Here is a 57,671-nt window from a genome sequence, read left to right as displayed (position 1 = left end):
CCAGCGTTTGGTTTATATTTTGTATTTCTTTTATTTCTTATTTCAGTACTGTATTCGACTTCTGCTAAAGCATCATTTGTCACAGTTTTAAAATCAATTTTTATTTTTTCAATTATTTCAGGTTCTCTCAAGAAAATAATTCCACCAGCAAAAGTATTGTGAATTGAATACCTTCCTGTTTTTCTGAATTTTTCAAAACCTTCATTGAATAAAGTTTTATGTTCTTCTTTTATTTCAGAACGAACTATTTCATAGAATTTATCTAATCCTTTAAGTAAATTTTCTTGTCTTCTTGCTAATTTTATGCAATTTATTTTTTCAATTAGTGAACTCATTCTGGTAATTACCTACAACGTCTCTGCTAAAAAGCGTTGCTGTCCCGCAGGGCAGCTATGATTTTTTGGCCATTATTAGCTTTTCGTTTTTTATTCTTCCGTTTATTCTATATTTATCTAGTTTTTCAGGTTCTATCAAGTTGTTGTTTTTAACGAAATGAAAAACCCTTTGAAATAGTTCAAGACATTCACTTAAATACTCTTTTTCGATTTCCTTATTTCCATCTTTTTCTAAATAGTCTAGGCATCTTTTCAAAAATACGATTGCACCATCAAATTGTTTTCCTTGAAATAAGGATGTTAAGTGATTTATATATGTCGTAAATTCATACTCAGGAATATTTCTTTTAAAATATCGCTGAGGAACAGTTTTACTTATTCGCTCAATGTGATAATCAATATTCAGATTTATTGGTGTCCAGTCGAAAATCAAAAATTCGTCCAAGTGATCTCCTTTTAAATCAGTCCATTCTTCATAGTATCCAACAGGAACATCGCAATTTGGACCATAAAGTTTCTTTGAGTAGATTTTAATGATTGTAACTACTTTACAGTTGCCATTTCTGTCAATCTGGAATTCAAATCTTCCAAATTCATAAATCAAGTCATCCCTATCATTGCCATCTAAAAAGTCTATACCGATTTCATTATCAAATTCAATACTGGCATCCATAACTATATCTATAGAAGCAAATGCTTTCTCTTTCAAAGAATGTTTTTCAGCAAATTCTAATATTTGATTTTGAATATTCATTTTATATGAAAGCTAACGTTTTAATAAAGACCGTTGCCGTTCCGTAGTGAGGCTATGTGCTTTATTTTGTGTTGTGCTTAGTTCTAACTGTTTCGTAAGTCTTTCTTTCGTCTTTCAGAATCAGTTCTTTTCCAGTTAGTTTCAACACTTTAAAATCAGTCCATTTTTCTTTGGTCTCATCTGACATCTGGAGCAAACTTTGTTTCTTATCATATTTCCAAAATCCAGTCATTTTCGACCCGTTGTCTTTCATGCTTTCAACAGCCCCATCCTTTCTGAAGGTTATCATTTTTCTACCTTCTTTTTTTGTACCATCTTCTTTGATTACGGTAATCACTTTCCAACTACCAATCAATTTCTTTTCCAATTGATTGACACTGAAGGACAACAAAAGTCCAATTAGAGAGACAAACAAGAATAATTTAAGTATTTTCTTCATTTTATCTTATTAAGTACAAACATTATAGGATTAAACCATATATGCCAGAGGCGCATTTTAATTTAATCCGTAGTTGAACTATGCGGTATCGTTTTACCTATGGTTTATTATGGGGATTAGATCCCTTTTTCTGTTAACCAAATTTAAATTATTTTACTAAAAGAATACCAATTTTTGTGTTTTATTCTGATTTATATAGTTATTATAAAGCAACAACTATTAAAGAACTGAAAAAGAAAAGGTTCTTTCGATTTATGAGTTTTATCACCAAAAAAACGCTACAAAAACCTCTTACATTAGTATTATAAAACAAACTAAATAGGCTATCTTTTAGAGGAAGGAGTTAATCCATTTAATAGCCATATGACCTCTATATTAACTTTACAAGCATGTGCCAATTTTCTAGAGGAGCGAATACTGTGTTTATAACCATAGAGATATAGTTTAAGTAAATCAGAAGAATGATAAGGAGGTGCACCTTCTTTAGCCAAAACATCTATGAACCCTAATTCATTAAGTGGTAGAATTTCAACAAATAAATCTACAATCCTAGCCCAAGAATCTATTGATACCATGGAATTAAAATCCATCATTAGAAGTTGATTCCTATTAAAACCTTTTTTGAAATCCATAAAAAAAGTATTGAAAAACAATACTTTAATTTACATATATTTTAACCCTTTTACAAGATTTATTATCATAAGTTTTTGCGCAGTCTGACGGCTTCAGCTATGATTAGTACGGGAATAGGGAAGCGTAGGCTTTCCGATTAAGCACTAAAACCCACATTAATTTTAAGCATTGTTATGGGTATGTGCTTTTTATTTTTTCAATTTGTCCAAACGGCTATTCCTGTTTTGTCTTTCTCTTCAGGTTTCAATAATTGTTCTTTATTAATTTTGCCAATATATTCATTTGAATGTATTATGGTGTCATTTAGTTCTAATCGAAATCTCAAACTCGTGCTGAAATCTCCTTTTGTTATTGGAGCTGTGTAAATTTGATAATACTTTGGTAGAATTTGAATTGAGTGGTAGCTATTACCACACCAACTATTTATGAAATTCTCAATATCTTGCCATTCATTCTTTTCATTCAGAGCCTGTTGAATTATTTTAATCCTATGATCTTGTGCTGGAATTTTAATTGTGCTATTAGTTCCATTTATTAAATAAATTTTACAGCCTAAATATTTATCTGCAAATACTGTGATATCAGATGTGTCAACTTTCAAGTAAAAATCGTCATTAATCGAAAAATTTGCTTTTCTTGGCTTGTTGTCATATCCCGCATATATACCGCCATACATTGGGGTATTAATTTCCAGTGTGTCCAATTGCCATTTAGTCAAATCCAGTTTTTTATATTGAACGTCTTTTTGTGATTTCCAGACAAATTCAGCACTGTGGTTAATATAGCCCCATTGTCCGTCTTTTTTTACTTCACACAACCCGTTTTTAAATCCAATATAGCCAATATGTTCAAATTGTGGCTCAATAACTGTTTCTCCTCTTTTATTAATAAAACCATAGTAAATTGAATCTCTAAAAGCAGCTAGTCCTTCTTTGAAATTATTGATTTCTGAATAAACTATAGGAATAACAATCTTACCTTTCTTATTGATGAAACCAGATTTGTGATTACTGCCGGAGATAGTTGCCTGTGCCAATCCATCAGAAAACTCAAAATAGGTTAAGTCAGGTTTTTCAGGCCGTATTACTACTTCTCCTTTTTTATTTATGTAAACTGTTTTGTTGTCTTTTCTGATTTTTGCAATGCCTTGGTTAAAACTATCGTGTCCCATTCCATCCAAGTGCAATAATAGGTTGCCACCTCTGTCAAAATATTTAGTAGAATCTCCGCTCCAAACATGTACAATTCCGTCTTGAAGAGGTGCCCCCCCTCCATACGGATAATGAGTATTGAATACAGTTTTACCTAAAGTATCTATCACACAAACTTCATTGTTGATTTTTAAGGTGGCTCTACCATTTGCAAATGAACTTATGTTTTTGTGCTCGGATTTAAAAGCTATTGAACCATCTTTTCGGATAAAAGCATTTTGAAGGTTTGAATCTGTTTTAATTTTAACGTTGCAAAGACCATCGGAAAACTTGGCAGTACTGTAAAATTTTGGTTCAATAACTATTTTTCCAGTTATGTCAATGAATCCCCATGTTGAGTCAATTAAAACTCCAGCAAGTCCTTCCGAAAATTCACCAACTTCATCAAATTGACATGTAATTACGTTATTTCCTTTTGAATTGATAAATCCCCACTTTCCATACTCCTTAATTGGAAATAGTCCATTAGGATAATTTTTAGTTTTCTTATTGTGTGGTTGTTGACATCCAAAGACAACCAAAGCAATAAATATTGTTAAAATTCGGTTCATTTCGTTTTTTCGCATTACCCACAACGTTAATCTGTAAGCGAGCGAAGCGAAGATTACAGATTAACGAATGGATAAACACAATGGTGTTTATTCCCATTATCTACAAATCTACTAGATTTTTAACTAATTTAAAACTATAAAATGACCCTATATCAACTTATGTTATTAAGCTCCTTAGCTTAATACTATTGAAGATTCTAATGTTTTCCTATAAAGAATCAACAAGAGTAACTATATATAGATATTTCATAAAGTAAAAGTATAAAAAGCGTATAATAGTCGAATAGTATTCGTTTAAAACCTTCTCGCACTAATGTATAGCCATTCCGCAACATAACAAAAGCCTGTCTTGTCCTAAAAAAAGTTTACATATTTTAGATTAATCCTATAATACGTTTACATTTAATATTTAGTCCTATTATTGGTTTACAATAATAGGATTTTTCTTATAATAACTCTTCCATAATTTTTCAACTTTTAAATTGTTCTGATGTACTTGATTTGGAGTAAGGTTTCCAATGCTCATATGCGGTCTTTCTTCATTATATAATTTTACAACTTGATCCAGTAAACTCTTAGCCTCTTCAATATTATCAATTTTATAATCATTTAAGTATTCTTCTTTTATAATGCCATTAACTCTTTCTGCTATTGCATTTTCAAGAGGATCTCCATTTTCTGTCATACTAATATTTATAGAGTTTTCCTTTAATAACTTTACATATTCATTACTACAATATTGTGTTCCTCTATCTGAATGATGTATTAATTTACAATGATTTGGCAAGTTAGATAATGCCATTTTTAAAGCTTTAATGGTTTCTGAGGTTTGTAAACTATAACCTAAATGATAACCAACAATCTTTTTTGAGTAAGCATCTGTTATAAAGCTTATATAACTAAAACTATTATTAAGCTTCCAATAAGTAATATCACTAACCCATAATTGATTAGGAGCTGTTGGAGCCATATTTTTAACTAGATTAGAATATTTTTTAAATCTATGGAATGAGTTTGTAGTGATTGTTTGTTTCTTTTTCCTTCTAACTAACAGATGATTAGCACCAAGTATATCAAACAATCGATCTCTTCCCATCTTAATTTGATGTTCTAATAAAAAAGGTTGAAGCTTTTCATAAAGCTTTCTACCTCCCATATGACGATGATTTCGACGTATCTTCAGAACTTGTTTTACTATTAATTCTTCTTCAAAACATAACTGTTCTTTATACCAAAAATGTTGGTAATATGCTTGACGAGTCACACCAAGTAATCGGCAGAACCTGCCTAAACTTACTTTGGGATAATTAGTTTTCATCTCTTGGATTACTTGGTATTGGACTTTTTTACAATCTTAATTTTTAGCTCTTTTTCAGTCAACTCTATCATTTTTTTATAAGTTTCAGCTAATAATTTAGCTTCTTCTAATTCTTTAAGTAAATCAGAATTAGATTTTTTAATGTTAGATTGACTCTTAGATTGTGACATAGTAGGTAAAGGTACAAAAGTAGATTTGGAATCATTATAACCAAATTCTCTTAACCAATAAGTAATTCGTGAATTACCAATTCTATATTTCTGTTCTATATATCTACGAGTTGCTGTTCCTGTTAAAAACTCATTACAAACAAATCTTTTAAATTCTTCACTATATCTATTTTGCCACTTAGATGATGATGTCTTTGAATATCGTTCCATTTAATTACATTTGAATGTAAACCTATTTCAGGACAAGACAGCCTCTCGTACTAGTGCATAGCCATTCCGCAACACAACAAAACCGTCTCGCACTAATGTATAGCCATTCCGCAACACAACAAAACCGTCTCGCACTAGTGTATAGCCATTCCTCAACACAACAAAACCCTCTCGCACTAGTGTAAAACTATTCCTCAACACAACAAAACCTTCTCGCACTAGTGCATAGCCATTCTTCAATACAACAAAAGCTTCTCGTACTAGTGTATAGCCATTCCGCAACGCAACAAAACCTTCTCGCACTAGTGTATAGTCATTCCTCAACATAACAAAACCTTCTTGCCTATGACCAAAGGCTAACAGCCAAGGACTAGAAGCTAACTGATGTAAAAACTTTTAATTTTTATGAAAGTGTTCAATGATTTTATCTACATTTTTAATCGTTTTTTGAATCCATTCCATGTAGATTACCTCTTTTTCTTTAAGAGTTAGTTGCCAAGCTATATTCATATCCGCTTGTTTTATTTTACTGGTTACATCTTGTAAAATAATGGCTGCAGCTACAGATATGTTTAGACTTTCTGTAAAACCAACCATGGGTATTTTTAAAAAACCATCAGCATGTTCTTTTACATAGTCTGAAATGCCCTCCTTCTCTACTCCAAATACAAAAGCCGATTTTTTAGTAACGTCAAAATCCGATAAATAGCAAGAATCATTATGTGGTGTAGTCCCTATTATTTGATATCCTTTGCTTTTTAAGTCTTCAAAACAAGTTGCTGTATTATTTCCATCTTCTCTATACCGATGAAAGTCTAACCATTTTTGACTTCCTTTTGCTACATGTCTAGAGACTTTATTAGTGTACTTGTTTTCAATAGCGTATATATCTTGAATTCCAAAAATATCACAAGTTCTAACTACTGCACTTGCATTATGGGGTTGGTATATATCTTCTAAAACCACTGTAAAATGACGTGTTCTTTCTGCTAAAACTTTATGAAATAAGTTTTTACGTTTGTCGGTTACATATCCTTCTAAATACGTCAATAATTCCTTGCTAATCATAACACAAACATACTAAATTTTCCTATTTTTAGATTTTAAATATTTACTATGAAACAAAAACGATTGGTAGTATTAACAGGTGCAGGAATTAGTGCGGAAAGTGGTATTAAAACCTTTAGAGATGCGGATGGTTTATGGGAAGGACATGATATTTATGAAGTAGCATCACCGCAAGGGTTTATGAGTAATCCAGATTTAGTGCTGGATTTTTACAATCAGCGTAGAAAGCAACTGCTTACCGTAACTCCTAATCTTGGCCATAAAAACCTTGTTGAATTGGAAAAGAATTTTGAGGTAACTATCATTACCCAAAATGTGGATGATTTACATGAACGCGCAGGAAGTGGTAGTGTGTTGCATTTACATGGTGAACTACGTAAAGTTAGAAGTACAGCAGATGAACGTTTAGTATATGATTGGGATAAAGATATTGTAATGGGTGATGTTTGTGAAAAGAAATCTCAGTTAAGACCTCATATTGTTTGGTTTGGTGAAGATGTGCCTATGTTAGAAAAAGCTATTGAAATTACACTACAAGCAGACATCTTAGTAATTATTGGAACTTCTATGCAAGTATATCCGGCTGCTAGTTTAATAGATTATATACAACCGAATACGCCTATTTATTTTATAGATCCTAAACCTGCTGTCAATAAAAATGCCTTCCCTAATTTAACTATTATAGAAGACATTGCGAGTTCTGGTACTCAAAAACTGTTGCAGCTTTTACAATAAAAGCTCCATTTAAAACATAGCTGTAGCCTATGATGACTCTTTTGTGATTAACTTTTTAAAATATTCGTACAATTCTCCTTTAGAGATCGTACTTCCTTTTTCTATCAAGTCAAATAATTCAGGATTTCTTTCTTGTTGATATTTTTTAGTTCCTTCTAAAATATCTACCTCATTACTATTGGTGTTTTTTAATAACCAATGGTATCCTTCTTGTTCTAATAAATTAATAGCTGGATTTGCAATTTGTATTACTATTCTGTGAATTTTATCTTCTTCACATTTAAATAGGTTTAAAATGCTTTTTGAAAAGTGCTCTAAATACTGCGTTCTTGTTAGCACATCATCCCAAACCACATCACTAAACACATTCATTTCTTCTTCTGCTACTTGTGGTTTTTCTTTTTTTATTTGATTCCACTCATTTACATCAATACTTTGCGTAGCTAAAAACTTAGCAAATTCTTCATGTAAACTTTCAAACTGTTCTTTTGTTAATTGTCTATACTTCATTATAAAAAATAAGAGCAGCCAAAGATAATTGATTGCTCTTAAACTTAAGGGGTACTTAACAAAAAACTAACGTGTAACAGTACCTTTTATTTCTGCTACTGGGCCATTACCCATAGTTAATGTAACATGGTCATTAGCATCCGCTGGAACTGTATGTGCCAAAGGTTTTAATGTAAAGGGTGCCATGCTATTATCTGGGTCTGGCTCTACAGAAACAACTACTGTTTTTCCTCTTAAATCTGTAGGAAATGTTAATCCTGTAGGGGCATTTTTTATAAAATCTTCTCCTGGGTATGCTGGTCCATTCCCCATATCTCCTTTAAAAGTTGAAGTAGCTGCATTATCATCTGCCATTGCTGCATCTGTAAATGTACCTGTACTTACTGGTTTACCATCTATCACCACCCAACCTTCATATTTCCATCCTGCTGATAGTTTTGGTAAAATTAAACCTGTTGCTGGGCTTCCTCCTGAAACATCTAAAAACCATACACCGCTACGTTCATTATTATCTGCTCCGTCTGTAGGAGTTGCTAAAATGTATTTTCCGGTTGCACTTTTAAAATCAGCAACAATTCCTGTAGATGAAATACTTGCTGAGTTACTTGAAAAGTCACCTGCTAAGATTTTAGTATTGGCTGGTGCTGGATCTGTATCATTAGAAGGCTCTACAGATAGTACAAATTTACTTGCTGCAGCTAATTGGGTAGCATTTACTGTAAATGACGTTTCTGATAGTTTTCCTGAATCATCCACTGTAAAAACTCCTGTTGAAACTGGTGCTCCATTCACTATAATCCATCCTTCATACTTAAAGTCTGCACCAAGGTTTTCTAATCCATCTATAGCTACTGTTAAATTAGCGGTTGTTGCTGGTGGTGTAATAGTATCATCATCATTGTTACACGCTACAAAAGTAAAGGCTGCTAGTGCTAAGGCACTTAAAATTATTTTCCTCATTGTTTTTTGTTTTAAAGTTACTATGGCAAAGATATTTTGAGTATTCCTTTTAAAATGTTAGCTAGCTGACACTTCCTATTTTTTTTATAAAAAATTCGTTTTTATGATTATTGAATGTGTTTTTTATAGTGCTAAGAAGATTAATTATAAAACCTTTTATGCTTTAAAAAAGTAGGAATTTAAAATTTAGAAAATACTATATTGATAGCTTTGATATTCCTACCTTCGGATACCTTGCTATGACATAAACTATAAAGATATTTGTATGAATTGAAAACAAAACTAGCTCCTAAAAGTAATGAATGAATAGTTATTTAGGGAATACTTTTGAGCTGAAGTATGTTTAGAATTTTGTTTGTTAGTGTTCTTATTTTTTAGCCTTATAACACCATTTATGGATACTAGTTTTAAATAAGTTCAGTTTTGTAGCTACATTTTTATTGCTATCTCAATAAACTCAGTCTCCATCAAAACAATTGAACTGAGTTTACAAAAAGCATTAAATCAATCCACGAATTACTATGAACTAACAAGCCAAAAGTTAACGATTGAGAACCTAGAGCAAGTTATTTATGCACTTACTTTTATTAACCTCAGCTCTTTTCTATTAAAATCGATTATTTTTTCTTGTTTTAACTCGTTCATAAGCGTACTTAAGGTAGGCCTTGAAGTGCCTATTAACGTAGCTATGTCTTTTTGTGTATAGGGATGTTTAATTACATGATCTCCAGTTTCATCACATTCATAGCCATAATCTTCACATAATTCATTAAAGAATTCTATTAATCGGGTTCTTGTGTCTTTATAAAGCAGTAATTGTAACCTTCTTTCCAATTTTTTTATGCGAAGTCCTATAAATTTATAAATCTTAAAACTTACCGATACATTGTCTCTCATTAGTGAATACATCGTGTCTTTAGATACTGGACATATGGAAGTAGTATTGTCTATAGATTGTGCAAATTCATTGCGTTTTTCTACGCCTAATATTGCTTTTTCTCCAAAAATTTCACCTTTGGTTAAAATGGCTTTGATAACCTCTTCTCCATCTTCTGTGTAATAGCCTATTTTTACTTTTCCTTTATCTATTAAATAAATTTTATTAGCAGCGTCTTGTTCAAAATAAATATAATCGCTCTTCTTATAAGAGCTTAGTATATGATTTTTTGTATACGCTGGGTATTTATGGGGACATAATATTTTAAATAGGTTTGTATCTTCAAAATACCAAATGTCAGCACTCATACGCTCATAGTTTTAAGGTTCTTCTATTTTGTCTTAAAAAGTGCTGAAACATTACAAAATAGAAGTGTAAAAGTTTTATTTTTACTCATTATGTGTTTTAACCTTCCTTTTTTCCTTTCCATACTATTGATGGGATATCTAATTTACCTTTTGTACCTGTTTTATAAGTCTAAAAAGAATAATTAAATACAGCTACGCTGTTAATCATCTTTAAATAAATCACAATATTCATTTATTATTTCATCCGCTACTTTCCAATTTTCACCTTTACTTTCATATAAGAAAATTACCCCTGCTAATTCTAATGCTCCACTTGCATAAAAAGTTAGATTGTCTTTTTTAGCTATCAGAGAATCTCCTTTCTTTTCAATCTTAAAACCAATATCTTTAATCAATTTATAAGCTGGCGGTTCGGTATTACCAGCAGCTGCAATAGTGATATTTTTATTCATTTTGGTTAATTCTGTTTTTATATTTTTACTTCATGAAGTACGAAGGCTTCCTATATGGGTTTATTATACTAGTTATTGTTGATTTAATTATTTATTATTTCGTTGAGGATATTTATAGAAGGCTTGCTCGTAATATTGCTCGGTTCTTATATTTCACAGCTATATTTGTCTATGCTGTATTTATAGCTTAGCTTCAACTAAGTCTATAAACTCGTATACCTAAATTTTGGTATAAAAAACACCTTTATTAGAGTAAAACAAATCTATTTGAAAGCTTCTTAATTAAAAAACTACGCATTAACAGCAGAGAAATTTATAACAAAACTTCTCCAACCTTCAACATTTGCTGGATCCACATGTTTAGTGGATTTAAATGGTTTTTTAGTTACAAAACAATGTAAATAAGATACATCATACGAAAACTGGAACGTAACTATTGAATTAAAAGGCTTCTTCCTTTCATCAACTACCCATACTGATGTAGTGGTAGGCTGCAAATTGTTTTTAGCCAATTCAGGAACTTCTTTTACTCCTATGTAACTTTCATACCAATGATCGATAAACATATTATCTGTTGAGTCTTTAGTCATTGAAAGTTGAAATGTCCAATTAGCTTTGTTTCCACTAGAGTTATTAGTTATATCAAAATCATTAATATCTGTAGTTTCAGAATTACTTATGTTGAAACTACCGCTTATTCCATCTTTATCTACTCCAACATCAAAACTACTCCCTGAAGTATATGTTTTTACTCCATTAATATTTTTAGGTGAAGTTTCATAAATTAATAAATCGGGGTAGTCTAACGGCTCTATATTGAAGTTAATCGTTTGCTGAAAAAAACCTCTATTTTGATCACCGTTATCAGCCATACCCTTACCGCTAGAAGGATTAAACCCTGCTCCCCTAGTAACTACCCGTGCATATTTTTGATTTGAAGTTGAAGCTATAAGAAGTATTTCTAATAATATTTGATTTTCTGCCTTCTGACCATTATTAAAATTCAATGGAATATTTATTGGGGCAAAAAATCTTTCAGAAACTCCACTAGGCAACTCTTCAGTAGTATTTTGGATATTTTGTACCATTTCTCGGTACTTACCTAGGTTTTCCTGCTTTATATATTCTTTAATAAATTTAACTTCGTTATATTTTTTAAGTTCATCATTAACAACATTACTATTATTATTAAAACCATTATCTTTTATTACACAAGGTAAAAGTATTGAGTGCTTATTTAATAAATCTATAATTACTACGTCTGATTCAAAACCTACACCAAAAGTTTCTGCCATCTTTTCCTTATCATTATTTACTAAAATAATTGGTATCTTAGAAGATCTTATATTATCCAACACTCCTTTAGAAACAAAATCTACTTCTGAAAAATCAATTAATATTGCCGTTAGTTTTTTACTATCTAAAGCTTTAAATTCTTCAATTGAGCAAAGTCCATTTATTTTCTCTTTAAGAAAAAGTTTTTCTGATTGTATTATTTTTTGATTATTCATTATTAATTTTACTTTAAAACATTAATCTTTTCAATATTCATGTTAATATATAAAGCCATATTTCTAACTCGCAATTTAAAAGCATGACAATAGTAATTTCTTTGAATATTTATAACTTATTATAAATATAAAATAATAAATCCTGAAAAAAGATATTACACAATGCTTTTTATTCAATACAATCTAACAGAACATTTCAATATTTACTTGGACTTATGAACTGTATTTATCTCTTTATATTTAATAATTTTGATACATGAAAAGGGTTGGCAATAAAAAGCCCTAGTTTTCCAGAGCTTTTATCTTTTATATTTAATCAGATACTACATTTTAAGAAAGCCTATAGAGGCTGTCTTTATTTTATTGTAGCTAAATGTTAATTTTAGTTAAGTATAGAATAACCTTACTTTTATTATATTTTTTCATTCCATATTTTATTTCCTCTTATTTATTTTTACTAAAAATTAAAATTATGCTAAAAAACATTTTAAAATTAGGTAAAGCCTTAAATAAAAAAGAAAGTCAATCTATAAATGGACAAGGTAGACCTGGTCAGGACGGAAGTGATGGATCTCCATCTTCTGGGGGAGCATGTTCTTCTGGAAACTGGTGTCCCTCAGGACAAATATGTAAATGCGATGATAATGATTGTAAATCAGGAACCTGTATAAAAGCATAAATTTTTAGATTTATTCAATTGTCGCTTAATAAAAGAAATATTAAGCGGCTTTTTTGTTTTCTTTAGTTTTATTATTCACACCTTAAACTATACTATATTTAGTAATAAAAAAGCCCTAGTTTCCCAGAGCTTTTATCTTTTATATTTAATCAGATACTACATTTTTAAAAAACGTTTCGTTCCTTTTTCTTTGGTTTTAACAATATAAACTCCAGTAGGTAATTTAGACACATCTACCTGATTTTTATTTTCAAATTCCTTTACTACCTTACCGTTTATGCTATAAATTTTAGCCGAAATACGTTCGTTAAAATTTAAAGTAGTATGGGTAGGTACTGGATATACTGTAAAAGATGCTTTTTCAGTTTCAAACTCTTTTATATCTAATGCTTTTTCATCTAATTCAATTACTGCCATGGTACCACTAACTTCATAACCAACTAATAATATATTTTTACCATTTGGACTGTTTGCTGCTCCTACAAACTTGATAATTTCAGGAGCTACATCTCCTTTAGCAATGTTGTCTTTATAATAGGTTACAAACTTTACTTCTTTAGGATTCGTAATATCAAAAACTATAATGCTGTTTTGCCTTTCTAAACCAATAAAAGCAAATACTTTATCATTAATTTTACCAATAGCTACTGCTTCTGGTTCTACGCCTTTATCATCAGAACGATTGTCTTTTTCTCCTTCATCTTGATTAAACAAATCTGGCTCTTCTTCTTTTACTGTTTGTCCAAATAAATCTGCTGAATCATACACTAGGTTTCCATACTTATCAAATATTGAAAAAGAACGTGCACCGTATGAGTATATTTGATCTATAGTTCCATCATTATTATAATCCCCCGTTGCTGTTGTGGTTTTTAATCGTCCTAAATTTTCATTTTGTTGTAAGGTACTCGCATTAGGGTATACCGATGAATTTAAGGTTACATCTTTTACTCTCGTTTCTTCTGAATAGCCATCATAATCTCTAGCGTCTCCTTCATTGGCTGTTACAATATAATCCATGCCATTTACTGTATAACTTGCAATAGCATCTGGTTGATACATTCCTAAAGTAGGCTGATTTTGAATGTTTATTTTATCGTCTTTATTAGAAGCATCAAAACCATAATCATTTGCAAAAGAGATAATTCCTAATGCACTTTTGTCTGTTATACCTGCTCCTGCAACTCCAAAATCATTATCATTTAATACCGCCAATTTGCCTTCTGGTAATAACGCTAGTCCTTCTGGCTTGTCTGAACTAACATAGCCTATTGATGGTAAATTGGTTACTTTATGCTTTACTACAGGGGTTATTCCTTCCGCTATTAACTCATCTGTGGTAAATTCTTCTAACTGCTTTGTATAGTTTTTCCCTAAGGTATTTGTAGCGTAATTAATATCTATACTATATACATACTTCTTCCCTCCTACATCTTCTGGGTTTGACGAATCTCTTTCCAATACATAAAACTTTCCATTACCAGCATATACCGCATCTCCTATTTTATCTACTCTTGAATGTGCAAAACCAGCATCTCTATTTCTTTCTAAAACATATACATATTCTGAAACGGGTGTTCCGTTAGCTGCATTTACACCTAAAATTCTAATAACATCCGACTGGTTTTTAGTACTACTGTCTGGATTGTACATTGGTGTTTGAATAAAAGCATAAATAATATCTGCTTCTTTATCATAAGCAATAGCTTCAAAGCCTCTGTTAGCTCTTCGCTTACTATATACTTTTGGCAATGTTTCTGCTCCGTATGTACCTACAGGTTGTACAGTAGTTCCTAAGTTAGAAGTTCCAGCAGGCACATAACGCTCTATTAACGTTCCATTAGCTTCAAATTGATACAATGCTGGTCTGTACTCATCACACATCCAAAATTTTCCATTTTTATCTATAAGTATCCCTTCAAAATCTCCTCCAAATTCATCATACGATAAAGCATGATACGTTTCACCACTATCATCCGTATAATCTACCTTATTATAAATTGTATTGGCATCTGAATAGGTTACTGGAATTTCATCATGTCCAGGAATGTTTCCTTTTCCTGTGATTGGTGTTGTACCGTCTTTTCTAGTTAATAAAATTTGATTGTCTAAAGTTACTGTACCCGAGTTTTTATTGACTGTAAATTTAACGATACGTCCTTGGTAGTTTGGTAATTTAAAAGGACGAACATTTTGTGTTGTATTAGGTGTAAATTTATCTTTCTTTACAGAAGCTGTATTCGGTCCTCTATCTGGTACTGCAAAAAACACCATGTTTTCATCCGTAGAATTTACTTCATCATAATACAACCCTGAAAAGCCACCTAATTGCACAGCTGGTTGTCCTCCATCATATACAGGAGTTCCTAACTCTGGCCAGTTAGCTACCAATTCATTTAATACATAGCTTTTAACACTTGGTGTTCCTTTACTATGGTCTTTAAAACCTAAAGGCATAATATCTTTTAGCGTGTTGTTTGTTAAGTCTATAACCAATAAAGCATTATTTTCTTGGCAAACAACATATGCCATACTTCCGTCCTCTATGACTGTTATGTATTCTGGTTCTAAATCTTGCGCTACTGTAGCATCTTTACCAAAAATACGAACGCCTTTATTTAATAGTGCATACTTTTTATTGTTATAACTCTCAAAAGTAATAGTACTTACAGTAGCATTATTTATTCCTGTAGATAGCTCTATAATACTTATAGAACCTTCTGGATCATTCATATAATCTTTACTTGGTTCTCCTTCATTAGCAACTAATAACTTTTTTCCGTTTGGAGTAAAAGTTAACATATCTGGTAAAGCTCCAACTGTAATTTCTTTCACAAATACTCCATCTAGGTTAAAGAATACTACTTTTCCATTATCTTGCTTTACCGTGGCTTCTACTGCCACAGCTACTAAATCACCATAGGTAGTAATGGAGTTAGGTCCAGCTCCGTAACTAGCTAAACTCACTTCTTTTATTAAAGTCGGATTGCTTAAATCTGTTAAATTAACAATGGAAAAACTATTGGCATTTGAATTTGTTAAAAATGCTTTAGGAATAGTTTCTGAAGAATTAAATGCTACCGTTTCTGCTGAACCGTCTCCTTTAGACAGATAACTGGACAAGTGTTTTAAATAATTGTTTTGAGAATTGATTGGCAAGCTCATATATAAGCATACCAATAGTAAAAAAGTAATTTTTTTCATTGCTTGAATAGTTTATAGTAATTGATGCCTTCAAAACTATTAACTTATTAAAGCTTCCATATTAATTGTATTTTAAGAAAAAAACACCTAAATGTTTTGTTACTAGTAATAATGTTTATGAATCTTTATTTTATCGTATTACCCATATAATAAAACAACTCCCTTACTTCATATAACCAACTTCCTATATATAGTATATAATTTGGTTATTTTTAATTTTTAAAACTTATACATTTAGTGTATATTTAAAAAACCACATTATAAATACCAGGTTATACCATAATTAATAATATATGACAAGAAAAGAGTTTATTAAGCTTTGCAGTTTGTTGGGATTGAGTATACCTTTTTATACTACTTATGGTTTTTCAACTAACTCAAATAATAAAGAGCACTTAAGCAAGTTTAAAGGAAAGGTACTCATTATAGGTGCAGGAGCTGCTGGTTTAACGGCTGCCTATAGATTGTCACAATTAGGGGTTGATTTTCAGATTTTAGAAGCTTCATCAAATTATGGAGGTCGAATGAAAACAAGTACCAATTTTGTTGATTTTCCTATTCCCTTAGGTGCTGAATGGTTACATGTTGAAAGAGATATTTTTGATGAAATTATTAATAACTCTACAGTAAATATAGCTACTGAAACAACTGGTTACAACGCTGACGATGATGCTTTATACCAAGGTGAAGAAGTTACAATGGATGATATGGGCTTTGGCATTGATCAAAAGTTTATTGGTTCTTCTTGGCTTGATTTCTTTAAGCAACACCTCTTACCTTCTATACAAGAGAAAATAATATATAATCAGGTTGTAACATCTATTGATTATTCTGGTGATAAGATTTTCACCAAAACATCCAATGCTACTTATGAAGCTGATAAAATAATTGTTACTGTTCCTGTAAAAATGCTTCAAAAAAAATCTATAACGTTTATACCACAATTACCAAAAAATAAATTAGAGAAAATAGATAATGTAACTGTTTGGGATGGGTTTAAAGCTTTTATAGAGTTTTCAGACAAGTTTTATCCTACGGTTATAGAATCAAAAGTATCTCCTAAAAAATCAGGACAAAAGATGTACTATGATGCTTCCTATGGACAAAATTCGGAACGACATGTTTTAGGGTTATTTACCGTAGGTTCTGCAACACTCCCTTACATACAATTATCAGATTCTGAATTAATTGAATATATTTTAGATGAACTTGATGAAATGTTTGATGGTGAAGCTTCTGCTAATTATATAAAACATATTTCTCAAAACTGGAATAACGAACCTTTTATTCAAGGTGCTTATGTATACAACTATGAAAGTTGGAGAGCTATAAATACGCTTGGGAAATCAGTAAATAACAAAGTGTTTTTTGCTGGAACAGCCTATACTACTGGTGATGATTGGGGAGGTGTACATTCCGCCTCTCATTCAGCGATAAGAGCTGTGAACGAAATATTAGAATATAAAAACAGGAATTAACTCAATAGGTTAATTCCTGTTTGTAAATTTATCTTTTAAAAGTATAATTACCTTTTGTTTTGCTTTTTGATAAGATTTAAAGCAGAACCTTCTTTATACCACTCTATTTGTCCTTCATTATAGGTATGATTTACTTTAATAATATCTTTAGTTTTATCTGCATGAACTATTTCAATAGTTAGCTGTTTTCCTGGTGAAAACTCATTTAAATCTAAAAAGTTAAAAGTGTCATCTTCCTGAATTAAATCATAATCAGCTTCATTAGCAAAGGTTAATCCTAACATTCCTTGCTTTTTTAGATTGGTTTCATGAATACGTGCAAAAGACTTAACAATAACTGCTACCACTCCTAAATGACGTGGTTCCATTGCCGCATGTTCTCTAGAAGAACCTTCTCCATAATTATGATCCCCTACTACTACTGTAGGAATTCCTGCTTTTTTATAAGCTCTCTGCGTAGCTGGTACCGCATCATATTCTCCGTTTAGTTGACTCTTTACAAAGTTTGTTTGCTTATTGTATGCATTTACAGCTCCTATTAAACAGTTATTAGAAATATTATCTAAATGCCCTCTATAACGTAACCAAGGACCTGCCATAGAAATATGATCTGTAGTACACTTTCCAAAAGCCTTTATCAATAATTTAGCGCCTTTTATCTCATCTCCAATTGGCGTAAACGGTGTTAATAATTCCAAACGTTCAGAATCTGGTTTTACGACCACTTCAATTCCACTTCCATCTTCAGATGGTGCTAAATACCCATTTTCTTTTACTTCAAAACCTTTAGGAGGCAATTCCCATCCTGTTGGCTCATCTAACATCACCTCTTCTCCATCTTGGTTAATTAATTTATCGGTAATAGGATTGAAATCTAAACGACCTGCAATGGCAATAGCTGCAACTAATTCAGGTGAAGCTACAAAAGCATGCGTATTCGGATTTCCATCGGCACGTTTTGCAAAGTTTCTATTAAAAGAGTGTACAATACTGTTTTTAGGAGCATTTTTAGGGTCTTCATAACGTCCCCACTGTCCAATACATGGGCCACAAGCATTTGTAAATATTGTAGCATCTAACTTTTCAAATACCGATAAGATGCCGTCTCTATCTGCCGTATAACGTACTTGCTCAGAACCAGGGTTAATTCCAAATTCTGCTTTTGTTTTTAGGTTTTTATCTAAAGCTTGTTGTGCAATAGACGCTGCTCTTGATAAATCTTCATAAGATGAATTGGTACAAGAACCTATTAATCCCCATTCCACTTGTAATGGCCAATCATTAGCCTTTGCTTTTTCTGTCATTTCTGCTCCAGCAACCGTTGATAAATCTGGGGTAAATGGTCCATTTAATAAAGGTTGTAATTCTGATAGGTTAATTTCTATTACTTGGTCAAAGTACTGCTCAGGATTCTCATATACTTCAGCATCTGCTGTTAAATATTCTTTAATTTCATTGGCTGCATCAGCTACATCTGGTCTGTCCGTAGCACGTAAATAACGTTCCATAGATGCATCATAACCAAATGTAGAAGTGGTAGCTCCTATTTCAGCTCCCATATTACAAATGGTTCCTTTACCTGTGCAAGACATAGCTGTAGCACCTGGTCCAAAATACTCTACAATTGCTCCTGTTCCTCCTTTTACGGTTAAGATTTCTGCTACTTTTAGAATCACATCCTTTGGAGCTGTCCATCCAGATAATGTACCTGTTAACTTTACCCCTATTAACTTAGGAAACTTTAATTCCCAAGGCATTCCCGCCATCACATCTACGGCATCAGCTCCACCAACACCAATAGCTACCATACCTAAACCACCTGCATTTACCGTGTGAGAATCAGTTCCAATCATCATCCCTCCTGGAAATGCATAATTTTCTAACACTACTTGATGAATAATTCCTGCACCTGGTTTCCAAAAACCAATTCCATACTTATCTGATACTGATTCTAAGAAATTAAATACCTCGTTACTTATATTTAATGCACTTTGTAAATCTTTAGAAGCTCCTTCTTTTGCCTGAATTAAGTGATCACAATGTACTGTAGTTGGAACGGCTACTTTTGTTTTTCCTGCTTGCATAAACTGTAACAATGCCATTTGTGCTGTAGCATCTTGGCAAGCCACTCTATCAGGCGCAAAATCAACATAGTCTTTCCCTCTTTGATAGGCTTTATTTGGAGTTCCATCCCAAAGGTGTGTGTATAAAATTTTCTCTGCTAATGTTAAAGGTTTTCCTGTAATAGCACGAGCAGCATCTACTCGCTCAACCATCTTACTATATACCTTTTTTATCATTTCAATATCGAAAGCCATAGAATTGTTTTATTTTTTGTTACGTTACCTACAAATTTAACAAAAAAGAAAGTAAAATACTTGGGTTATTCAATTATATAAATTATATGACTATTTGATAAATTTATAAGTAACTATAGTAATTTACAAATAATAGATTTGCATAAATGGTATATGTGTAATTATTGAGTATTTAAAACTATAATAGCAATTTATAAGAATAGACAGGAAAGAGCTACGGAATGTCTCAGGAAGGACAACGGGAATGTCTCGGGAAAGACAACAAGAATGTCTCGGAAAGGACAACGGAAATGTCTCGGGAAGGACAACGGAAATGTCTCGGGAAGGACAACGGAAATGTCTCGGGAAGGACAACGGAAATGTCTCGGGAAGGACAACGGAAATGTCTCGGGAAGGACAACGGAAATATAACTATATAGTAAGAAAGCTACGCTTCCTTTTAACTAAGAATCCTTTATTTTTAAAGTCTTTTAAACTACTTAACTACCACTATTAATACACTATTATTTATTCGTACATCTTTTAAAAACTTATTTACTCTATCAGTAGCTTGTGTTTTGATTACAATTCGGTAATTTCCTGAATCAAGATTAGGTATTTGACCAATAATATTCTTATAGTCATTTTGTGCTAAATAAGGTACTTTAAACTCATTTCCATTTTCGGTCATAAAATAAACTCCTACTTCTGGTGAAGTTCCTGCTATTTTTAAACGACTCCCCTTCATCTCAAACATACCATTGGGAGTTATATAGGTATTGGTAGTTTGTGTGGTTAAGTCCTTTATATTTTTTATAATTGGATGTATTAACGGAGCATCTACCTTTTGTAATACTATATTCTTTTTGACATGTTTAACAAGTTTTCCCCCTCTTATATTTACATGTAGTTTATGTGTGTCTGGATTAAAGTTTTCCTCAGGATTTTTATAGGTTCCTGTAATAGAATAACTCAAATTAAAAAGTGGTAAACTAATATTTTCTCCTTCTTCTATACAGCCTACTACTTCTTCATACAATGAATTAAATACAGCCAAAATATCAGTTTTACTTACTAAGTTTCTTTTACTTAGCATTCTTTCAATAAGTTCTTCTTGACTTACCGTTTGTTTCGCTTGTATTTTAGCAATGTAGTTTTTATCCTCCGTAAGTTTATTTTCTACTAAATAATACTTCATAACATATCTTTTTCTTGTTTACTGTAGCTAATTATAGTTTTTACAATCTGTTTTTAGTTATTTTTCAAATACTTATTCTCTAACCAAGTTACTAATCCCATTAAAATCATAATAAATATAAATAGTAAACGTGATGAAATCCATTTTACTTCCAATACTAATAAAATACCTGAAACTATTAAAAGTATTGCTGGAATAAATAATAGTATTTTTACTATTCTATTTTGTTTCTTCATTCCTCAATTTGTTTTCTATAGCTAATTGAATAGTTTAAAAATATTTTTGTGTACGTTTTCTCTGTTTAGTATCTAAAAATGCCAATATGATTAATAATACTAGATTAAGTATTCCTAAATAACGAGAAGGAATCTCTTCTATTCTTAATATTGTTAAAATTCCTGAGAAGATTAATAGTCCACATATTATAACTATTGATATTCTTAATAAGTTTTGCTGTTTTTTCATGATTTATAAGCAATTATTGTTTTGATTTATTAGTTCTAATACTATACAGTGATGATATAAAAAGAATAACATAACTCAAGAAGTTTATAGCCCAATGAACTTCTATCCATTTAAATATTTGGTTAAGGTAGAAAGGCATGCAAGCAACTAGCAATATTTTACATATTTTTTCCATAATAAAACAATTTTAATCTCTAGAGAATAGCCAAGAATTCATTTCCTCGATGGCTTAGATCGAAAGTTTTTAATATTTTTGGTTAGATACTTTGTATACTTATATCTAGTCAGATATTAAAAAAATAGCAACCCTAGCAATTATTAGTTAGTCAATTTATATCCCATTTTATAGCCAGTGTAAATGTAAGATCTTAACCTTTAAAAAACAAATAAACCTTTTATACAACAGTAAATTTATTACAAAAAAAAGCCTGAGCATACACTCAGACTTTTCTATATTTATAAAAAGACAATTAGATTAGCTTACTAATTTCTTTTGAGATGGTTTAAACTTAGTTAAGACAATACCCTCTACAGCTGCTTCATATTCTTCCATAGTAGGTGTTCTTCCTAATATACAAGATAAAACAACTACAGGTGTAGAAGATAATAAAGATTCACCTTTTTTAGCTTCAGTATCTCTTACTACTCTTCCTTGGAATAAACGAGTTGAAGTAGCCATTACCGTATCTCCTGGCTCCGCTTTTTCTTGATTTCCCATACATAAGCTACATCCTGGACGCTCTAAGTATAATTTATTTTCATACTTGGTTCTTGCAACTGCTTTTGGAGCGCTATCATCAAATACAAATCCTGCATACTTCTCTAGAACTTCCCAATCTCCTTCAGTTTTTAATTCATCAACAATATTATATGTAGGTGGTGCAACAACTAAAGGTGCTTTAAATTCTACTTCTCCTTTTTGAGCTTCTACGTTTTTAAGCATTTGCGCTAATATTTGCATATCTCCTTTATGCACCATACATGAACCAACAAAACCTAAATCTACTTTTTTAGTTCCTCCATAAAAAGATAATGGTTGAATATTATCATGCGTATAACGCTTAGACACATCTTCATTATTTACATCTGGATCTGCAATCATTGGTTCAACAATCTTATCTAAATCAATAACAACTTCCGCATAATATTTAGCATCTGCATCCGGCTTTAAAGCTGGCTTAGAACCAGACTGCAATTCTTGAATTCTATTATTAGCTTTATCTACTAATCCTTTAAGATCTTGTTTTGGGTTATCCATCCCTTTATCAATCATAATTTGAATACGATCTCTAGAGATTTTTAATGATTCAATTAAGGTTTCTTCTTCAGAAATACAGATAGATGCTTTTGCTTTCATTTCAGCTGTCCAATCTGTAAATGTAAATGCCTGATCTGAAGTTAACGTACCAATATGTACTTCAATAATTTTTCCTTGAAAAACATTCTCTCCTTCAAATTGAGTTAACATCTGCTCTTGAGTTGCATGAACCACATCGCGGAAATCCATATAAGGTTTCATTTCTCCTTTAAACGTAACCTTAACAGATTCTGGAATTGGCATTGTTGCCTCTCCTGTAGCTAATGCTAAAGCAACAGTTCCTGAATCTGCTCCAAAGGCAACTCCTTTTGCCATACGTGTATGTGAATCTCCACCAATAATTACATCCCAATCATCTACTGCAATATCATTTAATACTTTATGAATAACATCCGTCATTGCATGATACTTTCCTTTAGGATCACGAGCCGTAATTAACCCAAAATCGTTCATAAACTTCATTAACCTTGGTATGTTAGCCTTAGACTTATCATCCCAAACTGAGGCTGTATGACATCCTGATTGGTAACCTGTATCTACAATTGGAGAAATTACAGTAGCTGCCATCATTTCTAATTCCTGAGAAGTCATTAATCCTGTAGTATCTTGAGACCCTACAATATTTACTTCAACTCTTACATTAGAACCAGCATGTAATGTTTTTCCTGGTGTAGTTCCTACTGCATTTTTATTAAATATTTTTTCTACAGCAGTTAACCCTTGCCCTTCAATAGAAATTTCTTTTGAAGGCGCATACACTTGAGGCACCTCTATTCCTAAAACTTTACAAGCAAAGGTTTGTAATTTCTTACCGAAAACCACCGCATAAGAACCTCCAGCTTTAATAAACTCCATTTTTGGTGGTGTTAAAGCAGTAGAAATATCTTTTAATTCTTTATCTCCGTTATATAATTTTTTTGTTTTTGTATTTATAGTAAGAACTGTACCTGTAGCTACAGAATACTCTTCTTTTAAGATTGGCTCTCCATCTTCATCTACTATTGTATTTCCTTCTGCATCTTTTTGCTTTACCCAATTCTTTAAATCAATACCAATACCACCAGTTACTCCTACTGTAGTTAAGAAAATTGGTGCAATACCATTAGTACCAGCAATTACTGGAGCTATATTAATAAATGGTACATATGGACTTGAAGAAATACCTGTCCACAAAGCAACATTATTTACACCTGACATTCTTGAAGACCCTACTCCCATTGTTCCTTTATCTGCTATTAACATCACTCGTTTATCAGGGTGTTGCTCTTTAAGTGCCAATACTTCTTTTTGCATATCTTTATTATGCTCAAAAATAGATTGTCCATGTAATTCACGATCTGATCTAGAGTGTGCATCTGCTCCAGGTGATAATAAATCTGTAGAAATATCTCCAATTCCAGCAACATAAGTAACTACCTTAATCTCCTCTTCTACTTCAGGTAATTTGGTAAAAAACTCTGCCTTTGCATAACTTTCTATAATATCTTTAGCAATTGTACTTCCTGCATTCATTGCTTTTTCTAAACGCTCAGTATCTGCTTCGTATAAGAATACTTGAGTTTTTAAAACGTTAGCCGCTTCTTTAGCTATACTTTCATCATTTCCTAAAGCTAAATCAAGTAATACTTCTACTGAAGGTCCTCCTTTCATATGAGACAATTGCTCAAAAGCAAAAGCTACAGATATTTCTTTAACTACCGATTCACCAAGAATAATTTCTTTTAAAAATTTAGCTTTTACACCTGCTGCACTTGTTGTACCTGGTAAAGTGTTATAAATAAAAAACTTAAGAGAATCTTCACGATTTGGATTGTTTAAATCTTTAATTTGCGCAATAATTTCGCTTAATAACTCTGCTCCATCAATTGGCTTTGGATTAAGTCCTTGAGCTTTTCTTGCTTCAATTTCCTTGATGTAATCTTGATAGGTATTCATATTATAGGAATCTTTTAAATATTAATGGATAATAAACAGTAAATAATTTCTTATTGTCATTTATTAACCCATAAATTGTTACATTACTTATATTATTTATTTCTAAAGTGAATAAAGCATAAGTAATATATGTTTATCTGTTAATTTTTGCCTTGCAAAAGTACAATTTTGAGATGTAATTAAAAAATTGACAACGATATAGCAATAACATTAAATAAAACATATTTATTTTCACCTAAAACAATAATTCAACAACAAAAAACAAAATAAAAGTTAAAATATTAACGATATAATAATCCTGATACATTTATGAGTTGTTTAAGTTATTTTAAACAATTCTAAATAAGGTAGTAAAAGTAAAAAAAGCAGCTCAATAAGCCGGATTCTGTATCCTTTAAAAAAGGCTCTTATCATTTATCTAGTTTTATAATTACTCATAAAATCAATCTGCCCACCCCTTAGAATCGTGCGAGTAACACTCATACTCTAATATACGTGGCATTGCACCGCATAGAGTTTACCTGATTTCACTACAGCATTACCTGTACATTCTTTCTGTTGCACTTGTCCTCAGTTTACACTGGACGGATGTTATCCGCTATGCTTACTCTGTGGTGTCCGGACTTTCCTACTTATTTTACAATAAGTCGATAAGATAGAGCTGCTAAATTTTGTATGTCTCTTCTTTCATAAAAAAACCCACTCAAAAATTTGAGCGGGAAAATTGCTATGAAAAAGAAAAAGTATCTAGGACGTCTCCTAGACACTACAAATATACATAATTATTTATTACAGTAACAAAGTTTTTTTACTTTTTTTGGGTACAAAAAAGTAAAAACCTAATTGTCAAACAAATAACTTGTTTTTAAAAAGGAGTATTATTTAATAGCTAATAGAAACACAAAATTTGGTTTGCTGGAAAATAAAAAACCCACTCAAAAATTTGAGCGGGAAAATTGCTATGAAAAAGAAAAAGTATCTAGGACGTCTCCTAGACACTACAAATTTATAACTTTATTTAATTCTTACCAAACAAAATTTTATTTTTTTAAGAAAACATATCTTTTACTTTCTCAAAAAATGATTTGTCTGATTTTTGTGGGTTGGGACTAAAATTATCATCTTCCTTCATTTGTTCAAAGAATTTACGCTGATCCTTTGTTAACTCCTGAGGCGTCCATACATTTATATGAATTAGAAAGTCTCCATTACCATAACGTTCAATACTTGGCAATCCCTTACCTTTTAATCTTAATATTTTTCCTGATTGTGTACCAGGTTCAATTTTAATTTTTACTTTACCAGTAACCGTTTCAATTTCTTTTGAGACTCCTAAAACAGCTTCAGAGAAGTTCACATATAAATCATAATGAATATTACTTCCTTCTCTTTTTAAAGTTTCATGTTTTACTTCTTCTATTAATACTAATAAGTCTCCTGAAATAGAATTTCTTCCTGGTGCTTCATTTCCTTTACCTCCTACTTTTAACTGAACACCTTCCGTTACTCCTTCTGGAATATTAATTGATACTGTTTCTTCTTTTACCACCATTCCTTGTGCATCTGCACCTGATGGTTTTTTATCTAAAATTTCTCCAGCTCCTTGACAGTGACTACAAGTAGTTGCGGTTTGCATTCTACCCAATATCGTATTAGTAACTCTCATTTGCTGCCCACTACCATTACAAGTTGGACATGTTTTATAAGTTACACCTTCTGCTTGTACTTTTCTTCTAACCTTTACTTTTTTCTCAACTCCGTTGGCAATGTCTTCTAAAGTTAACTTTACACGAATTCTTAAGTTACTTCCTTTTACTCTTGCTTGACGTTGGCCTCCTCCGCCAAAGCCTCCGAAACCGCCTCCAAAAGCACCACCAAAAATATCTCCAAACTGACTGAATATGTCATCCATATTCATGCCTCCGCCACCGAAACCTCCATGACCACCTTCAAAGGCTGCATGTCCGTATTGATCGTAACGAGCTTTCTTATTTTCATCACTCAAAACTTCATAAGCTTCAGCCGCTAACTTAAACTTCTCCTCTGCTCCTTTATCATCTGGATTTTTATCTGGATGATATTTAATAGCCATTTTTCTATAGGCTTTTTTAATCTCTGATTGTGAAGCTGATTTTGATATTCCTAATATTTCGTAATAATCTTGTTTTGCCATTTTGTTTCAATTGACAATTAACAATTAACAATAAAAACAGTGATAATTGATAATTGAATTATTAATTGTTTACGCTTGTCCTATAACTACTTTTGGATGACGAATAACTTTCTCTCCAAGTTTATATCCTTTCTCTACACAATCAATAATTTTTCCTTTTAAATCATCAGATGGTGCTGGTATTTGAGTTATTGCATCATGCACTTCAGAATCAAAATCATCACCTGGTTTTACTTCTATTTCTGTTAAACCTTTTTGGGTTAAAGTGTTTTTAAGTTTGTTACTTATAAGCTCCATCCCTTTTAATAATTCAGAATCTTCCGATTTTTTTATTTCTGCCAACCCTCTATCAAAATCGTCCATAATTGGCAGTAAAGCTGTCATTAATTCTTGACTAGCTGTTTTAAATAACTCTATTCTTTCTCTTGTTGTACGTTTTTTGTAGTTTTCAAATTCAGCAAATAACCGTAGGTATTTATCTTTTTCAGCTTGAATTAACTCTTCTGCTGTAGGCTCTTCTTTTTCTGAATCAGCCTCCTTCTCTTCTGATTTTTCTTTTATTTCTTCATTATTCCCTTCTACATCTATGTTTTCCATAGCATCTTTTAATTCGTCTTCTTTAGTATATTGATCTTTACTCATTGTAAATTCGTTTCTTTTTATTTTATGCTTTCTTTTTTACAAGAATACTGCCATTCCTTAATTTATGTCATATTGACATTACTATTTTGATATGCCACATTTAACTCACCCACGCTATCATTTGTGTTTTTTTTAACAGTTTTAGTTTCTATTTTTATGGCTAATCAAACATTTTATAAAAACTTTAAACTCCTATTTATTATGAAAAACACTTTTTTAAACATTAATGGTGTAAGTATTTTAACCAAACAACAACAAAAAGAACTTAATGGAGGTATTTCTTTCAATGGAAAGGATCTTGGCAAATGTGGTTGTGATTGTGCTGGTCGTGTTACTGGTCCTTTTTACTGCCAAACTTTAATTGCATGCCCTCAAGTTTACACTTGTAATGAAGAAAGTTAAAATTCAAAAGGGCTGTCTTAAAAAAACAGCCCTTTAAATTTTATTTACTAAATACTATTATATAGCGTTAATAATATCATATTTAGTTACTATATGATAATTACCTTTTCCTAAATCAACTAATACAGCTTGATTTTCTTTTGTAATCAATTTTGATACGTTTTCTATTGAAGTTCCTTTTTCTACAATTGGGTATTTAGCTCCCATTATATCTTTAATCGGTTTGTCTGCTACATTTTTATCCTCTAAATAACTATGTAATAAAACAGATTCATCTACAGAACCAACAAAACCATTAATATCTTTTACAGGTATTTGAGAAATTTTAAAAGCACGCATTCTTTCAATAGCATGTGATACTAATTCCTCTGTTTGAACTGTTACTAATGGTTTATCTATATGTGATTTTATTAAGTCTTCTGCCGTTGTTACATCTTCTTCTAAAAATCCTCTATCACGCATCCAGTCATCATTAAACATTTTTCCTACATAACGACTTCCATGATCATGGAATAAGACTACTATAACATCATTTGGTTTAAATTCGTCTTTTAACTGTAATAAACCTTTTATAGCTGAACCTGCTGAATTCCCAACAAAAATACCTTCTTCTTTTGCTATTTTACGGGTATAAATAGCTGCATCTTTATCAGTTACCTTAGTAAATCCATCAATCAAACTAAAATCAACATTTTTTGGTAAAATATCTTCTCCAATACCTTCGGTTATATATGGATATATTTCATTCTCGTCAAAAATTCCTGTTTCATGATATTTTTTAAATACAGAACCATAAGTATCAACTCCCCATATTTTAATGTTTGGGTTTTTCTCTTTTAAATATTTTGCTGTACCTGAAACGGTTCCTCCTGTTCCTACTCCAACTACAAAATGAGTTATTTTACCTTCAGTTTGTTCCCAAATTTCAGGTCCAGTTTGCTCATAATGTGCTTGTGCATTTGATGGATTATCATATTGATTTACATACCATGAATTAGGAGTTTCTTCCCCTAACCTTTTTGATACTGAATAATAAGAGCGAGGATCATCAGGCTCTACATTTGTTGGACAAACAACTACTTCTGCTCCAACTGCTCTCAGAATATCCATCTTTTCTTTAGATTGCTTGTCTGATATTACAAAAATACATTTGTATCCTTTTACAATAGCAGCCAAAGCCAATCCCATACCTGTATTTCCAGATGTTCCTTCAATAATAGTACCTCCAGGCTTTAAACGACCATCTGCCTCTGCATCTTCGATCATTTTTAAAGCCATTCTATCTTTCACAGAATTTCCAGGATTAAATGTTTCTACTTTTGCCAATACTAAAGCATCTACGTCCTCTGTTACTTTATTTAGCTTTACTAAAGGGGTATTCCCTATAGTTTCAAGTATATTATTAGCGTAATTCATTATAAGTTATCAGTTTTGTATTGCAAAGAAACAAAACTTATGATGATTTTTAGGCAAACTTAATGGATTTTGAAGGTTGTATTTTAGTTATAATATATGAAGGAATTATTAAAATTAGAAAACATAAAATCAATGTTCCCATATTTAATAGTAAAATTGCTACGATGTCAATATCAACTGGCACAGAAGATACGTAATAGTTTTCTGGATTAAGACTTATAACGTTACCATACTTTTGAAGAAATAAAATTGCTAATCCTATAATATTTCCATAGAGCATTCCTTTAAGGATTAAATAAGAGGCATTGTATAAAAATATTTTTCTAATACTCCAATTTCTACTACCTAATGCTTTTAAGGTACCTACCATTTGTACTTGCTCTAAAATCAAAACTAATAATGCAGTAACCATATTTATTCCTGCTACTAAAATCATAATTCCTATAATTACCCAAACATTATTATCTAATATATTTAGCCAATTAAAAATTAATGGATAACTATCTACTATAGTACTACTATTTAATGTAGATCCAATAGACCTATAGACTTCATTTCCTTTAGTTTGTAATTCATCAAAATCATTGATTAAAACTTCAAAACCTCCTACCTGATTCTCATCCCACTTATTAAGTCTTTGAACCTCTCTAATATCTCCTATGAGCATTGTTTTATCAAATTGCTCAAAACCGGTGTTATAAATTCCTACAATTATTGGTTTTCTTATAGCAAATGGCCTTTTACTTTTTTCAACACTAAATACTACTTGAATCGTATCCTTTAATTTTAGTTTTAATCTATTTGCTATTGACTCAGATATTAAAATTTCTTTATTTCTATCTAGTTTAAAATTAGGCAAACGCCCTTCTTTTAAATATTCCTCAAAGAAAGTAAAGTCATAATCATCAGAAACTCCTTTTAATATAACCCCCTCAAAATCAGAAACCGTTCTAATAACTCCAAATTTATTAGCATAAATTTGTACATTTTTAATGCCTTTTATATCTGTAAAACTGGGGTAAAAGTCTTGAGTTTTTGATACTGGAACAGTTGATATATCAGAGTTATTATTATCATAATTAACCACTTGTATATGCCCTTTGAAACCAGACATTTTATCTCTAATCTTTTTTTGAAACCCAGAACCAATTGATACTGCTATTAACATAATAGCTATACCTAAAGTAATAGCAATTGTAGCAATTTTTATTATTGGAGATGATATACTACTTTTATACTTTTTACCAGCTATAATTCGTTTAGCTATGAATAACTCGAAATTCAAAGATTTTTATTTTTAAGTGTTTCAAAAGTACTTAATAATTTTTGAAGATTTGATTAAAACTGATATTTAAAAACTAACATGAGAAAAGCCTCAGAGAAAGATAAAGATTTGGTTATTGATATACTTTCTAAATCATTTGACACTAATAAATCTATAAACTTTGTAGTACAACAAGATTCTAAACGCTTGAAAAGAATAAAAAAACTAATGGAATACTCATTCTTTATGGGCTTAACTTTTGGTGAAGTTTTTATATCTGATTGTGGAAAAAGTTGTTCTATATTGTTATATCCTTATAAGAAAAAAACAACATTAGCTTCATTTTTTTGGGATCTTAAATTAGTTTTTGGAGTTATTGGCATAAAAAATGTAAAAAAAGTGTTGAGTAGAGAATCTCAATTAAAAGGTTTACACCCTAAAGTACCTTTTATACACTTATGGTATGTTGGGGTATATCCTGACTTTCAAAATAAAGGATTAGGTTCGAAACTAATGAAAGAAATCTATACTTTTTCAAAGAACAAAAAGTTACCTATTTTATTAGAAACATCTACGGAAAGAAATATTCCTTTTTATAAAAGCTTAGGTTATAAAATAATAGATAAGCTAGATTTAAACTACGCATTATACATTTTTAAAAAGGATTAAAATGTTTGGAAGTCAAGTACACTGGATTACTTTTATTATTCTAGTTTTACAAGTTATTATTTTACCTTTCCTATATATTAATTACCTGTATGATAAAAGTAAAAAGCATAAAAGGAAATTTATATTTTTAACTATATACATTATTCTTTACAACCTTTTCTCTGGTCTTTTTCCTGATGAAAATATAGATGTTCCTATTATTTTACAATACATTATAGCCTATTTAGTTGGTATTTTATACGTTATTTACTTTGTGTATTATTTATATTCAGAGTTTCATATAAATCCAAAAAAGTATCTTTCTTTAAAATCTATTGCCTATTACTTAACTGGTACTTTTATTCTATTGTTTATAATCCCCTTAGTTTTTGGTAATGGTTTAAATTTTGCCAGAAAGTTATTTATTACTATCCCTTTAATTATTTCTATTTTCTTTTCAATAGTTACTATAAGGCAATTATTTACATTATACATTACTCAAGCGAAAACTTCTACGCAGCAATATTATAAGTCAAAAATAATAGCTGCAAATTTTGGTGTCATTTCTATTTTAATGTTACCTATTTTGATTTCTATTGGCGATTATCAATACATAGAGCAGCCTGTTGTAAATCTTGGTTACTTTGTAATGTTGTTTATTTATATTAAAGATCAAATTTACACTCAGAGAGTTAATAATGATTTATTAAATAACTTAATTGAATATAAAAACGAAGTACAGACTAAAAATAAGTTTCAAACAATAAATCTTACTTCTAAAGAGACGGAAATAGCTGGCTTTATTTTACAAGATTATAAGTACAAGGAAATTGCTGACTGCATTTTTATTACTGAAAAAACAGTTTCAAAACATGCTTCAAACATTTTTAAGAAGGCCAACGTTGGAAATAGAATTGAATTCAGCAAAAAATTTAAAAACCTATAAAACAACCAAGTAACTTATATACGTATTAAAATACGTACTAAAAAATCGATTTTTTTCTTATTTTTTTTTACCATTGCTCAACATTTGATGGGAAAACATCTAATGAATGGGAGGAAGTTTCTTTTTTCTAATTGCTGTAAGAAATTTATGCACTAAATTTACCTTTTTTAAAATTATAATAATGAAGAATTTATTTAGTGCATTTTTAATTATCTCAAAGTTTTATATACTAACATTTATTTTTACTTCTTGTGCACAACATAGTTCTTCTAAATCAAAAAAAGATTTTCCTTTAATTCAGGATTCTAAAGAACTTATAGTTGCAGCTAATAGAACTGAAAAATATCTCCCATTACTTAGAGGGAAAAACATTGCTATTGTAGCCAATCAAACATCTGTAATTACTACCAAAAGTTCCACTACCCATATTGTTGACTTTTTACATAATTCAAAAAAAACAAATGTGGTAAAAGTTTTTGCACCTGAACATGGTTTTAGAGGTAAGGCAGATGCTGGAGAAACTGTAGTTGATGGTATTGACACTAAAACTAAATTGCCAATTATATCTCTATATGGAAAAAATAAGAAACCGTCTCAACAACAACTGAAAGGTATTGACGTAATTTTATTTGACATTCAAGATGTTGGCGCTAGATTTTATACTTATATCTCTACATTACATTATGTTATGGAAGCATGTGCTGAAACAAAAATTCCTGTTATTGTTTTAGACAGACCTAACCCTAATGCACATATTATTGATGGTCCTATTTTAGAACCTGAACATACTAGTTTTATAGGAATGCACCCTGTTCCAGTTGTTTACGGTATGACCATTGGTGAATATGGAAAAATGATTAACGGAGAGCAATGGTTAAAAAACAAAAAGCACTGTGATTTAACTATTATCCCTATTAAAAATTATACGCATACTACTTTTTACAATTTACCTATTAAACCTTCTCCTAACCTTCCAAATGCTCAATCTATCAATTTATATCCTAGTTTATGCTTTTTTGAAGGGACTAATATTTCTGTTGGTAGAGGAACTAACAAGCAATTTCAAGTTATAGGAACACCATATACAAGATTAAAAAGATTTTCTTACTCGTTCACTCCAAAACCTAACGAAGGTGCTAAAAACCCTAAACATAATACTAAGGAATGTTACGGTTATAATTTAACGAAGGAAAAACAACTTAATGAGTTAAACTTATACTGGTTAATTGATTTCTATCAAGCACATAAAAAGTATTCTAAACAGAAAAAGTTCTTTACTCCATTTTTTACAAAACTAGCAGGAACACAAAAACTTCAACAACAAATTGAAAATGGACTTACTGAAAAGCAAATTAAAAAATCTTGGAAAAAAGATTTGAGAACTTTTAAAAAAATAAGAAAGAAGTATTTAATTTATGATTAAAAATTCATTTATAAAAGAACATTATAATCCTTGGCTAATTCTTTAAGTTCACTTTTTCTAATTTCAAATACCTTAACACCGAAAAGGAAAAAAACTTTTTTTATATATAAAGCTTCTTGATACTTTTTTATCTGAAATAGATTTTTTATTCCTTTTTCCTTTATTTTGATAACCGATGATGATCTAAATAAAAAGTTATAAGCATCAAAATTTGTAATTTCCTCTTTAGGTTTCATTAATTTCTTTTCCTGATACTCAAGTTTAGAGTAAATTTTTTTAATTTTTTCATAAAAAGCTTCTTTTGAACATTTATTCTGAAAAATTTGATAGACTTCTTTAAACAAATCTTCCCTTTCAGGTTTTGAGTCTAATAATATAAATGCTTTTTCCACAAGCTCCTTTGGAGAGTTGCACACTGATTTTGTTCCTTCAAGAAAATTAGGATATCCAACTGGTGTTTTTAACACTAAAACTGGTAATTTTCCTATAGAAATTGCATCAATTAAAGAAACCCATGAATTGTATGGAAAGGAATCAATATACAAGTCTGTTTCTATTAAATATCTTGAGATTTTATCGTGAGGAATAGCACCCAATAAAAACACCCTATTCTCATAAGTATTAATCAATTTATTCCATTCTTCATTTGTATTAGTTACTCCTATACCTAAAAAAATAGCTCGAGAATTATTATCTAAAATTTTTGCTATGGTATCTGTAAAACTTATCCCTTGAATTGGCATAAACTTGTACATACTAGCCATTGTGGAAATAATTAACGCATCTTTATCAACTCCTAACTCTACTCTAATGTTTTTAGTTTCTTCTTTAGTGTTTGACTTATTAACCTCGTCAACTGGCATATTTATTAGAGTTGTATTTTCAATTCTTCTTTTCTCAATTGTACAAGTATTTTGATTTTTTTCAATGTCAATACAGTGATCAACTACATTTCTACCTAACCAGAAAGTGTGCCCTGAATGATTAAAACAAATTATTGGACGTTTGAATTCTTCTACTCCAAATGCCATGAGCGGTATTGGATCTTGTGGGTGATGATGCAAAATAATTGTTCCAAATTCAAATGCTTTATCTCTCAATTCATTTGCTTTTTGGATTATATTTTTTGATGGATCTAAAATAATTAAGCTTCCTTTTTTAAAAGCCACAACCTCTTTTAATTTATCTGGTATTTCTCCTTTATTAGTTTGATTTAATAATATAACGGTATGCTCTTCAGAAGTATCATTACTTGCATCTATCCATCTTTCAAGTATCCTTGTATGTCCTCCATGTAAATATACTTGCGAAGCAACATGAAGGTATTTATTTTTTTTAGGCTGAAATATTTTAAAATCTTCTCTTAATTTTTTATTTCTATCTGCATAATTTACAAAAAAAGATTCTAGATTTTCATTATAATATTCTCCAAATATTCCTGACATTAATAAGTTTACTAATCTTTCAGCTAAATCTAAGGAGGGATTATCTTTAAATTTTTCTTCTATTTTTTTTAAATCTTCTCTATTTTTTTTTATTGAAAAAGCTACTTCCATTCATTAATTAATTTTACTACTTCTGAAACTTCATCTATAGATAATACTGGTGAAATTGGCAATGAAAGTACTTCCTTATGGATTCCTTCTGTAATAGGAAAACTTGAATCCTTAAACTCTATATATGCTTTTTGTAGATGTGGTGGTATTGGGTAATGAATTAAAGTTTGTACACCATTCATTTTTAAATATTCAGCTAGTTCATCTCTCTTAGCTGTTCTTATCACAAAAAGATGCCATACATGATTTTCTTGACTTTTTAATACTGGCAATACAATATTTTGATTCGTGATATTCAATAAGTAATAATTAGCTATTTTTCTTCTTTTTTCTATTTCTTTGTTCAAATATTTTAACTTTATTCTAAGCATTGCTGCTTGAATTTCATCTAGTCTGCTGTTTACCCCTTTAAATTCATTTTTATACTTCTCTAATTGTCCATAGTTTGCCAATGTTCTTATTGTCTTGGCTAAAATTGAATTATTAGTTGTTACCATACCTCCATCTCCTAATGCCCCAAGGTTCTTACCTGGATAAAAACTAAACCCACAAGCATCACTTAAACTTCCGCATTTTTTATCTTTATAAATAGCACCATGTGATTGAGCCGCATCTTCAATTATCTTTAAACCATACTCTTTTGCTAATAAATTAATTTCATCCATTTCGCAAACTTGTCCATATAAATGAACCACCATTATAGCTTTGGTTCTAATAGTTATATGTTTTTTAATTTTATCAGCTTCTATTAAATAATCTTCTGAAGGCTCTACAAAAACTGGTTTTAGCTTGTTTTTTGAAATAGCTAGAACAGAAGCTATAAAAGTATTAGCTGGCACTATAATTTCATCTCCTTCTTTTAAAACTCCTAACTCGATATATGCATTTAATATTAATATCAGTGCATCTAATCCATTAGCTACTCCTATGGCATGTTTAACTCCACAATAATTTGCAAATTCTTCCTCAAAAGACTTACATTCTTCTCCATGAATATACCAACCCTTATCTATAACTCTGCTACAAGCTTCTTTTAATTCTTCTTTATACTGTTGATTAATTTTTTTTAAATCTAAAAAAGGAATCATTTTTTACTTTTTATAATTATTACAAATTAAATTTTTAGTTACATTCGTATCTTTTTAACTATTGTATCCTTTAAACTCAGCTGGATTTCCATACCATACCTCATTAATACCTACATTTTTTGTTAAAACGCTACCTGCTCCTATCATTGCACCTGCTCCTATTTCTATACCTGGGAGAATTGTAGATCCTGCACCAATTACAGCACCTTTTCTTATAATAGTTTTTTCTAATACAAAAGATGCATTTTTAGATTCTGGGTACCTATCATTTGTAAAACTAACATTTCCTCCTATGAATACATCATCTTCTATAGTTATTCCGTCCCAAATTTGAACACCACTCTTAATTGTTACATTGTTTCCTATTTTTACTTTATTTTCTATAAAGCAATGAGAACAAATATTACAATTGTCTCCTATAGCAGCTTCTTCTAACACAACACAATATTGCCATATGTTTGTTTTTTTACCTATATTTTTAGATGCTACTTCTGACGTTTTATGAATCATAACTTTCTTAACTTTTTTAATAACTTATTAAAAACATTAACTTTACTTTTTTCTTTTAGCTCATTTTTTTTATCATCAAATAAATTAGAAAAGGGTGTTTTATCTAACCAGTCAAACCATAAATCAGCTTTTAAAACACTTACATCTTTCCATGGTTTTTTTCCTGCATAATGAACAATTTTAGGTGAATACATGCAGTCATATAGTTCCTTATTAGGATAATATTTATCTTTAAACTTTATCTTTTTAAGCATTGGTAACCAATCGGGTATTGAAATGTACTTATAAGGCAAATATAAAACATTGGTATCACAGACTAAATTCATCACGTCTTGATCATTCCATAAAAGCTTAAATGGAGGATTCTTCATTAAGGCAATTGCCTTTTCTCCTATTTTATCTTCTCTCATTTTTTTTAAATTCATTACCCATAACCCACCAGCAAAATATTTTCCTTTAAATTTTTCAGGTAAATGTTTTATCTCATGCTCTAAAAAACTAGGAATTTTTACACCTGCTAAATATTCATTAGTAAATGTTATCTTATTTAACTCTGAAATATCATCTACTATTACAATATCAACGTCGGAATAAATAATTTTTTCATACTTATTTAACTCAGGAATTAAATCTGGTATACATCTAAAAAGCGTATCAACTGTAAAAACAGTTCCTAAGTGACCTGTTGAAAAATTTGTATTATCAAAACTTAAGTTTAATAAACTCTTTTCTAGTAAAATAAAATCTAACGAAGTATTTGGGTGTTTATCTACAAGTTCTTTTAACACTAATTGATTATTTTCAGATATCTCTGTATAAAGCACCTTTAATTCATAAAAAATTTTATTTTTTCTGTTTGTTAATAAACTCTCAAATGTCACAGCTGCTTGAGGTACATAACCATTATCAAAGGAGAAAAAAACAGGTATTATTTCCATTTAAAAAAATTTTTAAATTTCTTTTCTTTTTGATTCAAACCTAAATGTTTAATGTGATACTTCATAGCTTCTTCTTGATATTTTTGGGGACACATATTGGCTATAACATCTGATACCATTGCAAAAGTTCTGATTTTTTGTTTAGAAAGATTACTATCATGTACTCTATATGTGAACAATACTTCATCTAAAAAACCTATTTGCTCATTTTTTTCATTAAATAATTTAATATGTATAGGCCAATCATCTAATAATAGTTTATTCCATATTGGTAAAAAAAATTGGCTAACAATTTCTTTTTTAACTAATAACCCTTGTAAAGTAAAACAAAAGTTATTTTTAATATAAAGACTTGGAAAAATAGTCTTTTCCTTAATAGCGTTAATTGTTTCTGTAGTTATAAAAGGGCTGTATGTTTCTAACCTCTCTTCATAAAGTTCAAAACCAGAATAACATGCTACACATAAACTATTCTTTTTTAAATAATTAACCTGTTTTTCTATTTTATCTAGTTTAAATAAATCATCTTGTCCTAAAAAAGCTATCAAGTCTCCAGATGCATGTTTAGCTCCTGTATGAAATGCTCTTGCTGCACCTGAATTTTCTTCATGTTCTAATAAAGTAAATTCATATTTAGTTTTAAGAAATTTAAGAAACTTTAAACTTTCTTTATTTGGAGAGCAATCATCAACAACAATAAGCTCTATAAAGTCAGAATATGTTTGGTTAATGACAGATTTTATTGTTTCCTCAATATATTCTGCTCCATTATAATGAGGGATTAATACTGAAACTTTAGGGTTAGTTTCCATAACACTTACAGTTTTAAAAACTCATCAAAGTCAGTAATATAATCTTCAGCATCATAATGTTCACTTGCTAATACAAGTATCACACAGTTTTCAGAAAAATCCATCAATTCTCTCCAAACTAAGTTTTCTATATAAATCCCTTCATCTTTTTTAGATAACATTATTTTTTCTTCTTTTCCATTAGTACCTACTAACCTTAAAACAAAGCTACCATTTAAACAAATAATTACTTGCTTTAAGTTTTTATGCGCATGCTTTCCTCTTATTGCTCCATTGTCATTAGTTGGTACTGATATAAAATAACATCTTTTTACTTCAAATGGTATATCATATTCATCACTTCCAATTTCTATTGGTACTAAATCACCTCTTCCGTCTGAAAAAAGTTTAAATTCTATTTTTTTATGTAGCACGTAAATTATTTAATTTTCATGTGTTATAACTCGCTTTCATACTTGTTTATCTCTTCTTTCCTAAAAACAAAATACTATTAAATGGAAGTTTATAGCTTTATATTTTTTTATATAATTCAATATACTTTCTTGCCATTTCTAGATAATCATATTTCAATGCCCATTTTTTTAGTCGTTGCCTTTTTTGACTATCATTATCGTAATCCTTGATTCCTTCCTTAAATACTTTGCTCATAGATTTAGAGTCAAAAGATTTCCAGTAGTATGCCTCTTTACCTGCTATTTCTGGTAAGCTTGTTAAATTACTAACAAATACTGGTTTTTCAAAATACATTGCTTCAATTGGTGGAATCCCAAACCCCTCAGCTTTAGAAGGATGAACTAATGCCTTACAATTTTTCAATAAATGTATTTTTTGCTTTTCTTCTATATTTTCAAAAAATAAAATTCTGTTATATATTCCTAATTCTTTAGACTTTTTAATAATCAACGATTCGTAGTCTGCTTTTTTATTACTAAAAACTAGTACTAAGTATATATCAGGGTTGTCAACTAATAAGCTTAATAAACTTAACTGGTTCTTTTTAGGGTGTATTACCCCTATATTTAGTAAAAACTCCTTATCTTCTAAAAAAGTTAATTTTTCACTATAGTCTGTTTCAAAATCTTCAAATATTAATCCATTATGAATCACTTCAATACACATATCTTTAGGATACTTGAATAAAGCTTTATTATTTAAAAAATCTTGTTTTGTAAACTCTGAAATACAAATTAAGTATTTAGTATTTTTTAGACTCTTATTAATTCTCTTTATCTCTTTAGCTATTTTTTTCTTTGACTTTCCTTCATGTAAAAAATTAAGATCATGTAATGTTACTATTTTAGGCTTTTTACAATTAGGAAAATAAGAACTTACTTGATGTGTAATATGTACAAAATCATACTTTTTAACTACTGGGTTAAATATCCTGTTCCAAGGCTTCCAAAACTCCTTATTCTTGATTTTTAAATTAGAAATGATAGTTTCTTCCCCATAAAAACTAAGACTATCAATAAAACCTAATTTTTCAAAACCCTTTACTAAAGCTTCACATACATTAGATAGTCCCGAGTTAGGATAACGCATTCGTTCTAAATCAACCAGAATTTTCTTACTTTTTTTTGCCATACTGTTCTAATGCAAATGTAATTTTATTTCTTGGTAAATTAACTTTTCAAAATTATTTTTTATTTACTTTTGCCCATCAACATAGTACTTTTATGCAAAAAAAAAGAATAGTTTTAGGGTTACCTAAAAGTTTCAACATGTTTGAGGCTATTAAAAAGAACATGGAACATTATGGCTATGAAGTAATCTCTATATGCTTTGAAGATCACACTTTTAAATATAAAAATTTTGGTCAAAAAGCTTATAACTTTATTCGAAAAACTTTTTTAAATGACAAGCATTATAAAGGAAAACTGAAGTTTGCTTTTTTTAGTGAAGAGATTAATAAAATTTTAGATGCTGTTGAAGGTGAAATTGATTACACACTTTTAATAAGGGCAGATATTTATCCTAAAGAGATAATATCTCGTTTAAAAAAGACTTCAAAAAAACTAATTGCTTACCAGTGGGATGGTTTACATAGATTTCCTGCTATATATAATTATATTCCATACTTTGATCGATTTTTTGTTTTTGACAAAAATGATCTTAGCTACTCTAAACACAAACTGCTTCCTTTAAGTAATTTTTATTTTGATTTTGACCGCGATTTTATAAAAAATAAAGATGCAAAAAACGACATCTTTTTTGTTGGTTCATATATTAGAAAAAGAATGCCTCAAATAGAAGCCTTTATAAAAAAGAGTAGAGAACTTAATTTAAAACTAGACTTTCATATATTTTTCACTTCTGTAAAAGACTCTAAATTAATTAAATCTGAGGAAATTAACCACATTTTTGAGCATATGCCCTATGAAGAAAATATTGCTCGATTAAAAAACTCGAAAATTGTAATTGACTTCTTGAACGAAACCCATACAGGTCTATCTTTTAGAACATTTGAAGCTTTATATTACAATAAAAAGCTAATTACTAATAATGCAGAGGTTAAAAAATATGATTTTTATAACCCAAATAATATTTTTGTGTGGGATGGGTTAAATCTAGAAGGAGTTGAAGAGTTTATAAACACTCCTTACCAAGAAGTTAATGAAGAAATTAAATTAAAATACGGATTTAAAAATTGGTTAAATTATGTTTTAGATGAAGGCAAGTATACGCCAATCAATTTACCTAAATAACAATCTATAATATGTCCTTTGGAAAAACTGTAATAATTTTACAGTAATTTATTATATAGATTAATCACATTTTCAACAATGGATTCATCATTAAACCTTTGAACATACTCTTTACCCTTTTCTATCATTTTTAACTTCCTTTCTTCCGACTTCAACAACAGTTCAATCTTTGTTTTTAGTTCTTCCGGGTCATATGGGTTTATATATAAAGAATTATCTCCTCCTGCTTCTGGAAAAACACCTTCTTTTGATGTTATTACAGGAGTTCCAGAATAAAGGGCTTCAATAATAGGAATTCCAAAACCTTCAAAAATACTTGGGTAAATAAATATTTCAGCTATTTGATATATAATCGCTAATTCTTTTAAAGTTAAACCTTCCAAGAAAAACACTTTATCAGTTATATCGTTTTCCTCTATATATGTTTTTATCAGTTCATAGTATTTGGTTTTCCTACCAACTATAACTAAAGGAATTTTTAGGTCTTTTATTGCCTTTACTATTGTTAATGCATTTTTTCTTTCTTCAATAGTTCCTACATTAAGCAAAAATTTCTTAGGTAATTTATATTTATCTATTAAGTTGTTTTTCTCTTTTTCCGTACTTATTTCTTTAAACACATTACTACAGCCTTGATAAATTACTTCTATTTTTGATTCATCTATTTTCAAAAATTTAATAATATCTCGTTTGGTTTGCTCACTGATAGCAATTACTTTGTCGGCATTTTTAGCAGCATATTTAAACTTAGCTAAGTAAATTTTTCTATCAATAAAAGAATATAGGTTTGGATATCTCATGAAAATTAAATCATGTATTGTTACCACAGATTTAATATTATGTTTTTTTAAATCTCTTGGTATTTCTCCTGATAGTCCATGAAAAACCCCTATACCATCCTCTCTTAATTGTTTCACTATCGCTTTTTGCCTCCATAATGAAGATAGTTTTTTCCATAAAGCACTTTTAGGTAATACTTCTACCATTGAACTGGTTAACTGAAGTCTTGAAACTTTTTTTGGTTTAGGATTATATAAATAATACGTATTTTTTGGATAATACTCTGCTAAGATTCTTACTAGATCTCTACTATAATTACCTAAGCCTGTTGTATTATGAAAAATACGCTTGGCATCAAAGCCTACCTTCACTTCCTTCATTTCTTAATAAAGTTAATTCTTGAAACCTTCTATATACACCGTACCCCATAAAGTATGAAAAAATAAATCCGCTTTTACCGTCTAAAAAGCCAAGTTTTAAAATATAATGTATAAAAAACCTTGCTACAGGTTTTATATATAAATGAAATGCATTTATTTTTTTTCCTTTTTGATCTAGTTCAATTGCTCTTAATTTAGCATAGTGCTCTATTTTTTTCTTAAACTGATGAAAACTATTAAAAGTATAGTGATTTATTACTCCTTTTAAAACACCTAAATCACCATTTGTAACAACCTTTTCATGTACTATACCTTCATAATAAGACTTTTCTTTCTTAAAAAGTCTTATTATTTTGTTAGTATACCCTCCAAAATTAAGTTTTTTATTATTTATATAATTTTTTCTATAAATGTAAAAGGCATCATGTTTGGTCTTTTGTGACAACTTTTGCTTTATACTTTTTTGTAATTCTTTGCTAATTTCTTCGTCAGCATCTAAAACTAAAACCCATTCATTAGTAGCTTTTTGAATAGCATAATTTTTTTGTGAAGAAAAATCATCAAAATGTCTTTGAAGTAGTTTTACTTTATTTCTCTTTACTATTTCTACCGTTTTATCAGAGCTATAAGAATCGATGACAATAATTTCGTCTGCAAAAAAAACAGAATCCAACGCTCTTTGAATGTTGGATTCTTCATTTAATGTAGGTATTATTACGGTTAACTTAGTCAATTTAATTTGAATTTTTCGCCAAAGATATAATTTACAAAAGTTTTAAAACGTAATTTAACCAAATATATTTTCTTTTTGATACTATTAAATTTTATACAGCAACATCATATTCTCTTAAAGCATCATTTAAAGATGTCTTTTTATTAGTACTTTCTTTTCTTTTCCCAATTATCAATGCACAAGGAACATTAAATTCTCCTGCTGCAAACTTTTTTGTATAACTTCCAGGAATTACTACAGAACGTGCTGGCACTCTTCCTTTCATTTCAACTGGTTCATCTCCTGTTACATCAATAATTTTAGTAGAAGCTGTCAATACAACATTTGCTCCTAAAACCGCTTCTTTTTCAACTTTTACGCCTTCAACTACTATACAACGAGATCCTATGAAGGCATTATCTTCTATAATAACTGGTGCAGCTTGAAGAGGCTCTAAAACCCCACCAATTCCAACACCTCCTGATAAGTGTACATTTTTTCCTATTTGTGCACACGAACCAACTGTTGCCCATGTATCAACCATTGTACCTTCATCAACATAAGCCCCTATATTTACATAACTTGGCATTAAAATAGTTCCTGATGAAATATAAGCTCCATGACGAGCTACAGCATTAGGCACAACTCGTATACCTTTTTCTTGGTAATTTCTTTTTAATGGAATTTTATCATGGTATTCGAAAATACCAGCTTCTAAAGTTTCCATTTTTTGAATTGGAAAATAAAGCACTACAGCTTTCTTTACCCATTCATTTACCTGCCAACCATCTTCTATAGGTTCAGCAACTCTTAAATCTCCTTGATCTAATAAATCTACGACTTTTCTAATTGCATTAATTGTTGTTTCTTCTTGTAATAATTCTCGGTTCTCCCAAGCGTTCTCTATAATAGGTCTTAATTCTGTCATCTTTAACAAATAGTTTGTTGCAAATATAATTTCTGTTGTTGAATTTAACACGAAGATACATTTTTTAAACAGATCACTAGCTGTTGTTAAAAATCGTTACTTTTGCACTAAATAAGCAAAAATGGGAAGAATATTAGCTCTTGATTTTGGTAAAAAGCGTACAGGTATTGCTGTAACTGATGAACTTCAAATAATTGCCTCTGGACTTACAACTGTAAACACAGAAGAGTTAATCGATTTTTTAAAAGATTATACCTCTAAAGAATCTGTAGATTTATTTATCATTGGAGAACCCAAACAAATGAATAATACCGAAAGTGAAAGTGAAGAGTTTATAAAACCCTTTATAAGTAAACTTACAAAAGTTTTCCCTTTGACCTCTATTAAACGTGTTGACGAACGTTTTACTTCTAAAATGGCGTTCCAAACTATGATTGATAGTGGTTTAAAAAAGAAACAAAGACAAAACAAAGCATTAGTAGATGAAATAAGTGCAACTATTATACTTCAATCTTATTTGTATAATAAATAATTTCATACCAACTCGTTTCTTTGTATTTTTGCAGCCACTAAAATTTTAATTGATGATTTTACCCATTGTAGCATACGGTGACCCTGTATTACGTAAAGTAGGAAAAGATATAGATGCTGATTATCCTGAATTAGATAAATTGATTTCTGATATGAGGGAAACCATGTATAATGCACAAGGTGTTGGCTTAGCTGCACCACAAATTGGTAGAGCTATTCGTTTATTTCTTGTTGATGCTTCTCCTTTTTCTGAAGATGAAGATTTAAGTGAAGAGGAAAGAACTGTTTTAAAAGATTTTAATAGGGTTTTTATTAACCCTGTAATTGTAAAAGAAGAAGGAGATGAATGGGCTTTCAATGAAGGTTGTTTAAGTATTCCTGATGTTAGAGAAGATGTTTTTAGACAAGAAACCATTACTATAGAATATCAAGATGAAAATTTCAAATCACATACTGAAACATTATCAGGCTTAGCTGCAAGAGTATTTCAGCATGAATATGATCATATAGAAGGTATTTTGTTTACTGATAAATTATCTTCTTTAAAGAAAAGATTAATTAAAAAGAAATTAGAAAACATATCAAAAGGTAAAGTTAATCCTGGATACAGAATGCGCTTTCCTAATGCTAAGAAAAAATAAGATTATTAAAATAGTATTTATTTAAAATATATGGAATTTAACAAAATAATAGCAGTAACTGGAAAACCAGGTTTATTTGAAATTTTATCACAAACTAAAACAGGAGTAATTGTTAGATCAATTACCGATAATAAACGTTTTCCTATTACCGCAACTCATAATGTAAGTCTTTTAGAAAATATAGCTATCTATACATACGAAGAAGAAGTTCCATTAGCTGAAGTTTTTAAAAACATAGCTAACAAAGAAGACGGAAATGAAGCTATTTCTCATAAAGAAAGCTCAAAGAACTTATTAAATTATTTTAGCGAAGTTTTACCTAACTTTGATGAAGAACGTGTTTATGCTTCAAATATCAAAAAAGTAATTCAATGGTATAACTCTTTAGTTAAAGCGAATTTTGACTTTAAATCGTTAGAAAAAGTAGCCACTACTGAAGAGGAGGAATAAAACTTAGCATCATGATGAATACTCGTAAGGAACAATTAGAAGCCTTTAATAGACTACTAGATATTATGGATGAGCTTCGAGAAAAATGCCCTTGGGATAAAAAACAAACATTACAAAGTTTAAGGCATTTAACAATTGAAGAGACTTACGAACTAGCAGACGCTATACTGGAAAATGATTTAAATGAAATCAAAAAAGAATTAGGCGATGTGCTTTTGCACATCGTTTTTTATTCTAAAATAGGAAGCGAAAAAAAAGCTTTTGACATAGCAGATGTTGCTAATAGTATTTCTGAAAAACTTATAGAAAGACACCCACATATCTACGGAGACATTGAAGTTCACTCTGAAGAAGAAGTGAAAAAGAATTGGGAAAAACTTAAACTGAAAGAAGGAAAAAAATCTGTTTTAGAAGGTGTTCCTAAAAGTTTACCTGCTTTAGTAAAAGCTAATAGAATTCAAGACAAAGTAGCTGGTGTTGGATTTGATTGGGAAGAACCTCACCAAGTTTGGGATAAAGTGCAAGAAGAATTAAATGAGCTGAATTCTGAAATAACCAATAATAACCAAGAACAAATTGAAAAAGAATTTGGAGATGTTTTATTTTCAATGATTAACTATGCTCGTTTTATAGGTGTAAATCCTGAAAATGCTTTAGAAAAAACTAATAAAAAATTCATCAATAGATTTCAATTTTTAGAAAAATCTGCATTACAAGATGGTAAACAGCTTTCAGAAATGTCTTTAGAAGAAATGGATGTTTATTGGAATAAATCTAAAGAATTTTTCAAATAACAAGCAATACTTATCATTCTAAAAAACAACTAACCTACTAGTAGTCATTTTTTTTCAGAAGTTATTGTTTCAAAGAAAACTATATACTTTTTAGATATTCAATCACCGCTTTTCTTATATCTACAGCTATTTCATTTTTGTTAGGCTTATAAACAGAGATAACTTCTGGATTTTTTTCTGATAAAAAAGGAATATCAAAACCTTTTAAAAGATAATCTGAAAAAGCAACTTTATATATTTTTTCTTTATTTATTAATTCATTATTTATAACCCAATTTCCATTTTGTTTCTCTGCTCTAAATCTTTGCAAATAAGCTCCTGTTCCAGATGATTTTTCACCAAAATCTAAAACTTTTTTTAATAAACTACCTTTTAATTCAACTTTTAAAACATCACCTCCATAAGGTAAAACTCTAAAAATATCAACAGCAGTTATATTACCCTCTAATACATCATCAATTCTTATGGATCCTCCATTAACTAAAGCGCAATCAACAACATTATTGTAAGAAAAACTCATTGCTCTTGTTACAACATCCCCCATATTTGTTTGTTTACTTCTAATAGGTGTATCTCTAGCATCTAGAGGAGTCTTAACTTTATAAATTGCTTCTTCAGGGTTATTAATTACTTCTTTTATTTTCTTATGAAGTATAGTTTGCCATTTATCTACAATCTTTTTTACACTTTCATCTGATTCAATTTTTTCATTAACCTCTTTTAACTGAGATTTTACAATTACTTTCTTCGTTAATGGATCATATTCAAACCGATGAATATATATTGTTTTTGCATTAGCATCTGCCTTTGCTATAGTAACATCTCCTATTTTTTCATATTTATTGGTATGCTCATGCCCTCCCATTATTAAAGGTATATTTGGTAATAACTCAGCTATTTTTTTATCATGTTCAATTTTTACATGAGTTAATCCCAATACAATATCTACCTTAGGTTTTATTTCATTATACGCTCTTTTTATTTCCTCAAACATATCTCCATAAAATACATAACTTTTGGGATTTGATGGAATGCAAACACTAATAAAACCAACTTTTAATATGGTACCATCTGGCTTTTTAAACTCCTTTATAAATGAATCTTCTAAATTCTGTTTTCTCCCATTTTTAACCTTATAAAAATAATGATTCTTACCAGAGTTATTATGCAATACATTTGCCGAAATCCATTCAAAGTTACTTTCATTCAATCGCTCTTGTAAATGTGTATGACTTAAATCAAACTCATGATTCCCAAAAGCTACCAAATCAAAATTCATAGCATTCATTACTTCTACCATTTGTTTCCCTCGCACTCTAGCTCCATCTACTTTTATCGTACCTAATAAAGATGGATTTAAAAAGTCCCCAGCTAATACTATCATGGTATTTTCATCTTCTTTCAATATTTTTTGATGAATAGATTCTACTCTAGCCATTCCGCCGTACTTTCCATTTTGGATTGGAGCTATTTCATACACATCATTTAATTGAATAACTGTAAAATAAGTTTTTGAAGAATCTTTTTTAAAATGATACTGAGCTTCTTTTGATGCTATTAGTTTCTTTTTACTACTACAACTTTGTAGTACAATAATTAAAAATGTTAGTAGATAACTAAAAGTCTTTTTCATAATATCTATTTAGTTAAAAATAGTCAAATATTTTAAAGTTAATGAAGGTAATAACGAGTATTATATCTTATTAACTTTCTGTAAGCTACCAACTCTGGAAATTGGTAAAAAAAGTTTATTTTTTTTTGCGCTATTGTTTTTGGATTTTTAGCTTTTTTCTTGAGTACAAAATGAGTCCAACTTTCAACTATATCTTCCTCTGGGCTTTCTGCAGCATATCCAGTAACAAAATCTGCATAGTTATCATGGTAAAGCCCCATTAATTTTTCTACGCAACTTTCCTCTGTAAAACAATGCCTTTCTTTAATAACATCCCATCTTTCTAACATTTTACCTTTCCAAAATAAAGAAACAAACCTGTTTAAATAACTATTTTTATATGCTTCTCCTTCTAAAGTTAAATAAGGAGCCCCTTCTTCTTGACTTAATTTAGTGGTAGGTCTAATTTGTGTATTGTTAAGAGTCAGTAGGTGCCCAAACTCATGCACTAATGTATATACAGACTCTCTTAACCTCCTCTTATCTTTTGCTTTAAAGTTTACATCTAATGTATCAATGACTAATTGCCATTCATCGTTTCTAGTATTTAAAGCACCTAAAGCGCCTGTTTTTTCATCTAAACCATCAGAAATTAACACTAATTTTTTTATATACTTTCTAGTTATAGATTTTGGAAAAATTTCATAAAATGTTTTCCAATGATCTTGTGCTAATTCGTCATTTTTAGAGTTATTTTTAACAAATTTTCCGCCTTTAATATGCCATACACCTATTCTTTCATCATCTGAAGCTTGATGAAATATTGAAAAAACTACAAAAAAAACAGTAACTAGTAACTTCATATATTAAAAAACTTCTAGTGCTTTATTATAAGCACTTTCAAAACTCATTGGTTTTATATTAGTATCTATATTGTTTGAGGTAAAATACGACAACATTTTTTCCGTAGGCATATTACCTGTTAAATCATCTTTAGCCATAGGGCACCCACCATACCCTTTGATAGCACCATCAAAACGTTTACATCCCGCTCTATATGCACTATCTATTTTTTCAAACCAAGTATTAGGTGTTGTATGTAAGTGAGCTCCAAATTCTATTTCTGGATACTCTGGAATCAAATTAGAAAATAAATACTCTATAACACTTGGTGTTGAACTTCCTATCGTGTCTGATAAAGATAAGATTTTTACGCCTAAATTACAAAGTTTTTCCACCCATTCTCCAACGATTTCAACATTCCAAGGATCCCCATATGGATTACCAAACCCCATTGATAAATAAGCTACAACTTCCTTATTCTTTCTTGTTGCAATAGATAGTACTTCTTTTAACGTATCAATTGACTGTTCTATTGTTTTATGGGTATTCCTCATTTGAAAATTTTCAGAAATTGAAAAAGGATATCCCAAATAATTTATTTCTTCAAATTGAGAGGCATCATTTGCTCCTCGTACATTGGCAACTATAGCTAAAAGTTTGCTTTCTGTTTGCGATAAATTTAACTTAGACAATACTTCTGCAGTGTCTCTCATCTGCGGTATTGCTTTAGGTGAAACAAAACTTCCAAAATCAATAGTGTCAAATCCAACTTTCAACAAGGCATTAATATATCTAGCTTTATCAGAAGTAGCTATAAAATGACTCTTTATACCTTGCATCGCATCTCTAGGACATTCAATAATTTTTACGCTTTTTTTCATCCAGCCAAATATACATATTTTCTTCATTTTTTTGAGCTATTAGTGTAGTCCAATTATTGATTTAACAATCTTTTCACTAATTGTTTCAATGTTTTTCAATAACACTTCATCTCTTCACTTTAAATTATTTGTATCTAAAATCATTCCAAAAATTATTATAACCGTTGAAAAAAGCTCTAAAAACAAAAAACACTTAAGACTAAGCTAAAGTGTTTTTATTTTCAGTAAATTAAATAAGTTATTACCTTATGTTTCTATTTAAATAATCAGGTACTGTTGGTTTAGATGTATCGCTAAAATCATTTCTAGGGTCTCCGTCTTTATTAGCATCCTCATCTTTAGTTAACTTTCCATCATTATCATCATCTGTATCTCTATAGTTAGGTATACCATCCCCATCTGAGTCATCATTTCTAGGATCACCGTCTCCATTTACTACATCTTCATAAATAGATGGAATCAAATCATTGTCTTCATCAGTATCTTCTACATGATCCCACAATTCAACATCAAACATTAGTACAGAGTTTGCAGGGATTCCTGTTTGCGGTATGTTTCTATAAGCTAAACCAGACGGTATAAATAAAATACCTTTACCTCCATTTTTGTATTTTATAGGTTCATTAGGCACTATATTTATTTCCCCACCTTTAAAATGTATTAATCCTTCTCTCCAACCTACTATAACCCTTGTTAGAGTTAACCAAGTAGTATTAATATCAAAAATAGAGCTTACACTTTTATTATTCAAAATTCTTCTTCCTGAATACTTAGTTAATACTGAGTCCATTTTAGTTGGATGCCCTTTTACTCTATTAGGATCAGAAGGAGTAGGATTTGGAGTTCCTTGCCCTTCTCTAACTACAAAATAATATAGTTTATAGTCAATATCATTTTCTTTAACATCCTTATTATTAAGCCTAGAATCATCATACAATGCAGTTTTACCATCTTCTAAAGGCTCTACTACACCATCAGTTTCGTTGTAATAATTATTCTTCAAAAACTTTACTATAGAATCATTATCTATAACTGCTTGCGCTGCATGGTCAAAACTTGCTACATTATTATTTCCATTATCTCCGCAAGAGTACAAAACCACTCCTATGACTAATGCGTAAAAAAATTGTTTAAATTTTATCATTTAATGTTAAGAATTTTGATGCGCAATTTACCATTTTTATACCTTTGTAAAAAATGAATTAATAATTTTTAACTTTTTGTATGAGAATAGACAAATATTTGTGGTGTATCCGATTATTTAAAACAAGGAGTACTGCTACGAATGCTTGTAAAAAAGGGCAGGTAAAAATTGACGGAAATAACTTAAAACCTTCGAAAGAAGTTTACGGAAATGAAGTGATTATAGTTCGTAAAAACCAAATTAATTATAAAATAAAGGTCTTAGACTTACCTGAAAGTAGAGTTGGTGCTAAATTAGTTGATTTATATCGAAAGGACATAACTCCCAAAGAAGAATTTGAAAAAACTGAACTTTTAAAGTTTGCTAAAGATTATTACAGAAAAAAAGGTACTGGTAGACCTACTAAAAAAGATAGAAGAGACATAGATGAATATTACGAGGATAACGAATAAATCATTTATAGTTCTTTAAAATTTTACAATATAAATATAAATATGAATACAACTAACAATATAATTTTAGATAATTTACAAGTTGAACAAAAGATAAAAAGAATTGCTTATCAAATTTATGAGAGTAATAGTAATGAAAAAGAAATTGTAATTGCTGGTATTTCTAAAAATGGATATTTATTAGCTCAAAAAATTGCAGATAATTTATCTTTAATTTCTTCTCTAAAAATTATTTTATGCGAAGTCTTTATTAATAAAAAGAAACCTATAGACTCTGTTTCTACCTCACTAGCTTCAAGTGATTATAAAAACAAGCCTTTAGTTTTAGTTGATGATGTTTTAAACTCTGGAACGACATTGATTTATGGTGTAAAGCACTTTTTAAATGTACCCCTTAAACGTTTTAAAACAGCTGTATTAGTTAACAGAAATCATAAAAAATATCCTGTTAAGGCAGATTTTAAAGGCATTTCATTGTCTACTTCAATAAAAGAACATGTAACCGTTGAGTTTAACGATAAAGAAACTATAGCTTATTTAAGTTAATAAGCTATAGGTTTCATTACAGATTTCATCAATACTTTTATTATCTATTTGCACTTTAAAATGTGCCATATTGTAGTAATAGTTTCTTTCAAATAAATGCTTAGCGACAAACTCTAATAAATCTTCATCATTTAACTCAGCTACTAGAGGTCTATTTTCTTTTTCCTTTTTTAATCGCTCAACTATGGTGTTACTATTTGCTTTTAAATAAACAGAACATACTCCTTCTGCTAATTTAATATGTTCCATATTATTTCCATAACAAGGTGTTCCGCCTCCTAAAGATAAAACGAAGTCTTCTTTTTTATTTAGTAACTCTATTAAATATTCTGTTTCTTTTTTTCTAAAATAAATTTCTCCATTATCTTTAAAAACCTCAGGAATAGTTTTTTGTTCTTTCTGTTCTATATAATCGTCTAAATCTACAAATTGTAACTTGTATTCTTTAGCTATTAATTTACCAATGGTAGACTTACCACTAGCCATATATCCTAATAATATTATTTTCATTTTTATTGAAAATTAAAGCATCACAAATATCTATAAAAAAAATCAAAAAAAAGATTTTGAGATTCAAAAAACAATTGTATATTTGCAACCGCTTTCACAAAGAAGCAATGACCGGGTAGCTCAGTTGGTAGAGCATCTCCCTTTTAAGGAGAGGGTCCTGGGTTCGAGCCCCAGCCCGGTCACAAAAAGTTAAGCTTATTGCTTAACTTTTTTAGTTTTTGCACGTATGGCGGAACTGGTAGACGCGCAGGCTTGAGGGGCTTGTTTCCCACGGAAGTGCAGGTTCGATTCCTGTTACGTGCACTCATTAAAAGCACAAAACACTAACATTTTAGTTGTTAGTGTTTTTTTATTCTATTTATGGGAGTTTTTGTGAAGAAACTAAGCCTTTTAATTACTCTTATCAATATAACTCCCCTCTTCTAATTGTTATACTCCCTGTTAATCTTGTAGTTTATCTCAAAAAATTAATTCTATTGTAAAAATTGACTAAGTTTAATCAATCTTAAAAATTTACTTACTATGTTAAAAAACATTTCAAATCTTGGTCAAACTTTAAATAAGAACCAACAAAAATCTATTAAAGGAGGAATAGCTGTTTGCTTTATCTATACTTTCAGCGATTTAGTACACTGTCAAGAAATTGGTGGAGAAGTTGCTTATTGTGCTCCTCATCTTGATTGTGATACTCCAGAATAAATTAGTTTTATAGTAGACGCAATAAATTAAGCGAACTTCGGTTCGCTTTTTATATCTACACTCCTCATAATACTGTTTTTTTATTTTGTTTTACTATTTTTACTTTATGAAATATCGCTATGAACAACTAAACACTGAATATATAGAAGCTCGAAAAGTTTTTCTTTTTACTAAGTTTACAGCCATTTTGTTGATCTTTTTTTATATCCTTGCCTTTATCTCAAATTACTCTAGATTTCAAAAGATGTGTTACCATTTATACTAGTAGATACCTTGATATTTTACCAACACCTAAATACTTTTGCTTTTATCAGCTTTTATTTTAATATTCCTTAATTTTATTCTTTATAATTACTTTTGTAAAATGAATTATAAAGGTTTTGCATACGGAGCTGTTACTGTTGGGCTAGTTGATTTGATTATTTATTATTTCGTTGCTGATTCCTATAAAAAAATAGCTCGTTATATTTCTCGCTTTCTAATAATCACATGCGTTTTTATTTATGCTTTTTACATAGATTAATTACTTTATATTTTATTTCCTTATTTTTGTAAAAAAAATCATGATCTATTTATTAAGAGGCGGTATTTTATTATCTCTATGTTATTTAATTGATTTACTTTTATTTAAATTATACTTTTCAAAATCCCCTAAAAGGATTGAATGGTTCAACTCTGAAAAATTTTTAATTCAATTTTCAGTCACCCTAATTGCTACAATCATTGCTTTCACTGTTGTTTAACTACACTTATTTTTATATTTGTTTACTTAAATTTCGCATAAAAAAATCAACACTTTTTAGGTGTTGATCTGTGGTAAGTTATATTTTAATTCTAACGTATTAGTATATGTTTTGTTGCCTGTTTTAAGCACCTAATTTATTAAATAGAAACCGAATAGAAAATCCGTTAAGATTTTTGTAACTAGACTAGAACAATAAATTACATACTTTGTTGCCATGGAGAGTGTTTTGGCATAACATCTCTTAAAATCTCAATCCTTTTACTGAAATTGAACTTTATTTTTTTTCTAAAACCTGATCAATCTTTTCACTCATATATTTAATTGCTTTAGTTTTACGATATAACTCTTCAGTTGTTTGTCCCTTCCTAAATGAATCATAAGGTGATTTTGGTTCTGGTCTGTAGCGCATAACTTCGCCTACTCCTTTTGTGTAAGCAATAAGTTTACCTTTTTTATCATATAAAAAAGCAGATGGGAATGTTGACTCATAATCACCTGCTTTGATAAAATCTAAGTGATTATCAAAATAGAATTCAAAAACATCTTTAAGCGAATCATTTGTAACTAAAGAATGTTTTAAAAATTTGTCTATATAATTATTTCTACCCTGAGTGGACACAATCAAAATAGATTTGAGATCTTGATAGCTTTCTTTTGCTTTAATCATTTCTTTCATGGCTACTAAATACCTAACTACATATCTAGAAAATGCAGAATGGTTTAGTTTCATACTGCAAATAATCAAAATTGGTTTTTCGTCGTTAAGAAATTTAGATGATTGTAATATTTGCTTAGATTCATTTTTTAATTTTGCATTTGGTAAAGTCTTCTGACAATACAAGCTAAAACTAAAAAAGGTAGTCAGCAAAACTGCTATATTTTTTTTCATTTCACAAATTCATTAGTTAACAACATCATATACAAATAATTAATCAAACAAATATACTTGTTTTCAAATTAATATTTCTAAACAACAGAACATTTTCTATTTCATTAACAACGAATAAAATACTCTTTTCACAACAGATTTACCTTATTCTACTTACCACAATTATGTCAAAGAACTTTTCAATTTTAAAGGCTCTGAAAACCTACAATTTTTGTAACATTTTAATCTTTTTAACTACTAATTATTAAATTACACTTATGAAACCCGAAAAAAAGAAAAGAATTTCCGATTACGATACTACTGGTGAACTTGGTTTTATTGAAATGCTTGGTGCTATTTTCTATATGCTTCTAGGAGGATTAAAGAAAAGTTACGAACATTATCATCAAATGAAATTTCAAAAGAAAAATATCATTACCGGCTACTTTTTAAAGCTTTTCATTATTTTCGGATCTCTAACATTAATTTTTTATTTAATGATTTAACTACAGTTATTAATTAATCTTATTGATTACAACTTTAAACTAAAAAGAGATTTATCTAAATTTTCTAGCTTAAAACATATCAAAATACTTTAAAATCTATTTTTCAATAATTTGAAATAGTTATTTAAGCTTTGAGAAAAACTTCATTTTTTTACTGACTAACAACACTTTAAATATTTAATCATTTTATTTTCGTTATATTTACCTTCCAACTAAGGGAAAACCCTTAGCTACAATACCCAGTACCCCTTATAAAGAAACAGTGTTATTAGGTATAGGTCTAATTAAAGCAAAAAATTATATTTGTAAAAACCTATATAGCAGACTATTATGCATTAATTTTTAAATTAACTTATAAAATAAGGGAAACTATGACAATAAACAGTACTTTATATGCCAAAGAGTTTGATAATAAAGTTCAAAATCTTGAGCGGAAAATTAAAAACTATTTAAAAGAAAACAACTACAACATTGATAACATCAATGAATTAATTCAATGGAGTCATACTGTTATTAATAATAAAATAACGCGTGATATTTATCCAAATGAAAATTGTTCTAGCGAAATAAAAAGAACTATAAAAAAACTACTCAAAGAAGAGTTCCATTAGCAATTTGTTTAACAAAAAGAGATATAGCTTTATTGCTATACCTCTCTTAAAATATTTATTTTATGATATAGGTATCATAATCTAAATAACAAGTATCTCCTTGTACAATTGTTCTTACTCCATTCCATGTTCTATTATGAAAACTATCACCAACGGTATAATTTTCTACATATGGATTATGTCTAGTATAATCTACCCATTTCTTTAAATTAGGATTATACTCATATTCGTTTGATCCCATAGATCCATCACGGTATACATAACATTCAGAATCACATTCTCCTACAATTGACACGACTCTAAATCGCTCTCCAGCTCTCGCTCTTACTTTAAAATCAATCACTTTACCATCAGCAACCGTTCTTTTTTGTCCAAATTTATAGTAATCACGGCCAATATGACTTTCAATACCGTATCCCCAATAAAGTTTTCTTCCTGCAGAATACCACGTACCTAATTCTCTATCATATTTTTCAACATAAATTCTACCAAAAAGTTCTCCTCCACTAGTTCCATGATCTGTACCATACAACGCTACATCTGTTGGATCAACTCTTAAGTTATCATAATACACTAAATCACAATCCTTTTTAATATACTCTAAATTAGAACTTACTTTAAATGGCCTGTTATCAAAAGTATAATTAACCTTATATGAAATTGGATAACCAGGATTATTAATTGACACCTCTGCTCCTTCTTTTAAGAAGTCTACCACTCTGTCTAGATTATTAGCCATAGCCGCTAAAGACGAAGCTATACCAGAAGTAGCACTTCCTCCTAATTGCTTTACTTTAACAGTTGATTCATTAAAAATTGAACTATAAGAAGCTTTTAAATCTGCATTTACATTAGTTCCTATTGATTTATAGGCAAAATTCAATGCTGCCTCAACCTCTAAAGCACTACTACTTGATTCATAAATTAAAGTATATAGTTTTCCATAAGTAACCGATTCAATGTAAGCTGATGGATTTTGCTGCCCTTCACTAACATTTAAATAATCTGTCACATAAGGATTTAATCTCTCAGGTGTAACATTTTCATTAAACCAACCATTCTTTCCTATCACTCCTTCTTTTGGAGAAACAGATGCCGTAAAGAAGCGTTGTTTTAACGTAACCGCATATCTAGTTTTTTGTCTAGAAAAATCTACTCCAAAACTTCCTGCAACATTTACGCTAGGTCCTGAATAACCAGCATTTAAAGAAAGTTGAAATTGTTTTTCATCATGAATTCTTTGAATACTAATATCAAAACTAGCAGGGAAATTAGCTTGACTTTTATAATAAGCATTCAAAATGGCATTTAAATTATCTTGAACTTTTCCTGGTGTAGGATCTTCAATTGTTCTAGAAGTAGATGCTGAAGTTCCTGATAATACATTTACTCTTACTTCTACAGGATTTCTATCTTCTCCTGAAATTGGGATAGAAGTTGGTGCTCCTTCTTGTACAGATCTTGCTGCAACCAAATTCCCCGGCCATAGCAAAGAACTATTAGCATCTAGAATAAAAAAATCTGAATCTGTTTGAGTAAACGATACTTTTTTCTCTACGCAATTTTCTTCTACAGCTTCTCTTTTAGCATCTGAAGCATTTTTTTTAGACAACTCACTAATATTTAAGTTCTGAATACCGTCAGGTACTTCGGGGGTTAAAAACTGAGGTAATTGCTCCGTACTAGAACTTATTTCAGAGCCATTGGTAAAGTCTTCATTTTGACATGAAACCATTAATAGAAGGGTTAATCCAAATAATGTTGGGTATCTCATTCGTATATATATTTTTATAAAATTTGTGTTTATTATTTTAAAATACTTAAACACTGTAGTACCTC

57 protein-coding genes, 2 tRNA genes and 1 other RNA gene (1 of these 60 running past the window's edge) are annotated in these 57,671 nt (G+C 29.8%); 19 read left to right on the top strand and 41 right to left on the bottom strand.

Going from position 1 to position 57,671, the window contains the following annotated elements; all coding sequences use genetic code 11:
- From ABNT65_RS03525 to ABNT65_RS03490, 8 genes are all read right to left on the bottom strand, one after another.
- Window positions 1-335: the 5' portion of a hypothetical protein gene (locus ABNT65_RS03525; RefSeq protein WP_348747182.1), read on the bottom strand. 226 nt of this gene lie to the left of the window's left edge; 335 of the gene's 561 nt are visible here — the first part of the coding sequence; its start codon is at window positions 333-335; its stop codon lies off the left edge, out of view.
- A 55-nt stretch (window positions 336-390) separates the two neighbouring features.
- On the bottom strand, window positions 391-1,089 hold the full coding sequence (locus tag ABNT65_RS03520) for a hypothetical protein (protein ID WP_348738063.1): 699 nt from the start codon (window positions 1,087-1,089) through the stop codon (window positions 391-393).
- 61 nt (window positions 1,090-1,150) lie between these two features.
- Window positions 1,151-1,528 (bottom strand): hypothetical protein, encoded by a 378-nt coding sequence (locus tag ABNT65_RS03515; RefSeq protein WP_348738061.1) that lies wholly within the window; start codon window positions 1,526-1,528, stop codon window positions 1,151-1,153.
- Between the two features lie 323 nt (window positions 1,529-1,851).
- Window positions 1,852-2,160 carry a transposase gene (locus ABNT65_RS03510; RefSeq protein ID WP_348747181.1) on the bottom strand — a complete coding sequence of 103 codons (309 nt, stop codon included), beginning with the start codon at window positions 2,158-2,160 and terminating at the stop codon, window positions 1,852-1,854.
- Window positions 2,161-2,357: 197 nt separating this feature from the next.
- The gene (locus tag ABNT65_RS03505) at window positions 2,358-3,938 is read right to left on the bottom strand and encodes a WG repeat-containing protein (RefSeq protein WP_348747180.1); all 1,581 of its coding nucleotides are present in this window, start codon (window positions 3,936-3,938) and stop codon (window positions 2,358-2,360) included.
- Window positions 3,939-4,341: 403 nt separating this feature from the next.
- Window positions 4,342-5,241, bottom strand: a complete 900-nt coding sequence (locus tag ABNT65_RS03500; protein WP_348746436.1) for an IS3 family transposase — start codon at window positions 5,239-5,241, stop codon at window positions 4,342-4,344.
- An 8-nt stretch (window positions 5,242-5,249) separates the two neighbouring features.
- The gene (locus ABNT65_RS03495) at window positions 5,250-5,621 is read right to left on the bottom strand and encodes a hypothetical protein (RefSeq protein ID WP_348747179.1); all 372 of its coding nucleotides are present in this window, start codon (window positions 5,619-5,621) and stop codon (window positions 5,250-5,252) included.
- A gap of 396 nt (window positions 5,622-6,017) precedes the next feature.
- A complete protein-coding gene (locus tag ABNT65_RS03490; protein ID WP_348747178.1) occupies window positions 6,018-6,689 on the bottom strand; it encodes an RNA methyltransferase in 672 nt (223 codons plus the stop codon).
- 48 nt (window positions 6,690-6,737) lie between these two features.
- On the opposite strand from ABNT65_RS03490, the gene ABNT65_RS03485 reads away from it, so the two are divergent.
- Window positions 6,738-7,424, top strand: a complete 687-nt coding sequence (locus ABNT65_RS03485) for an NAD-dependent deacylase (RefSeq protein WP_348747177.1) — start codon at window positions 6,738-6,740, stop codon at window positions 7,422-7,424.
- 27 nt (window positions 7,425-7,451) lie between these two features.
- Here the strand turns inward: ABNT65_RS03485 and ABNT65_RS03480 are convergent, their stop codons facing one another.
- From ABNT65_RS03480 to ABNT65_RS03460, 5 genes are all read right to left on the bottom strand, one after another.
- Window positions 7,452-7,934 (bottom strand): DUF6495 family protein, encoded by a 483-nt coding sequence (locus tag ABNT65_RS03480; RefSeq protein ID WP_348747176.1) that lies wholly within the window; start codon window positions 7,932-7,934, stop codon window positions 7,452-7,454.
- Window positions 7,935-8,000: 66 nt separating this feature from the next.
- Window positions 8,001-8,894 (bottom strand): anti-sigma factor, encoded by an 894-nt coding sequence (locus ABNT65_RS03475; RefSeq protein ID WP_348747175.1) that lies wholly within the window; start codon window positions 8,892-8,894, stop codon window positions 8,001-8,003.
- Between the two features lie 570 nt (window positions 8,895-9,464).
- The gene (locus ABNT65_RS03470; RefSeq protein ID WP_348702929.1) at window positions 9,465-10,139 is read right to left on the bottom strand and encodes a Crp/Fnr family transcriptional regulator; all 675 of its coding nucleotides are present in this window, start codon (window positions 10,137-10,139) and stop codon (window positions 9,465-9,467) included.
- A 200-nt stretch (window positions 10,140-10,339) separates the two neighbouring features.
- Complete coding sequence (locus ABNT65_RS03465) at window positions 10,340-10,591, bottom strand: hypothetical protein (protein WP_348747174.1); 252 nt, start codon at window positions 10,589-10,591, stop codon at window positions 10,340-10,342.
- A gap of 290 nt (window positions 10,592-10,881) precedes the next feature.
- Window positions 10,882-12,102, bottom strand: a complete 1,221-nt coding sequence (locus tag ABNT65_RS03460) for a hypothetical protein (RefSeq protein ID WP_348747173.1) — start codon at window positions 12,100-12,102, stop codon at window positions 10,882-10,884.
- A gap of 472 nt (window positions 12,103-12,574) precedes the next feature.
- Here ABNT65_RS03460 and ABNT65_RS03455 point away from each other — a divergent pair, with 472 nt between their 5' ends.
- Entirely contained in the window at window positions 12,575-12,781 is a 207-nt protein-coding gene (locus tag ABNT65_RS03455) for a hypothetical protein (RefSeq protein WP_348702932.1), read from the top strand.
- Between the two features lie 156 nt (window positions 12,782-12,937).
- Here the strand turns inward: ABNT65_RS03455 and ABNT65_RS03450 are convergent, their stop codons facing one another.
- Window positions 12,938-15,985, bottom strand: coding sequence for a choice-of-anchor I domain-containing protein (locus ABNT65_RS03450; RefSeq protein ID WP_348747172.1), 3,048 nt, complete (start codon window positions 15,983-15,985; stop codon window positions 12,938-12,940).
- Between the two features lie 293 nt (window positions 15,986-16,278).
- Between ABNT65_RS03450 and ABNT65_RS03445 the strand changes: the two genes are divergently transcribed.
- Complete coding sequence (locus ABNT65_RS03445; RefSeq protein WP_348747171.1) at window positions 16,279-17,463, top strand: flavin monoamine oxidase family protein; 1,185 nt, start codon at window positions 16,279-16,281, stop codon at window positions 17,461-17,463.
- Between the two features lie 47 nt (window positions 17,464-17,510).
- Here ABNT65_RS03445 and ABNT65_RS03440 read toward each other — a convergent pair whose 3' ends face one another.
- The 8 genes from ABNT65_RS03440 to ABNT65_RS03405 all read right to left on the bottom strand — a co-directional run bounded on the left by ABNT65_RS03440 (window position 17,511) and on the right by ABNT65_RS03405 (window position 27,491).
- Complete coding sequence (locus ABNT65_RS03440; RefSeq protein WP_348702935.1) at window positions 17,511-19,781, bottom strand: aconitate hydratase; 2,271 nt, start codon at window positions 19,779-19,781, stop codon at window positions 17,511-17,513.
- A gap of 475 nt (window positions 19,782-20,256) precedes the next feature.
- Window positions 20,257-20,958 carry a DNA-binding domain-containing protein gene (locus ABNT65_RS03435; protein ID WP_348747170.1) on the bottom strand — a complete coding sequence of 234 codons (702 nt, stop codon included), beginning with the start codon at window positions 20,956-20,958 and terminating at the stop codon, window positions 20,257-20,259.
- Between the two features lie 53 nt (window positions 20,959-21,011).
- On the bottom strand, window positions 21,012-21,194 hold the full coding sequence (locus ABNT65_RS03430) for a hypothetical protein (RefSeq protein ID WP_348747169.1): 183 nt from the start codon (window positions 21,192-21,194) through the stop codon (window positions 21,012-21,014).
- A 34-nt stretch (window positions 21,195-21,228) separates the two neighbouring features.
- Complete coding sequence (locus ABNT65_RS03425; protein WP_348702143.1) at window positions 21,229-21,423, bottom strand: hypothetical protein; 195 nt, start codon at window positions 21,421-21,423, stop codon at window positions 21,229-21,231.
- 475 nt (window positions 21,424-21,898) lie between these two features.
- Window positions 21,899-24,676: a bifunctional aconitate hydratase 2/2-methylisocitrate dehydratase gene (locus tag ABNT65_RS03420; protein WP_348747168.1), complete on the bottom strand. Its 2,778-nt coding sequence runs from the start codon at window positions 24,674-24,676 to the stop codon at window positions 21,899-21,901.
- Between the two features lie 358 nt (window positions 24,677-25,034).
- Window positions 25,035-25,344, bottom strand: an RNA gene (gene rnpB / locus ABNT65_RS03415) — RNase P RNA component class A.
- Window positions 25,345-25,724: 380 nt separating this feature from the next.
- On the bottom strand, window positions 25,725-26,849 hold the full coding sequence (gene dnaJ / locus ABNT65_RS03410) for a molecular chaperone DnaJ (protein WP_348702147.1): 1,125 nt from the start codon (window positions 26,847-26,849) through the stop codon (window positions 25,725-25,727).
- 69 nt (window positions 26,850-26,918) lie between these two features.
- The gene (locus ABNT65_RS03405) at window positions 26,919-27,491 is read right to left on the bottom strand and encodes a nucleotide exchange factor GrpE (protein ID WP_348747167.1); all 573 of its coding nucleotides are present in this window, start codon (window positions 27,489-27,491) and stop codon (window positions 26,919-26,921) included.
- Window positions 27,492-27,692: 201 nt separating this feature from the next.
- Here ABNT65_RS03405 and ABNT65_RS03400 point away from each other — a divergent pair, with 201 nt between their 5' ends.
- On the top strand, window positions 27,693-27,893 hold the full coding sequence (locus ABNT65_RS03400) for a hypothetical protein (RefSeq protein ID WP_348702150.1): 201 nt from the start codon (window positions 27,693-27,695) through the stop codon (window positions 27,891-27,893).
- Window positions 27,894-27,950: 57 nt separating this feature from the next.
- Here ABNT65_RS03400 and ABNT65_RS03395 read toward each other — a convergent pair whose 3' ends face one another.
- Both ABNT65_RS03395 and ABNT65_RS03390 read right to left on the bottom strand, forming a co-directional pair.
- Window positions 27,951-29,309 (bottom strand): pyridoxal-phosphate dependent enzyme, encoded by a 1,359-nt coding sequence (locus ABNT65_RS03395; protein ID WP_348747166.1) that lies wholly within the window; start codon window positions 29,307-29,309, stop codon window positions 27,951-27,953.
- A gap of 49 nt (window positions 29,310-29,358) precedes the next feature.
- Window positions 29,359-30,594: an ABC transporter permease gene (locus ABNT65_RS03390; RefSeq protein ID WP_348747165.1), complete on the bottom strand. Its 1,236-nt coding sequence runs from the start codon at window positions 30,592-30,594 to the stop codon at window positions 29,359-29,361.
- 78 nt (window positions 30,595-30,672) lie between these two features.
- Between ABNT65_RS03390 and ABNT65_RS03385 the strand changes: the two genes are divergently transcribed.
- The 3 genes from ABNT65_RS03385 (at window position 30,673) to ABNT65_RS03375 (ending at window position 33,590) form a co-directional block, all read left to right on the top strand.
- Window positions 30,673-31,242 (top strand): GNAT family N-acetyltransferase, encoded by a 570-nt coding sequence (locus ABNT65_RS03385; protein ID WP_348747164.1) that lies wholly within the window; start codon window positions 30,673-30,675, stop codon window positions 31,240-31,242.
- Window position 31,243: 1 nt separating this feature from the next.
- Window positions 31,244-32,167, top strand: a complete 924-nt coding sequence (locus ABNT65_RS03380; RefSeq protein ID WP_348702157.1) for a helix-turn-helix transcriptional regulator — start codon at window positions 31,244-31,246, stop codon at window positions 32,165-32,167.
- A 181-nt stretch (window positions 32,168-32,348) separates the two neighbouring features.
- Window positions 32,349-33,590: an exo-beta-N-acetylmuramidase NamZ domain-containing protein gene (locus tag ABNT65_RS03375; protein ID WP_412766834.1), complete on the top strand. Its 1,242-nt coding sequence runs from the start codon at window positions 32,349-32,351 to the stop codon at window positions 33,588-33,590.
- 8 nt (window positions 33,591-33,598) lie between these two features.
- On the opposite strand, the gene ABNT65_RS03370 is transcribed toward ABNT65_RS03375, so the two are convergent.
- The 7 genes from ABNT65_RS03370 to ABNT65_RS03340 all read right to left on the bottom strand — a co-directional run bounded on the left by ABNT65_RS03370 (window position 33,599) and on the right by ABNT65_RS03340 (window position 40,078).
- A complete protein-coding gene (locus ABNT65_RS03370) occupies window positions 33,599-35,146 on the bottom strand; it encodes a hypothetical protein (protein WP_348747163.1) in 1,548 nt (515 codons plus the stop codon).
- Entirely contained in the window at window positions 35,137-36,234 is a 1,098-nt protein-coding gene (locus ABNT65_RS03365) for a DegT/DnrJ/EryC1/StrS family aminotransferase (protein WP_348737284.1), read from the bottom strand. The genes ABNT65_RS03370 and ABNT65_RS03365 overlap by 10 nt, the downstream gene beginning before the upstream one ends.
- A gap of 54 nt (window positions 36,235-36,288) precedes the next feature.
- Window positions 36,289-36,744 (bottom strand): acyltransferase, encoded by a 456-nt coding sequence (locus ABNT65_RS03360; protein ID WP_348702164.1) that lies wholly within the window; start codon window positions 36,742-36,744, stop codon window positions 36,289-36,291.
- Window positions 36,741-37,682 carry a glycosyltransferase family 8 protein gene (locus ABNT65_RS03355; RefSeq protein ID WP_348747162.1) on the bottom strand — a complete coding sequence of 314 codons (942 nt, stop codon included), beginning with the start codon at window positions 37,680-37,682 and terminating at the stop codon, window positions 36,741-36,743. Before ABNT65_RS03355 ends, ABNT65_RS03360 begins: the two co-directional genes overlap by 4 nt.
- A complete protein-coding gene (locus tag ABNT65_RS03350) occupies window positions 37,673-38,494 on the bottom strand; it encodes a glycosyltransferase family 2 protein (protein ID WP_348747161.1) in 822 nt (273 codons plus the stop codon). Before ABNT65_RS03350 ends, ABNT65_RS03355 begins: the two co-directional genes overlap by 10 nt.
- 5 nt (window positions 38,495-38,499) lie before the next feature.
- Window positions 38,500-38,907 (bottom strand): FdtA/QdtA family cupin domain-containing protein, encoded by a 408-nt coding sequence (locus ABNT65_RS03345; RefSeq protein ID WP_348702168.1) that lies wholly within the window; start codon window positions 38,905-38,907, stop codon window positions 38,500-38,502.
- A gap of 97 nt (window positions 38,908-39,004) precedes the next feature.
- Window positions 39,005-40,078, bottom strand: coding sequence for a glycosyltransferase family 1 protein (locus ABNT65_RS03340; RefSeq protein WP_348747160.1), 1,074 nt, complete (start codon window positions 40,076-40,078; stop codon window positions 39,005-39,007).
- A gap of 92 nt (window positions 40,079-40,170) precedes the next feature.
- On the opposite strand from ABNT65_RS03340, the gene ABNT65_RS03335 reads away from it, so the two are divergent.
- Complete coding sequence (locus ABNT65_RS03335; RefSeq protein ID WP_348747159.1) at window positions 40,171-41,199, top strand: hypothetical protein; 1,029 nt, start codon at window positions 40,171-40,173, stop codon at window positions 41,197-41,199.
- 38 nt (window positions 41,200-41,237) lie between these two features.
- Here the strand turns inward: ABNT65_RS03335 and ABNT65_RS03330 are convergent, their stop codons facing one another.
- The 3 genes from ABNT65_RS03330 to ABNT65_RS03320 form a co-directional block, all read right to left on the bottom strand.
- Complete coding sequence (locus ABNT65_RS03330) at window positions 41,238-42,359, bottom strand: glycosyltransferase family 1 protein (RefSeq protein ID WP_348747158.1); 1,122 nt, start codon at window positions 42,357-42,359, stop codon at window positions 41,238-41,240.
- A complete protein-coding gene (locus tag ABNT65_RS03325; RefSeq protein ID WP_348737279.1) occupies window positions 42,334-43,092 on the bottom strand; it encodes a glycosyltransferase family 2 protein in 759 nt (252 codons plus the stop codon). Before ABNT65_RS03325 ends, ABNT65_RS03330 begins: the two co-directional genes overlap by 26 nt.
- A 91-nt stretch (window positions 43,093-43,183) precedes the next feature.
- Complete coding sequence (locus ABNT65_RS03320) at window positions 43,184-43,999, bottom strand: 2,3,4,5-tetrahydropyridine-2,6-dicarboxylate N-succinyltransferase (RefSeq protein ID WP_348702174.1); 816 nt, start codon at window positions 43,997-43,999, stop codon at window positions 43,184-43,186.
- A gap of 121 nt (window positions 44,000-44,120) precedes the next feature.
- Between ABNT65_RS03320 and ruvX the strand changes: the two genes are divergently transcribed.
- Genes ruvX through mazG form a run of 4 tightly spaced genes read left to right on the top strand, consistent with a single transcriptional unit; the run spans window position 44,121 to window position 46,415 of the window.
- On the top strand, window positions 44,121-44,531 hold the full coding sequence (gene ruvX, locus ABNT65_RS03315; RefSeq protein ID WP_348737278.1) for a Holliday junction resolvase RuvX: 411 nt from the start codon (window positions 44,121-44,123) through the stop codon (window positions 44,529-44,531).
- A gap of 52 nt (window positions 44,532-44,583) precedes the next feature.
- Window positions 44,584-45,171, top strand: a complete 588-nt coding sequence (gene def, locus ABNT65_RS03310; RefSeq protein WP_348702176.1) for a peptide deformylase — start codon at window positions 44,584-44,586, stop codon at window positions 45,169-45,171.
- A gap of 30 nt (window positions 45,172-45,201) precedes the next feature.
- Complete coding sequence (locus ABNT65_RS03305; RefSeq protein WP_348737276.1) at window positions 45,202-45,621, top strand: DUF5606 domain-containing protein; 420 nt, start codon at window positions 45,202-45,204, stop codon at window positions 45,619-45,621.
- Between the two features lie 14 nt (window positions 45,622-45,635).
- On the top strand, window positions 45,636-46,415 hold the full coding sequence (gene mazG / locus ABNT65_RS03300) for a nucleoside triphosphate pyrophosphohydrolase (protein WP_348702319.1): 780 nt from the start codon (window positions 45,636-45,638) through the stop codon (window positions 46,413-46,415).
- A 79-nt stretch (window positions 46,416-46,494) separates the two neighbouring features.
- Here mazG and ABNT65_RS03295 read toward each other — a convergent pair whose 3' ends face one another.
- From ABNT65_RS03295 to ABNT65_RS03280, 4 genes are all read right to left on the bottom strand, one after another.
- Window positions 46,495-48,048 (bottom strand): bifunctional metallophosphatase/5'-nucleotidase, encoded by a 1,554-nt coding sequence (locus ABNT65_RS03295; protein WP_348747157.1) that lies wholly within the window; start codon window positions 48,046-48,048, stop codon window positions 46,495-46,497.
- A gap of 38 nt (window positions 48,049-48,086) precedes the next feature.
- The gene (locus tag ABNT65_RS03290; protein ID WP_348737274.1) at window positions 48,087-48,890 is read right to left on the bottom strand and encodes a hypothetical protein; all 804 of its coding nucleotides are present in this window, start codon (window positions 48,888-48,890) and stop codon (window positions 48,087-48,089) included.
- A 3-nt stretch (window positions 48,891-48,893) separates the two neighbouring features.
- On the bottom strand, window positions 48,894-49,751 hold the full coding sequence (locus ABNT65_RS03285; RefSeq protein ID WP_348702320.1) for a hydroxymethylglutaryl-CoA lyase: 858 nt from the start codon (window positions 49,749-49,751) through the stop codon (window positions 48,894-48,896).
- Window positions 49,752-49,992: 241 nt separating this feature from the next.
- Window positions 49,993-50,895 carry an FKBP-type peptidyl-prolyl cis-trans isomerase gene (locus ABNT65_RS03280; RefSeq protein WP_348747156.1) on the bottom strand — a complete coding sequence of 301 codons (903 nt, stop codon included), beginning with the start codon at window positions 50,893-50,895 and terminating at the stop codon, window positions 49,993-49,995.
- Between the two features lie 80 nt (window positions 50,896-50,975).
- Between ABNT65_RS03280 and ABNT65_RS03275 the strand changes: the two genes are divergently transcribed.
- Both ABNT65_RS03275 and ABNT65_RS03270 read left to right on the top strand, forming a co-directional pair.
- Complete coding sequence (locus ABNT65_RS03275; RefSeq protein WP_348747155.1) at window positions 50,976-51,347, top strand: RNA-binding S4 domain-containing protein; 372 nt, start codon at window positions 50,976-50,978, stop codon at window positions 51,345-51,347.
- A gap of 42 nt (window positions 51,348-51,389) precedes the next feature.
- Complete coding sequence (locus tag ABNT65_RS03270; protein WP_348702183.1) at window positions 51,390-51,893, top strand: phosphoribosyltransferase domain-containing protein; 504 nt, start codon at window positions 51,390-51,392, stop codon at window positions 51,891-51,893.
- On the opposite strand, the gene ABNT65_RS03265 is transcribed toward ABNT65_RS03270, so the two are convergent.
- Window positions 51,885-52,403: a shikimate kinase gene (locus ABNT65_RS03265; RefSeq protein WP_348737273.1), complete on the bottom strand. Its 519-nt coding sequence runs from the start codon at window positions 52,401-52,403 to the stop codon at window positions 51,885-51,887. The two genes, ABNT65_RS03270 and ABNT65_RS03265, sit on opposite strands and share 9 nt — an antisense overlap.
- Window positions 52,404-52,512: 109 nt before the next feature.
- Between ABNT65_RS03265 and ABNT65_RS03260 the strand changes: the two genes are divergently transcribed.
- The 3 genes from ABNT65_RS03260 (at window position 52,513) to ABNT65_RS03250 (ending at window position 53,102) form a co-directional block, all read left to right on the top strand.
- A tRNA-Lys gene (locus tag ABNT65_RS03260) sits at window positions 52,513-52,585 on the top strand.
- Between the two features lie 38 nt (window positions 52,586-52,623).
- Window positions 52,624-52,706 (top strand) — tRNA-Leu (locus tag ABNT65_RS03255).
- A gap of 219 nt (window positions 52,707-52,925) precedes the next feature.
- Window positions 52,926-53,102: a hypothetical protein gene (locus ABNT65_RS03250; protein WP_348747154.1), complete on the top strand. Its 177-nt coding sequence runs from the start codon at window positions 52,926-52,928 to the stop codon at window positions 53,100-53,102.
- Between the two features lie 1,019 nt (window positions 53,103-54,121).
- Here ABNT65_RS03250 and ABNT65_RS03245 read toward each other — a convergent pair.
- On the bottom strand, window positions 54,122-54,736 hold the full coding sequence (locus ABNT65_RS03245; protein ID WP_348747153.1) for a hypothetical protein: 615 nt from the start codon (window positions 54,734-54,736) through the stop codon (window positions 54,122-54,124).
- A gap of 257 nt (window positions 54,737-54,993) precedes the next feature.
- On the opposite strand from ABNT65_RS03245, the gene ABNT65_RS03240 reads away from it, so the two are divergent.
- Window positions 54,994-55,221, top strand: a complete 228-nt coding sequence (locus ABNT65_RS03240; RefSeq protein WP_348747152.1) for a hypothetical protein — start codon at window positions 54,994-54,996, stop codon at window positions 55,219-55,221.
- Between the two features lie 371 nt (window positions 55,222-55,592).
- On the top strand, window positions 55,593-55,832 hold the full coding sequence (locus ABNT65_RS03235; RefSeq protein WP_348702243.1) for a hypothetical protein: 240 nt from the start codon (window positions 55,593-55,595) through the stop codon (window positions 55,830-55,832).
- 55 nt (window positions 55,833-55,887) lie between these two features.
- Here the strand turns inward: ABNT65_RS03235 and ABNT65_RS03230 are convergent, their stop codons facing one another.
- Entirely contained in the window at window positions 55,888-57,606 is a 1,719-nt protein-coding gene (locus ABNT65_RS03230) for a thiol-activated cytolysin family protein (protein WP_348737271.1), read from the bottom strand.
- Between the last annotated feature and the right edge of the window lie 65 nt (window positions 57,607-57,671).

The sequence above is a fragment of the Tenacibaculum sp. 190524A02b genome, assembly GCF_964036645.1.
Lineage (GTDB): Bacteria > Bacteroidota > Bacteroidia > Flavobacteriales > Flavobacteriaceae > Polaribacter > Polaribacter vairaonense.
Note: the sequence above shows the minus strand (reverse complement) of the source record. Positions and strands in the feature narration are given on the sequence as shown.

What these genes read in the sequence shown, in the direction of transcription:
- ABNT65_RS03495 (WP_348747179.1), bottom strand. Translation starts at nt 5,621, where the DNA reads ATGGAACGATATTCAAAGACATCATCATCTAAGTGGCAAAATAGATAT.
- ABNT65_RS03425 (WP_348702143.1), bottom strand. Translation starts at nt 21,423, where the DNA reads ATGAAAAAACAGCAAAACTTATTAAGAATATCAATAGTTATAATATGT.
- ABNT65_RS03305 (WP_348737276.1), top strand. Translation starts at nt 45,202, where the DNA reads ATGGAATTTAACAAAATAATAGCAGTAACTGGAAAACCAGGTTTATTT.
- ABNT65_RS03235 (WP_348702243.1), top strand. Translation starts at nt 55,593, where the DNA reads ATGACAATAAACAGTACTTTATATGCCAAAGAGTTTGATAATAAAGTT.
- ABNT65_RS03450 (WP_348747172.1), bottom strand. Translation starts at nt 15,985, where the DNA reads ATGAAAAAAATTACTTTTTTACTATTGGTATGCTTATATATGAGCTTG.
- ABNT65_RS03435 (WP_348747170.1), bottom strand. Translation starts at nt 20,958, where the DNA reads ATGAAGTATTATTTAGTAGAAAATAAACTTACGGAGGATAAAAACTAC.
- ABNT65_RS03430 (WP_348747169.1), bottom strand. Translation starts at nt 21,194, where the DNA reads ATGAAGAAACAAAATAGAATAGTAAAAATACTATTATTTATTCCAGCA.
- ABNT65_RS03320 (WP_348702174.1), bottom strand. Translation starts at nt 43,999, where the DNA reads ATGACAGAATTAAGACCTATTATAGAGAACGCTTGGGAGAACCGAGAA.
- ABNT65_RS03385 (WP_348747164.1), top strand. Translation starts at nt 30,673, where the DNA reads ATGAGAAAAGCCTCAGAGAAAGATAAAGATTTGGTTATTGATATACTT.
- ABNT65_RS03360 (WP_348702164.1), bottom strand. Translation starts at nt 36,744, where the DNA reads ATGATTCATAAAACGTCAGAAGTAGCATCTAAAAATATAGGTAAAAAA.
- ABNT65_RS03245 (WP_348747153.1), bottom strand. Translation starts at nt 54,736, where the DNA reads ATGAAAAAAAATATAGCAGTTTTGCTGACTACCTTTTTTAGTTTTAGC.
- ABNT65_RS03485 (WP_348747177.1), top strand. Translation starts at nt 6,738, where the DNA reads ATGAAACAAAAACGATTGGTAGTATTAACAGGTGCAGGAATTAGTGCG.
- ABNT65_RS03475 (WP_348747175.1), bottom strand. Translation starts at nt 8,894, where the DNA reads ATGAGGAAAATAATTTTAAGTGCCTTAGCACTAGCAGCCTTTACTTTT.
- ABNT65_RS03335 (WP_348747159.1), top strand. Translation starts at nt 40,171, where the DNA reads ATGCAAAAAAAAAGAATAGTTTTAGGGTTACCTAAAAGTTTCAACATG.
- ABNT65_RS03295 (WP_348747157.1), bottom strand. Translation starts at nt 48,048, where the DNA reads ATGAAAAAGACTTTTAGTTATCTACTAACATTTTTAATTATTGTACTA.
- ABNT65_RS03270 (WP_348702183.1), top strand. Translation starts at nt 51,390, where the DNA reads ATGAATACAACTAACAATATAATTTTAGATAATTTACAAGTTGAACAA.
- ABNT65_RS03370 (WP_348747163.1), bottom strand. Translation starts at nt 35,146, where the DNA reads ATGGAAGTAGCTTTTTCAATAAAAAAAAATAGAGAAGATTTAAAAAAA.
- ABNT65_RS03465 (WP_348747174.1), bottom strand. Translation starts at nt 10,591, where the DNA reads ATGAATAAAAATATCACTATTGCAGCTGCTGGTAATACCGAACCGCCA.
- ABNT65_RS03285 (WP_348702320.1), bottom strand. Translation starts at nt 49,751, where the DNA reads ATGAAAAAAAGCGTAAAAATTATTGAATGTCCTAGAGATGCGATGCAA.
- ABNT65_RS03515 (WP_348738061.1), bottom strand. Translation starts at nt 1,528, where the DNA reads ATGAAGAAAATACTTAAATTATTCTTGTTTGTCTCTCTAATTGGACTT.
- ABNT65_RS03480 (WP_348747176.1), bottom strand. Translation starts at nt 7,934, where the DNA reads ATGAAGTATAGACAATTAACAAAAGAACAGTTTGAAAGTTTACATGAA.
- ABNT65_RS03505 (WP_348747180.1), bottom strand. Translation starts at nt 3,938, where the DNA reads ATGCGAAAAAACGAAATGAACCGAATTTTAACAATATTTATTGCTTTG.
- ABNT65_RS03330 (WP_348747158.1), bottom strand. Translation starts at nt 42,359, where the DNA reads ATGAAGGAAGTGAAGGTAGGCTTTGATGCCAAGCGTATTTTTCATAAT.
- ABNT65_RS03395 (WP_348747166.1), bottom strand. Translation starts at nt 29,309, where the DNA reads ATGAATTACGCTAATAATATACTTGAAACTATAGGGAATACCCCTTTA.
- ABNT65_RS03265 (WP_348737273.1), bottom strand. Translation starts at nt 52,403, where the DNA reads ATGAAAATAATATTATTAGGATATATGGCTAGTGGTAAGTCTACCATT.
- ABNT65_RS03380 (WP_348702157.1), top strand. Translation starts at nt 31,244, where the DNA reads ATGTTTGGAAGTCAAGTACACTGGATTACTTTTATTATTCTAGTTTTA.
- ABNT65_RS03510 (WP_348747181.1), bottom strand. Translation starts at nt 2,160, where the DNA reads ATGGATTTCAAAAAAGGTTTTAATAGGAATCAACTTCTAATGATGGAT.
- ABNT65_RS03490 (WP_348747178.1), bottom strand. Translation starts at nt 6,689, where the DNA reads ATGATTAGCAAGGAATTATTGACGTATTTAGAAGGATATGTAACCGAC.
- ABNT65_RS03250 (WP_348747154.1), top strand. Translation starts at nt 52,926, where the DNA reads ATGTTAAAAAACATTTCAAATCTTGGTCAAACTTTAAATAAGAACCAA.
- ABNT65_RS03405 (WP_348747167.1), bottom strand. Translation starts at nt 27,491, where the DNA reads ATGAGTAAAGATCAATATACTAAAGAAGACGAATTAAAAGATGCTATG.
- ABNT65_RS03350 (WP_348747161.1), bottom strand. Translation starts at nt 38,494, where the DNA reads ATGGAAACTAACCCTAAAGTTTCAGTATTAATCCCTCATTATAATGGA.
- ruvX (WP_348737278.1), top strand. Translation starts at nt 44,121, where the DNA reads ATGGGAAGAATATTAGCTCTTGATTTTGGTAAAAAGCGTACAGGTATT.
- mazG (WP_348702319.1), top strand. Translation starts at nt 45,636, where the DNA reads ATGAATACTCGTAAGGAACAATTAGAAGCCTTTAATAGACTACTAGAT.
- ABNT65_RS03500 (WP_348746436.1), bottom strand. Translation starts at nt 5,241, where the DNA reads ATGAAAACTAATTATCCCAAAGTAAGTTTAGGCAGGTTCTGCCGATTA.
- ABNT65_RS03275 (WP_348747155.1), top strand. Translation starts at nt 50,976, where the DNA reads ATGAGAATAGACAAATATTTGTGGTGTATCCGATTATTTAAAACAAGG.
- ABNT65_RS03460 (WP_348747173.1), bottom strand. Translation starts at nt 12,102, where the DNA reads ATGAATAATCAAAAAATAATACAATCAGAAAAACTTTTTCTTAAAGAG.
- def (WP_348702176.1), top strand. Translation starts at nt 44,584, where the DNA reads ATGATTTTACCCATTGTAGCATACGGTGACCCTGTATTACGTAAAGTA.
- ABNT65_RS03400 (WP_348702150.1), top strand. Translation starts at nt 27,693, where the DNA reads ATGAAAAACACTTTTTTAAACATTAATGGTGTAAGTATTTTAACCAAA.
- ABNT65_RS03440 (WP_348702935.1), bottom strand. Translation starts at nt 19,781, where the DNA reads ATGGCTTTCGATATTGAAATGATAAAAAAGGTATATAGTAAGATGGTT.
- ABNT65_RS03470 (WP_348702929.1), bottom strand. Translation starts at nt 10,139, where the DNA reads ATGAGTGCTGACATTTGGTATTTTGAAGATACAAACCTATTTAAAATA.
- ABNT65_RS03280 (WP_348747156.1), bottom strand. Translation starts at nt 50,895, where the DNA reads ATGATAAAATTTAAACAATTTTTTTACGCATTAGTCATAGGAGTGGTT.
- dnaJ (WP_348702147.1), bottom strand. Translation starts at nt 26,849, where the DNA reads ATGGCAAAACAAGATTATTACGAAATATTAGGAATATCAAAATCAGCT.
- ABNT65_RS03455 (WP_348702932.1), top strand. Translation starts at nt 12,575, where the DNA reads ATGCTAAAAAACATTTTAAAATTAGGTAAAGCCTTAAATAAAAAAGAA.
- ABNT65_RS03375 (WP_412766834.1), top strand. Translation starts at nt 32,349, where the DNA reads ATGAAGAATTTATTTAGTGCATTTTTAATTATCTCAAAGTTTTATATA.
- ABNT65_RS03355 (WP_348747162.1), bottom strand. Translation starts at nt 37,682, where the DNA reads ATGGAAATAATACCTGTTTTTTTCTCCTTTGATAATGGTTATGTACCT.
- ABNT65_RS03340 (WP_348747160.1), bottom strand. Translation starts at nt 40,078, where the DNA reads ATGGCAAAAAAAAGTAAGAAAATTCTGGTTGATTTAGAACGAATGCGT.
- ABNT65_RS03230 (WP_348737271.1), bottom strand. Translation starts at nt 57,606, where the DNA reads ATGAGATACCCAACATTATTTGGATTAACCCTTCTATTAATGGTTTCA.
- ABNT65_RS03290 (WP_348737274.1), bottom strand. Translation starts at nt 48,890, where the DNA reads ATGAAGTTACTAGTTACTGTTTTTTTTGTAGTTTTTTCAATATTTCAT.
- ABNT65_RS03520 (WP_348738063.1), bottom strand. Translation starts at nt 1,089, where the DNA reads ATGAATATTCAAAATCAAATATTAGAATTTGCTGAAAAACATTCTTTG.
- ABNT65_RS03240 (WP_348747152.1), top strand. Translation starts at nt 54,994, where the DNA reads ATGAAACCCGAAAAAAAGAAAAGAATTTCCGATTACGATACTACTGGT.
- ABNT65_RS03445 (WP_348747171.1), top strand. Translation starts at nt 16,279, where the DNA reads ATGACAAGAAAAGAGTTTATTAAGCTTTGCAGTTTGTTGGGATTGAGT.
- ABNT65_RS03420 (WP_348747168.1), bottom strand. Translation starts at nt 24,676, where the DNA reads ATGAATACCTATCAAGATTACATCAAGGAAATTGAAGCAAGAAAAGCT.
- ABNT65_RS03365 (WP_348737284.1), bottom strand. Translation starts at nt 36,234, where the DNA reads ATGATTCCTTTTTTAGATTTAAAAAAAATTAATCAACAGTATAAAGAA.